The sequence below is a fragment of the Pseudomonas sp. PWP3-1b2 genome, from assembly GCF_049896045.1.
Lineage (GTDB): Bacteria > Pseudomonadota > Gammaproteobacteria > Pseudomonadales > Pseudomonadaceae > Aquipseudomonas > Aquipseudomonas antarctica_B.
Genome location: NZ_JAFCTN010000005.1, coordinates 55,552 through 109,632, shown reverse-complemented (window position 1 = coordinate 109,632; position 54,081 = coordinate 55,552). Strand labels below are relative to the sequence as shown.

The 54,081-nt window shown below is 61.5% G+C and carries 59 protein-coding genes (2 of these 59 cut by a window edge); 26 read left to right on the top strand and 33 right to left on the bottom strand.

The window, feature by feature from the left end:
• Positions 1 to 294: the 5' portion of a YceI family protein gene (locus ACP7A2_RS05235; protein WP_348062558.1), read on the bottom strand. The gene continues 285 nt to the left of window position 1, outside the view; only the first 294 of its 579 coding nucleotides appear in the window; the start codon lies at positions 292 to 294; the stop codon falls past the left edge of the window.
• 32 nt (positions 295 to 326) lie between these two features.
• Complete coding sequence (locus ACP7A2_RS05230; protein ID WP_426133369.1) at positions 327 to 878, bottom strand: cytochrome b; 552 nt, start codon at positions 876 to 878, stop codon at positions 327 to 329.
• A gap of 274 nt (positions 879 to 1,152) precedes the next feature.
• On the opposite strand from ACP7A2_RS05230, the gene ACP7A2_RS05225 reads away from it, so the two are divergent.
• Both ACP7A2_RS05225 and ACP7A2_RS05220 read left to right on the top strand, forming a co-directional pair.
• Positions 1,153 to 2,559 (top strand): adenosylmethionine--8-amino-7-oxononanoate transaminase, encoded by a 1,407-nt coding sequence (locus tag ACP7A2_RS05225; protein ID WP_426133368.1) that lies wholly within the window; start codon positions 1,153 to 1,155, stop codon positions 2,557 to 2,559.
• 61 nt (positions 2,560 to 2,620) lie between these two features.
• A complete protein-coding gene (locus ACP7A2_RS05220) occupies positions 2,621 to 3,340 on the top strand; it encodes a 16S rRNA (uracil(1498)-N(3))-methyltransferase (protein WP_426133367.1) in 720 nt (239 codons plus the stop codon).
• 119 nt (positions 3,341 to 3,459) lie between these two features.
• Here the strand turns inward: ACP7A2_RS05220 and trhA are convergent, their stop codons facing one another.
• A complete protein-coding gene (gene trhA / locus ACP7A2_RS05215) occupies positions 3,460 to 4,077 on the bottom strand; it encodes a PAQR family membrane homeostasis protein TrhA (protein WP_426133366.1) in 618 nt (205 codons plus the stop codon).
• 144 nt (positions 4,078 to 4,221) lie between these two features.
• Between trhA and ACP7A2_RS05210 the strand changes: the two genes are divergently transcribed.
• The gene (locus ACP7A2_RS05210) at positions 4,222 to 5,136 is read left to right on the top strand and encodes a LysR family transcriptional regulator (protein ID WP_426133365.1); all 915 of its coding nucleotides are present in this window, start codon (positions 4,222 to 4,224) and stop codon (positions 5,134 to 5,136) included.
• 103 nt (positions 5,137 to 5,239) lie between these two features.
• Here the strand turns inward: ACP7A2_RS05210 and madM are convergent, their stop codons facing one another.
• The 13 genes from madM to ACP7A2_RS05145 all read right to left on the bottom strand — a co-directional run bounded on the left by madM (position 5,240) and on the right by ACP7A2_RS05145 (position 14,846).
• Positions 5,240 to 6,004, bottom strand: a complete 765-nt coding sequence (gene madM / locus ACP7A2_RS05205) for a malonate transporter subunit MadM (protein ID WP_426133364.1) — start codon at positions 6,002 to 6,004, stop codon at positions 5,240 to 5,242.
• Between the two features lies 1 nt (position 6,005).
• Complete coding sequence (madL, locus tag ACP7A2_RS05200; RefSeq protein WP_348061640.1) at positions 6,006 to 6,410, bottom strand: malonate transporter subunit MadL; 405 nt, start codon at positions 6,408 to 6,410, stop codon at positions 6,006 to 6,008.
• Positions 6,411 to 6,477: 67 nt separating this feature from the next.
• Complete coding sequence (gene mdcH, locus ACP7A2_RS05195; protein WP_426133363.1) at positions 6,478 to 7,377, bottom strand: malonate decarboxylase subunit epsilon; 900 nt, start codon at positions 7,375 to 7,377, stop codon at positions 6,478 to 6,480.
• Positions 7,374 to 7,970 (bottom strand): malonate decarboxylase holo-ACP synthase, encoded by a 597-nt coding sequence (locus tag ACP7A2_RS05190; RefSeq protein ID WP_426133362.1) that lies wholly within the window; start codon positions 7,968 to 7,970, stop codon positions 7,374 to 7,376. Before ACP7A2_RS05190 ends, mdcH begins: the two co-directional genes overlap by 4 nt.
• Positions 7,964 to 8,734, bottom strand: a complete 771-nt coding sequence (mdcE, locus tag ACP7A2_RS05185) for a biotin-independent malonate decarboxylase subunit gamma (protein ID WP_426133361.1) — start codon at positions 8,732 to 8,734, stop codon at positions 7,964 to 7,966. The genes ACP7A2_RS05190 and mdcE overlap by 7 nt, the downstream gene beginning before the upstream one ends.
• Positions 8,731 to 9,573, bottom strand: coding sequence for a biotin-independent malonate decarboxylase subunit beta (locus ACP7A2_RS05180; protein WP_426133360.1), 843 nt, complete (start codon positions 9,571 to 9,573; stop codon positions 8,731 to 8,733). Before ACP7A2_RS05180 ends, mdcE begins: the two co-directional genes overlap by 4 nt.
• Positions 9,566 to 9,865 (bottom strand): malonate decarboxylase subunit delta, encoded by a 300-nt coding sequence (locus ACP7A2_RS05175; RefSeq protein ID WP_426133359.1) that lies wholly within the window; start codon positions 9,863 to 9,865, stop codon positions 9,566 to 9,568. The genes ACP7A2_RS05180 and ACP7A2_RS05175 overlap by 8 nt, the downstream gene beginning before the upstream one ends.
• Positions 9,865 to 10,698, bottom strand: coding sequence for a triphosphoribosyl-dephospho-CoA synthase (locus ACP7A2_RS05170; RefSeq protein ID WP_426133358.1), 834 nt, complete (start codon positions 10,696 to 10,698; stop codon positions 9,865 to 9,867). The genes ACP7A2_RS05175 and ACP7A2_RS05170 overlap by 1 nt, the downstream gene beginning before the upstream one ends.
• Positions 10,699 to 12,369: a malonate decarboxylase subunit alpha gene (gene mdcA / locus ACP7A2_RS05165; RefSeq protein ID WP_426133357.1), complete on the bottom strand. Its 1,671-nt coding sequence runs from the start codon at positions 12,367 to 12,369 to the stop codon at positions 10,699 to 10,701.
• Positions 12,370 to 12,617: 248 nt separating this feature from the next.
• Entirely contained in the window at positions 12,618 to 13,202 is a 585-nt protein-coding gene (locus ACP7A2_RS05160) for a nucleotidyltransferase domain-containing protein (RefSeq protein ID WP_426133356.1), read from the bottom strand.
• A 244-nt stretch (positions 13,203 to 13,446) separates the two neighbouring features.
• Positions 13,447 to 13,707: a DUF6124 family protein gene (locus ACP7A2_RS05155; RefSeq protein WP_426133355.1), complete on the bottom strand. Its 261-nt coding sequence runs from the start codon at positions 13,705 to 13,707 to the stop codon at positions 13,447 to 13,449.
• A gap of 358 nt (positions 13,708 to 14,065) precedes the next feature.
• A complete protein-coding gene (locus tag ACP7A2_RS05150) occupies positions 14,066 to 14,485 on the bottom strand; it encodes a hypothetical protein (RefSeq protein ID WP_375066497.1) in 420 nt (139 codons plus the stop codon).
• Positions 14,463 to 14,846 (bottom strand): polymorphic toxin type 44 domain-containing protein, encoded by a 384-nt coding sequence (locus ACP7A2_RS05145; protein WP_375066495.1) that lies wholly within the window; start codon positions 14,844 to 14,846, stop codon positions 14,463 to 14,465. Before ACP7A2_RS05145 ends, ACP7A2_RS05150 begins: the two co-directional genes overlap by 23 nt.
• Positions 14,847 to 15,100: 254 nt before the next feature.
• On the opposite strand from ACP7A2_RS05145, the gene ACP7A2_RS05140 reads away from it, so the two are divergent.
• Positions 15,101 to 15,355 carry a HigA family addiction module antitoxin gene (locus ACP7A2_RS05140; protein WP_426133354.1) on the top strand — a complete coding sequence of 85 codons (255 nt, stop codon included), beginning with the start codon at positions 15,101 to 15,103 and terminating at the stop codon, positions 15,353 to 15,355.
• A gap of 177 nt (positions 15,356 to 15,532) precedes the next feature.
• On the opposite strand, the gene ACP7A2_RS05135 is transcribed toward ACP7A2_RS05140, so the two are convergent.
• The 6 genes from ACP7A2_RS05135 to pilG form a co-directional block, all read right to left on the bottom strand.
• Positions 15,533 to 15,988 (bottom strand): chemotaxis protein CheW, encoded by a 456-nt coding sequence (locus ACP7A2_RS05135; RefSeq protein WP_426133353.1) that lies wholly within the window; start codon positions 15,986 to 15,988, stop codon positions 15,533 to 15,535.
• Positions 15,981 to 21,806, bottom strand: a complete 5,826-nt coding sequence (locus ACP7A2_RS05130; RefSeq protein ID WP_426133352.1) for an Hpt domain-containing protein — start codon at positions 21,804 to 21,806, stop codon at positions 15,981 to 15,983. The genes ACP7A2_RS05135 and ACP7A2_RS05130 overlap by 8 nt, the downstream gene beginning before the upstream one ends.
• 191 nt (positions 21,807 to 21,997) lie before the next feature.
• Complete coding sequence (locus tag ACP7A2_RS05125; RefSeq protein ID WP_348061783.1) at positions 21,998 to 24,049, bottom strand: methyl-accepting chemotaxis protein; 2,052 nt, start codon at positions 24,047 to 24,049, stop codon at positions 21,998 to 22,000.
• Entirely contained in the window at positions 24,046 to 24,570 is a 525-nt protein-coding gene (locus ACP7A2_RS05120) for a chemotaxis protein CheW (RefSeq protein WP_426133351.1), read from the bottom strand. The genes ACP7A2_RS05125 and ACP7A2_RS05120 overlap by 4 nt, the downstream gene beginning before the upstream one ends.
• 12 nt (positions 24,571 to 24,582) lie before the next feature.
• On the bottom strand, positions 24,583 to 24,948 hold the full coding sequence (gene pilH, locus ACP7A2_RS05115) for a twitching motility response regulator PilH (protein WP_014720320.1): 366 nt from the start codon (positions 24,946 to 24,948) through the stop codon (positions 24,583 to 24,585).
• A gap of 46 nt (positions 24,949 to 24,994) precedes the next feature.
• Positions 24,995 to 25,402, bottom strand: a complete 408-nt coding sequence (pilG, locus tag ACP7A2_RS05110; RefSeq protein WP_375066483.1) for a twitching motility response regulator PilG — start codon at positions 25,400 to 25,402, stop codon at positions 24,995 to 24,997.
• A gap of 240 nt (positions 25,403 to 25,642) precedes the next feature.
• Between pilG and gshB the strand changes: the two genes are divergently transcribed.
• From gshB to ACP7A2_RS05075, 7 genes are all read left to right on the top strand, one after another.
• Complete coding sequence (gshB, locus tag ACP7A2_RS05105) at positions 25,643 to 26,596, top strand: glutathione synthase (RefSeq protein ID WP_017253947.1); 954 nt, start codon at positions 25,643 to 25,645, stop codon at positions 26,594 to 26,596.
• 77 nt (positions 26,597 to 26,673) lie between these two features.
• On the top strand, positions 26,674 to 27,579 hold the full coding sequence (locus ACP7A2_RS05100; protein ID WP_348057011.1) for an energy transducer TonB: 906 nt from the start codon (positions 26,674 to 26,676) through the stop codon (positions 27,577 to 27,579).
• A gap of 81 nt (positions 27,580 to 27,660) precedes the next feature.
• Positions 27,661 to 28,230: a YqgE/AlgH family protein gene (locus ACP7A2_RS05095; RefSeq protein WP_426133350.1), complete on the top strand. Its 570-nt coding sequence runs from the start codon at positions 27,661 to 27,663 to the stop codon at positions 28,228 to 28,230.
• Positions 28,230 to 28,667 carry a Holliday junction resolvase RuvX gene (ruvX, locus tag ACP7A2_RS05090; RefSeq protein WP_003213744.1) on the top strand — a complete coding sequence of 146 codons (438 nt, stop codon included), beginning with the start codon at positions 28,230 to 28,232 and terminating at the stop codon, positions 28,665 to 28,667. Before ACP7A2_RS05095 ends, ruvX begins: the two co-directional genes overlap by 1 nt.
• A gap of 82 nt (positions 28,668 to 28,749) precedes the next feature.
• Positions 28,750 to 29,256: a bifunctional pyr operon transcriptional regulator/uracil phosphoribosyltransferase PyrR gene (pyrR, locus tag ACP7A2_RS05085; protein ID WP_426133349.1), complete on the top strand. Its 507-nt coding sequence runs from the start codon at positions 28,750 to 28,752 to the stop codon at positions 29,254 to 29,256.
• Positions 29,257 to 29,280: 24 nt separating this feature from the next.
• Entirely contained in the window at positions 29,281 to 30,285 is a 1,005-nt protein-coding gene (locus ACP7A2_RS05080; RefSeq protein WP_348057007.1) for an aspartate carbamoyltransferase catalytic subunit, read from the top strand.
• The gene (locus ACP7A2_RS05075) at positions 30,282 to 31,553 is read left to right on the top strand and encodes a dihydroorotase (protein WP_426133348.1); all 1,272 of its coding nucleotides are present in this window, start codon (positions 30,282 to 30,284) and stop codon (positions 31,551 to 31,553) included. The genes ACP7A2_RS05080 and ACP7A2_RS05075 overlap by 4 nt, the downstream gene beginning before the upstream one ends.
• Positions 31,554 to 31,687: 134 nt before the next feature.
• On the opposite strand, the gene ACP7A2_RS05070 is transcribed toward ACP7A2_RS05075, so the two are convergent.
• Positions 31,688 to 32,116 carry a TM2 domain-containing protein gene (locus ACP7A2_RS05070; protein WP_348057003.1) on the bottom strand — a complete coding sequence of 143 codons (429 nt, stop codon included), beginning with the start codon at positions 32,114 to 32,116 and terminating at the stop codon, positions 31,688 to 31,690.
• Between the two features lie 249 nt (positions 32,117 to 32,365).
• Between ACP7A2_RS05070 and ACP7A2_RS05065 the strand changes: the two genes are divergently transcribed.
• The gene (locus tag ACP7A2_RS05065; protein WP_426133436.1) at positions 32,366 to 33,013 is read left to right on the top strand and encodes a C40 family peptidase; all 648 of its coding nucleotides are present in this window, start codon (positions 32,366 to 32,368) and stop codon (positions 33,011 to 33,013) included.
• A 145-nt stretch (positions 33,014 to 33,158) separates the two neighbouring features.
• Here the strand turns inward: ACP7A2_RS05065 and ACP7A2_RS05060 are convergent, their stop codons facing one another.
• The gene (locus ACP7A2_RS05060) at positions 33,159 to 34,193 is read right to left on the bottom strand and encodes a type IV pilus twitching motility protein PilT (protein ID WP_426133347.1); all 1,035 of its coding nucleotides are present in this window, start codon (positions 34,191 to 34,193) and stop codon (positions 33,159 to 33,161) included.
• 57 nt (positions 34,194 to 34,250) lie between these two features.
• On the opposite strand from ACP7A2_RS05060, the gene ACP7A2_RS05055 reads away from it, so the two are divergent.
• The 9 genes from ACP7A2_RS05055 to ACP7A2_RS05015 all read left to right on the top strand — a co-directional run bounded on the left by ACP7A2_RS05055 (position 34,251) and on the right by ACP7A2_RS05015 (position 40,984).
• On the top strand, positions 34,251 to 34,946 hold the full coding sequence (locus ACP7A2_RS05055; RefSeq protein ID WP_426133346.1) for a YggS family pyridoxal phosphate-dependent enzyme: 696 nt from the start codon (positions 34,251 to 34,253) through the stop codon (positions 34,944 to 34,946).
• 24 nt (positions 34,947 to 34,970) lie between these two features.
• Positions 34,971 to 35,789, top strand: a complete 819-nt coding sequence (gene proC, locus ACP7A2_RS05050; RefSeq protein WP_375066471.1) for a pyrroline-5-carboxylate reductase — start codon at positions 34,971 to 34,973, stop codon at positions 35,787 to 35,789.
• Between the two features lie 35 nt (positions 35,790 to 35,824).
• On the top strand, positions 35,825 to 36,412 hold the full coding sequence (locus ACP7A2_RS05045) for a YggT family protein (RefSeq protein WP_426133345.1): 588 nt from the start codon (positions 35,825 to 35,827) through the stop codon (positions 36,410 to 36,412).
• A 208-nt stretch (positions 36,413 to 36,620) separates the two neighbouring features.
• On the top strand, positions 36,621 to 37,760 hold the full coding sequence (gene metX / locus ACP7A2_RS05040) for a homoserine O-succinyltransferase MetX (protein ID WP_426133344.1): 1,140 nt from the start codon (positions 36,621 to 36,623) through the stop codon (positions 37,758 to 37,760).
• 7 nt (positions 37,761 to 37,767) lie between these two features.
• Entirely contained in the window at positions 37,768 to 38,388 is a 621-nt protein-coding gene (metW, locus tag ACP7A2_RS05035; RefSeq protein ID WP_426133343.1) for a methionine biosynthesis protein MetW, read from the top strand.
• A gap of 21 nt (positions 38,389 to 38,409) precedes the next feature.
• Positions 38,410 to 38,844 (top strand): DUF4426 domain-containing protein, encoded by a 435-nt coding sequence (locus ACP7A2_RS05030; RefSeq protein ID WP_348056988.1) that lies wholly within the window; start codon positions 38,410 to 38,412, stop codon positions 38,842 to 38,844.
• A complete protein-coding gene (gene rdgB, locus ACP7A2_RS05025; protein ID WP_348056986.1) occupies positions 38,841 to 39,437 on the top strand; it encodes an RdgB/HAM1 family non-canonical purine NTP pyrophosphatase in 597 nt (198 codons plus the stop codon). The genes ACP7A2_RS05030 and rdgB overlap by 4 nt, the downstream gene beginning before the upstream one ends.
• Position 39,438: 1 nt before the next feature.
• Positions 39,439 to 40,641: a radical SAM family heme chaperone HemW gene (gene hemW, locus ACP7A2_RS05020; protein ID WP_426133342.1), complete on the top strand. Its 1,203-nt coding sequence runs from the start codon at positions 39,439 to 39,441 to the stop codon at positions 40,639 to 40,641.
• Between the two features lie 19 nt (positions 40,642 to 40,660).
• On the top strand, positions 40,661 to 40,984 hold the full coding sequence (locus ACP7A2_RS05015; RefSeq protein ID WP_034133991.1) for a DUF3392 domain-containing protein: 324 nt from the start codon (positions 40,661 to 40,663) through the stop codon (positions 40,982 to 40,984).
• A 128-nt stretch (positions 40,985 to 41,112) separates the two neighbouring features.
• Here the strand turns inward: ACP7A2_RS05015 and trmB are convergent, their stop codons facing one another.
• From trmB to ACP7A2_RS04995, 4 genes are all read right to left on the bottom strand, one after another.
• Positions 41,113 to 41,838, bottom strand: coding sequence for a tRNA (guanosine(46)-N7)-methyltransferase TrmB (gene trmB, locus ACP7A2_RS05010; RefSeq protein ID WP_426133341.1), 726 nt, complete (start codon positions 41,836 to 41,838; stop codon positions 41,113 to 41,115).
• Between the two features lie 9 nt (positions 41,839 to 41,847).
• On the bottom strand, positions 41,848 to 42,642 hold the full coding sequence (locus ACP7A2_RS05005) for a thiazole synthase (protein ID WP_348056980.1): 795 nt from the start codon (positions 42,640 to 42,642) through the stop codon (positions 41,848 to 41,850).
• 52 nt (positions 42,643 to 42,694) lie between these two features.
• A complete protein-coding gene (thiS, locus tag ACP7A2_RS05000) occupies positions 42,695 to 42,895 on the bottom strand; it encodes a sulfur carrier protein ThiS (protein ID WP_178112716.1) in 201 nt (66 codons plus the stop codon).
• 71 nt (positions 42,896 to 42,966) lie between these two features.
• Entirely contained in the window at positions 42,967 to 43,344 is a 378-nt protein-coding gene (locus tag ACP7A2_RS04995; protein WP_348056976.1) for a DUF423 domain-containing protein, read from the bottom strand.
• A gap of 74 nt (positions 43,345 to 43,418) precedes the next feature.
• Here ACP7A2_RS04995 and mtgA point away from each other — a divergent pair, with 74 nt between their 5' ends.
• The gene (gene mtgA, locus ACP7A2_RS04990; protein WP_426133340.1) at positions 43,419 to 44,141 is read left to right on the top strand and encodes a monofunctional biosynthetic peptidoglycan transglycosylase; all 723 of its coding nucleotides are present in this window, start codon (positions 43,419 to 43,421) and stop codon (positions 44,139 to 44,141) included.
• Between the two features lie 191 nt (positions 44,142 to 44,332).
• On the opposite strand, the gene rpoH is transcribed toward mtgA, so the two are convergent.
• The 4 genes from rpoH to ftsY all read right to left on the bottom strand — a co-directional run bounded on the left by rpoH (position 44,333) and on the right by ftsY (position 48,444).
• Positions 44,333 to 45,187, bottom strand: a complete 855-nt coding sequence (gene rpoH / locus ACP7A2_RS04985; RefSeq protein ID WP_003176698.1) for an RNA polymerase sigma factor RpoH — start codon at positions 45,185 to 45,187, stop codon at positions 44,333 to 44,335.
• A 136-nt stretch (positions 45,188 to 45,323) separates the two neighbouring features.
• Positions 45,324 to 46,346 (bottom strand): permease-like cell division protein FtsX, encoded by a 1,023-nt coding sequence (ftsX, locus tag ACP7A2_RS04980; RefSeq protein ID WP_348056972.1) that lies wholly within the window; start codon positions 46,344 to 46,346, stop codon positions 45,324 to 45,326.
• A complete protein-coding gene (gene ftsE, locus ACP7A2_RS04975) occupies positions 46,343 to 47,014 on the bottom strand; it encodes a cell division ATP-binding protein FtsE (RefSeq protein WP_017476533.1) in 672 nt (223 codons plus the stop codon). Before ftsE ends, ftsX begins: the two co-directional genes overlap by 4 nt.
• On the bottom strand, positions 47,011 to 48,444 hold the full coding sequence (gene ftsY / locus ACP7A2_RS04970; RefSeq protein WP_426133339.1) for a signal recognition particle-docking protein FtsY: 1,434 nt from the start codon (positions 48,442 to 48,444) through the stop codon (positions 47,011 to 47,013). Before ftsY ends, ftsE begins: the two co-directional genes overlap by 4 nt.
• A 339-nt stretch (positions 48,445 to 48,783) precedes the next feature.
• Here ftsY and ACP7A2_RS04965 point away from each other — a divergent pair, with 339 nt between their 5' ends.
• The 4 genes from ACP7A2_RS04965 to ACP7A2_RS04950 all read left to right on the top strand — a co-directional run bounded on the left by ACP7A2_RS04965 (position 48,784) and on the right by ACP7A2_RS04950 (position 53,513).
• On the top strand, positions 48,784 to 50,139 hold the full coding sequence (locus ACP7A2_RS04965; RefSeq protein WP_426133338.1) for a M16 family metallopeptidase: 1,356 nt from the start codon (positions 48,784 to 48,786) through the stop codon (positions 50,137 to 50,139).
• On the top strand, positions 50,132 to 51,622 hold the full coding sequence (locus ACP7A2_RS04960; protein WP_426133337.1) for a M16 family metallopeptidase: 1,491 nt from the start codon (positions 50,132 to 50,134) through the stop codon (positions 51,620 to 51,622). Before ACP7A2_RS04965 ends, ACP7A2_RS04960 begins: the two co-directional genes overlap by 8 nt.
• Positions 51,622 to 52,239 carry a 16S rRNA (guanine(966)-N(2))-methyltransferase RsmD gene (gene rsmD / locus ACP7A2_RS04955; RefSeq protein ID WP_348056966.1) on the top strand — a complete coding sequence of 206 codons (618 nt, stop codon included), beginning with the start codon at positions 51,622 to 51,624 and terminating at the stop codon, positions 52,237 to 52,239. The genes ACP7A2_RS04960 and rsmD overlap by 1 nt, the downstream gene beginning before the upstream one ends.
• A 278-nt stretch (positions 52,240 to 52,517) precedes the next feature.
• Positions 52,518 to 53,513, top strand: coding sequence for a hydrolase (locus ACP7A2_RS04950; RefSeq protein WP_426133336.1), 996 nt, complete (start codon positions 52,518 to 52,520; stop codon positions 53,511 to 53,513).
• A 150-nt stretch (positions 53,514 to 53,663) separates the two neighbouring features.
• Here ACP7A2_RS04950 and ACP7A2_RS04945 read toward each other — a convergent pair whose 3' ends face one another.
• Positions 53,664 to 54,081 carry the final stretch of a sulfurtransferase gene (locus tag ACP7A2_RS04945; RefSeq protein ID WP_426133335.1) on the bottom strand. The gene runs 437 nt beyond the window's last position, so the window shows 418 of its 855 coding nt (coding positions 438-855); its start codon lies off the right edge, out of view — the gene reads right to left on this strand; its stop codon occupies positions 53,664 to 53,666.

Below are 54,081 nucleotides of genomic sequence, written 5' to 3'. Positions count from 1 at the left end.
CAGGAAATCCTTGCTGGCGATGTGCTTGTCACGCTCTGCGTGGTTGGACCACAGGCTGGCGGTTTTCACGTCGACGGCAATTTTGCTGTCTTCAGGTTTGGCCGAGTCCCAGCTGAAAGTGCCGTCCCAATCCTTGAAGGTACCGTGGATATAGCTGTAGCCCAGGTGGCTGATTTTCCAGTCGATGAAGGCGTGTTGGCCTTCTTTGTCGATCTTGTAGTCAGCCGCCATCGCCGAGCCGGCGGACAACAGGGCAGAACCGATGGCCAGGGCCGCGAGAGTCTTTTTCAACATGCTTTCTATTCCTTGTGAGTCGAGGTTGAACATCAGGCTTTGCGCCCCAGCATTCGCGTGAGGGTCGCATCACGATCGATAAAGTGGTGTTTCAACGCAGCCACGCCGTGCAAGCCGGCGAACACTACCAACACCCAGGCGAGGTACAGGTGCACCAGGCCAGCGTTGTCTGCCTGATCCGGTAGCCCGGAAATCACGGCAGGAATTTCGAACAGGCCAAACACCGAAATACCGACACCGTCTGCGGTGGAAATCAGGTAACCGGCAATCATCACGGCAAACAGCGCCAGATACAGGAACGCGTGGCCACAGGCCGCGCCGATACGGGTCAAACGGCTGTAACTGGCCAGCGGAGGTGGTGGCGGGCTGACCAGGCGCCAGACAATGCGCACCAGCATCAGGGCGAACAGCGTGATGCCAATGCTTCTGTGCAGATCGGGCGCGGCTTTGCGCCAGACGTCGTAGTAATCGAGGCCGACCATCCACAAGCCCAGCGCGAACAAACCAAACACCACCAAGGCTACGCCCCAGTGCAACACCATGCTGACCCAACCATACCGGGCCTTTGAATTACGTAGCTGCATGTCCCAAATCCCGTGAGTGCTGTGCCCAAGACTAGCGATTTATCTATCGAATTAAAGCCTAAAAATTCGCTTTGAAATATCGAGAAATATGATCTTGAGATTATGCACAATACGTTAACAACCGATTAAGGACTATTCCCAGTAAACGTGACAGATCGTCCTGCGTTTACTGCCAATTCACGCTTAATGGGTTGTGACACAGTCGCCCATTGCATAGGCTTGCGCGATTGTTACGCCTGCGCCGGCTGCAGGACCGCTTCGAGGAGATAAAACGATGGGCTTGAACAACCAGTGGATGCAACGCGACCTTGCGGTGCTGTGGCATCCCTGTACCCAGATGAAAGATCACCAGCAACTGCCGCTGATCCCGATCAAGCGCGGTGAAGGCGTGTGGCTGGAAGACTTCGAAGGCAAGCGCTACCTCGACGCCGTCAGTTCCTGGTGGGTCAATGTGTTCGGCCACGCCAACCCGCGCATCAATCAGCGCATCAAGGATCAGGTCGACCAACTGGAACACGTGATCCTCGCCGGCTTCAGCCACCAGCCGGTGATCGAGCTGTCCGAGCGCCTGGTCAAGATGACGCCCGAGGGCCTGACGCGGTGTTTCTACGCCGATAACGGCTCATCGTGCATCGAAGTCGCGCTGAAAATGAGCTTTCACTACTGGCTCAACCGTGGCCTGCCGAACAAAAAGCGTTTCGTCACCCTGACCAACAGCTACCACGGCGAAACCATCGCCGCGATGTCGGTGGGCGACGTGCCGCTGTTTACCGAGACCTATAAAGCGCTGCTGCTCGACACCCTTAAAGTGCCGAGCCCGGATTGCTACCAGCGCCCCGAGGGCATGAGCTGGGAAGAACACTCGCGCACCCTGTTCCTGGCCATGGAACAGACCCTGGCGGAAAACCACGACACCGTCGCCGCCGTGATCGTCGAGCCGCTGATCCAGGGCGCTGGCGGCATGCGCATGTACCACCCGGTGTACCTCAAACTGCTGCGCGAAGCCTGCGACCGCTACGGCGTGCACCTGATCCACGACGAAATCGCCGTGGGCTTCGGCCGCACCGGCACCATGTTCGCCTGCGAGCAAGCCGGCATCCGCCCGGACTTCCTGTGCCTGTCCAAAGCGCTGACCGGCGGCTACCTGCCGTTGGCCGCCGTGGTCACCACTGATGATGTGTACGATGCCTTCTACGACGACTACTCGACCCTGCGCGCCTTCCTGCATTCCCACAGCTACACCGGCAACCCGCTGGCGTGCGCGGCGGCCCTGGCGACTTTGGATATTTTCGAAGAAGACAACGTCATCGAAAACAACAAGGCCTTGGCCCAGCGCATGGCCACCGCCACCGCGCACTTGGTTGACCACCCGCACGTGTCGGAAGTCCGCCAGACCGGCATGGTGCTGGCCATCGAGATGGTGCAGGACAAAGCCACCAAAACCGCCTACCCATGGCAGGAACGCCGTGGCCTGAAAGTATTCGAGCACGCCCTGGAACGCGGCGCGCTGTTGCGCCCGCTGGGCAGCGTGGTGTATTTCCTGCCGCCGTACGTGATCACGCCCGAGCAGATCGACTTCCTGGCCGAAGTGGCCAGTGAAGGCATCGATATCGCCACCAACAGCAACGTCAGTGTGTCAGTGCCCCAAGACTTCCACCCAGGCTTCCGCGACCCGGGCTAACAAGGCAAAAGGGCCACAATTGATACACACCATGGTTTGCTAAATTTTCCAGAGAACAGAAATGAGACTGTCCCGCTTTTTCACCGACACCCCGCTGAGCATCGGCGACCACGAGCTGCCTGAAGCCCAGGCGCATTACATCAGCCGTGTGTTGCGCATGACCGAAGGCGACGCCGTGCAGTTCTTCGACGGCTCCGGCCAGGAATTTCGCGGCACGCTGCTGGAAGTCGGTAAAAAGCGCGTCACCGTGCAACTCACCGAAAGCTTCGCCGGCCAGACCGAATCGCCGCTGCACATCCACCTCGGCCAGGGCCTGTCCCGGGGCGAGCGTATGGATTGGGCGATTCAGAAAGCGACCGAACTGGGCGTCAACGCGATCACGCCGATTTTCACCGAGCGCTGCGAAGTCCGCCTCAAGGACGAACGCGCCGACAAACGCCTGCTGCACTGGCGCCAGGTGGCGATCAGCGCCTGCGAGCAATGCGGGCGCTCAACGGTGCCGGTGATTCTCCCACCGCTGTTACTGGCGGACTGGCTGAAGCAGACCGAGGCGGATTTGAAGCTGGTGCTGCACCCGGTGGCAGAACCGATGATCAGCCACGCCAAGCCGTCGAGCCTGGCCTTCCTGATCGGGCCAGAAGGCGGGCTGACTGACGCCGAAGTCGAATCCGCAAAAGGCGCCGGCTACCACGCCGCCCGCCTCGGCCCACGCGTGCTGCGCACTGAAACAGCGCCAGTTGTAGCGCTGGCAGTCGCCCAACAACTCTGGGGCGATTTCTAACCCTCTTCCGTTGCAAACCCAATCAAAACTGTGGGAGCTGGCTTGCCTGCGATGCGGGCACCTCGGTGCATCAGGTGCACTCAGTCGATGCCATCGCAGGCAAGCCAGCTCCCACAGGGTTAGAGCACGTAACGCATGATCGCCACAAAATGCAGCAGGCTGCCGCCGATCACAAACAAATGCCATATCCCATGGGAGTGGCGCAGGCGATCCTCCAGGGCGAAAAAGATAATCCCGACGGTGTACAACACCCCGCCCGACGCCAGCCATACAAACCCCGCCGTGCCCAGCGCGGCAATCAGCGGCTTGACCGCCACCAGCACAATCCAGCCCATCACCGCATAAATCACGATCGACAGAATCCGCGCCTCGGAGCGCGGCTTGATCTCTTGCAGGATGCCGATCACCGCCAGCCCCCACACAATCCCGAACAGCGTCCAGCCCCAGGGCCCGCGTAATGTCACCAGGCAAAACGGCGTGTAACTGCCGGCGATCAACAGGTAGATCGAAAAGTGATCGACCTTCTGCATGATCTCTTTACGTCGCCCCTGAACGCTGTGATACACCGTCGAGGCGCTGTACAACACCAACAGCGTAAAGCCATAAATCGCCACGCTGACGATCTTCCAGGGGCTGCCATCCAGGCTCGCCACCACCAACATCCACACTGCGCCAATAAACGCCGCGACTGCACCGAGCAAATGGCTCCAGGCGTTGAATCGTTCACCGTGGTACATCTGTCACTGACCTCCTCTAACCGTTAACGATGGGCTGGCTAGCGTCCAACCTTGCGCATAAGAGTGCAAGCGGCTTATGACGATCCGGGGACGCCGCGCGGTTTTGCGGGCACAATCGAGCGCATTCGAACCCGAGCCACGGCCATGCTGATCGACGAAGAATTCACCCTCAAAAAACTGGAAATCTTCCTGGCGTTCATGCGCACCGGCAACCTGGCCCGCGCCGCCGCCGAGCTGAACACCAGCAACGTCAGCGTGCACCGCGCCATCCACTCCCTGGAAAATGCCCTGCGCTGCCCGCTGTTCAAACACGAAGGCCGCAACCTCACGCCGCTGGAAAGCGCCTACGTGCTGGAAGAGCGCGCGCAGAAACTGGTGGCCGACGTGGTCGACAGCGTGCGCCTGACCCGCGAAGCCGCGGGTTTCTCCGCCGAGCGTTTCAAGCTCGGCTCGCTGTACTCGCTGACGGTCAAGACCGTGCCGCAGCTGATCATGGGCCTGAAAATCCGCCGCAGCGAACTCAACATCGACCTGATCCTGGGCTCCAACTTCGACCTGCTCTACAAGCTCAAGAACATGGAAGTGGACGCCATCCTCATCGCCCTCGACGAACGCGCCAACGACCCCGATTGCGAGCAGATCGCGCTGTTTACCGACGACATTTTTCTCGCCACCCCGGCCGACTCGCCCTTCGACCGCGAACAACAGATCGACCTCGCTGACGTGCGCGACGCCACCTTCATCACCCTCACCCAAGGCTTCGCCACGCACCAGGACGGCAATCAGGTGTTCAAGCAGGCGGGGTTCGAGCCGAAGGTGGCGATGCAGGTGAATGACATTTTCACCTTGCTGAGCATGGTCAGCTCGGGCGTGGGTTATGCGCTGCTGCCGGGGCGGATTGCGGCGGTGTATGAGAACCGCGTGAAGCTGATACCGCTGCAACCCCGGTATCGGTTGCAGCAGCACATTGGTGTGGTGTTTTTGAAGGCCAAGGAGCGTGACCCGAACTTGCTGGCGCTGTTGGCGGAGTGCCGGATGTATGCCAACCGCCAGGCTTGAGACCGCCATCGCAGGCAAGCCAGCTCCCACATTTGAAGGTATTCACAGATCAAAATTGTGGGAGCTGGCTTGCCTGCGATGAGGCCATTAAATCCAGCGACAATCAGCCGACCAAGCCACGCACGATGAAATACAACACCGAAGGCCCCAGCAAGCACCCAAGCCCGGTGTGAAACGTCGCCGTCAACGCGCCATACGGCACCAACCGCCGATCCGTCGCGGCCAAGCCTGCGGTCACGCCGCTGACAGTCCCCGCCAACCCACCAAACACCATCGCCGAACGCGGGTTATCCAACCCCATCCAGCGCGCCGCCACCGGCGTGCCGACCATCACCAGAATCGCCTTGATCAAGCCCGTGGCAATCGACAACGCCATCACATCCGAGGTCGCGCCAATCGCCGCACCGGTCACCGGCCCAACGATATACGTCACGGCGCCGGCGCCAATGGTGGTCATGCTGATCGCATCGCGATAACCAAACGCCCACGCCATGCTCGCGCCCACAATAAACGGCAGAACCGTGCCCAGCAGCAGCGCAATCACACCTATCAACCCGGCCTTGCGCGCTTCGGTGGCTTGCACTTCAAACGCCGTGGCGACGATGGCAAAGTCACGCAGCATCGCGCCGCCCATCAACCCAATCCCCGAGAACAGCGCCATATCCGCCAGGCCTTTCTGCCCGCCGGTCAGCGTGCCACCCACCCACGCCAGCACCAGCCCGATAACAATGGCAATCGCCGAGCCATGGATGCGCCCAAACGTCAGGCGCCTGGACAGCACCACGGAAATCCACATCACCACACCGACCACGGCAAAGGCCGTGACCAGGCCGTTATTCTCCAAGCCCTTCTGGATAAGAGGCCACATATCAGCGACCTCCCGCAGCGACGATCAGCGGCTCTTCGGCGGGCAACGGTTCGCCCTTGTGAGTGCGACTGATCAGGGCAATGGTGCAGCCGCACACCACCACCGAACCGATGGCCGCCAACACCGCGACCGGGCCGCCGTGCAGGGCCGTGACCACGTTTTGCTGCGCGGCCATCGCGACCACCACGGGGATGTACATGGCGCCCCAGAAGCCCACGCCCATTTCGCAATCCTTGGTCATGCCGCCGCGTTTTTGCATCCACAAGCGCGCGCAGATCAGCAGGATCATCGCGATACCCACCCCGCCCACGTTGGATTTAACACCCAGCAACACGCCGAGCATGTCGCCTAGAATCACGCCCGCCAGCATGCAGATCGCCAGCAATGCCACACCGTAAATAATCATGGTTGTTGTCCTCAAAGTGCTCGTTCGAAATTGTTGTTTTTGTGCTTCGAAAGCTTTGGGTGGTGCTTTATCGGTGGCGGCGCTCCTCCTCTTGCAGCAGGGCCTGCAAGGTGTCCAGGCGCGCGCCTTCGCAGGCGATCACGGTGCCTTGTTCAAACACCCGGCGTGAGAGGCCGGTAAGCACCGCGCCCGGCGGCAGTTCGATTTGCAGCCGCACGCCACGCTCGTAGGCGCTTTGCACAGTGCCGCGCCAGTCGACGATGCGGCACATGTTGAAGGCCAGGTCGTCGCGCAATTGCTCGGGGTTGTGGATCGGCCGCGCGCGGGTGCTGCTCAGGTAGGTGATGCGCGGCGTCTTGAGTGTGACAAAGGCTTGCGCCAACGCCTGGGCCGGTTGCTCCAGCAACGCGCAGTGGGACGGCACGCTCACGGCCAGGCGCTTGGCGACGCCGTTGCCTTTGATGCGGTTGGCGACGCGCGTCATGGCTTCGTTGCTGCCGGCAATCACCGTCTGGTTGTCGGCGTTGATATTGGCCAGGTACACCGGGGTTTCGGGGCTGTGAACTTCGGCCAGCAAGGTTTCGACGGTGGATAAGTCCGGGCCGATGAGCGCGGTCATTCCATAGCCTTGTGGGTAAGCGCTTTGCATCAACTCGCCACGCAGGCTGACCAGTTTCACAGCATCTGCAAAGTCCAGGGCTCCCGCAATCACCGCCGCCGGGTAAGCACCAATGGACAGGCCCGCGACGTAATCCGGGGTGTGTTGCAGCAAGCGGGCGTTGGCTACGCCGGCGATCAACAAGCACAGCTGAACCGCCCGCGTCGACTCAAGGGCTTTCGCAGAATCGAGCGCGCGAACGTCTTCACCCAAGGCCTCACTGGCTTGATCCAGCACCTCGGCGGGCAACGGCTGGAGCATGCCCGGCCGTTGAGCGCCCTGCCCTGGAAACACCAGAAGGCTGCTCATTCCACGGCCTGCCAGGGGTCCAGCACCAAGTGCGCGCCGCTGGCGGTTTTCAGCAATACACGGCGCGATCCACCGGCCCACTCGCGCAAGGCGACGGCGCCAAACGGGGTTTGCAGTTGCAGGTCCACGGCGCATGGTGCGGTGTTGAGGATTGCCAGCAGGCCCTCTGCATCACCTCGAGTCAGCCGCTGCGGCGTGCGCAGAATCAAATCCAGATCACTCTGCTCATGCAGCGCTTCAATACCTGTGGCCAGTTCAAAACCTGCACTGCCCGTGACGCCCCAGTTTTCGCCCGCCAGCACTGGCCGCAGCGCTGTGAGTGCGCGCACTGCAGGCAAATCCCGTGGCGAAATAACGCCGCACAAGGCTTCCGGTTCCACGCGGCGTTGCACGGCAGCCACCGGCATCACGGCGGCAAACCGTTGTTCACGCAGACAGCCGCGCACGCCAACCGCCACGCAGCCCGGCGCCGCTATGGCGCGACGCACCACCACTGGCTGGCCGGCGCTGATCGCCTCCAGCGCCCAGGCTGGGGCGTCAGCAGGCAGATGCGCCGGGGTCATGCCCCAGAGCAAATCGTGCGCGTTCACCACTGCTCCCGCAGCAGTTGGCGCACATGGCTGGATGCCGCGCGATGGGTGGCGCCGAGACGGCTGCTCAAATCGCAGCCATCGACGTCCTTGATCGCCTTCAGCAGGCAATCGCTGACTCGCGCCACATCGTCCGGCGTGGGCTGTTCAATCTGGCTGACCGACAGCGTCTCCCAGAGCAAACCGAGGCTGGCGTAACTCTCGATGTCATAGGCCATCGGCGGCACGCTGGCGGCCAGGGCTTCCAGCTCTTCGACGCTGCGCAAGGTCACCCGCGCGGCCGAGGCCTTGCCCATGGCGTGCACCATCACGCCGGGGTCGCGCAGGGCGATCAGGCGGTTGGCCTGGTAACCGTGGGCGAGAAACGCGCCGGACATGGCCTTGCCCACCAGCAGCGCGATCACCGGGTGCCCGGCCAGACGAGCGCGGGCGTAGCTGTCGGCAGCGGCGGCCAAGGCCTGGTGGATGCCGAGGGCTTCTTCGCGACGACCATAAGCCTGGCTCGGCACATCGACGATGGCGATGATTGGCCGCTTGTCGCCACGGGCGATGGCTTCATCCACCGCTTTGGCGAGGCCCCAGCCTTCGAGCAAACCGACCTCGCCATTGCGTGCGCGGGGGAAGCGGTTGTGTGGGTCGGCGACCACGGCGATAAAGCGCACCGCCTGTTCACCCAGCACGCCGTCGGCGACTTTCAGCGAGTCCGGCAAACCCTCAACGGGCGTTGCGCCAGCGCTCAATGCGTTGAACCACTGCAACCCTCTCATGAGCGTTCTCCTTGATACAGCGCGCGCACCGTCGCCGTGTCGATCTGCGGCGTGGCGTCGAGTTCAGCCAGGCGCGCGAGGTAAAACTCGGCCTGACGGCTGCGTTGTTGAGTCGGCAAACCCTGTTGCAGCAGTTCAGTGACGGTCTGTTGGATGTGCGCCACATCGTCGGCCACATAACGGTCGGCCAAACCACTGTGGAACCGTTGCTCGCCGCCGGTAAGGCTCCAGATGAACGGCCGGTCGCGGGAGTCGTATTCTTCCAGGCCCGCTTCCTGCTCGATCACTTGCGGGCCATTGAGGCCCAAACGCGCTTCGCGGGTAACCACGAGGTAGCTGCACAGGCCCGCCGCGATGGACATGCCGCCAAAGCAACCGACGCTGCCCGCCACCACGCCGATCACCGGCTGGTATTGGCGCAGGTCGACAATCGCCGCATGAATATCGGCAATCGCGGCCAGGCCCAGGTTGGCTTCCTGCAAGCGCACGCCGCCGGTTTCCAGCAGCAATACGGCGCGAGTCGGCACACCTTTGCGGTTGTCTTCGGCCGCCAGCTCAAGGGCGCCAGCGATTTTCGCGCCGCCGACTTCACCGAGGCTGCCGCCCTGAAAATTGCCTTCGATGGCAGCGATTACCACCGGTAAACCGTCGATGCTGCCCTTGGCGATCACCACACCGTCATCCGCCTGCGGCACCACGCCCTGGCGGCTGAGCCACGGCGACATGACGCGTTGAAACGGGTCGATCAGTTCACGAAAAGAACCAGCATCCAGCAAGGCCCTGGCCCGTTGCCGCGCACCGAGTTCGACGAAGCTGTGTTTGTTGAGCAAGTCAGTCATGGCCGATCTCCTCGAAACCCTGCTCCAGGCGCAAACGCACCACGCCGGGGGTGGCGCCGAAATCGTGGATATCGATCTTCAAGGCGGGTGGCGTCTGTTCGAGGAAGATGCGCTCGAACAGATTTTGCCAGCGTTGCTCGGCGCCATTTACCGAGGTCTGCACCTGAATGGTCAGCGTGCCGGGCGTGCCCGGTTCCAGCAGCACTTCCAGGTCGCCGGAGCCGACGCAACCCACCAGCGCACGGCATTTGGGCGGCTGCCCGGCGGGGAATTCAAAGGATAAGGTTTCCATCAAAACGCTCCGTCGAGGCGGTCGATAAACAGGCAGGCGGCCAACAGGTCGGCGGCGCCGCCGGGGGAGGCATTCAGCGCCAGCAGTTGGTGGTCGAGTTCGTGCAACTGGCGCCGCCCGGCGAGGGTTGCGCTGCCGCCAGCGTCGAGTACGGCTTGGGCGCCGCGCTGCATGGCGTTGATGCCGTCGGGGCCTGCGCGGTAGAGCACGCAGGTGTCGGCCAGGTCGGTCATGATGGCGAGCAAGGCATCCAGACGCGCGTTCTGTTCGCCGGTGTTTTGCAGGCGGCTTTTATGCAGTTGCGGCAGGCCGCGTTGCACCACCGAGGGGAAGCCAAGTTGGGCTTCTTCACGGGCGCCGCGCGCGCCGTAACGTTGGGCAACCTGCGCGCCGTGGCTCATGGGTTGAGGCGCGTAGCGGTCGTTGAGCAGGGCCAGTTTTGCGGCCGTCAGCGTGACAGCGCGAGGCTCCAGCGCTGCGGCTGCAGTGAGCAAACCGAGGGCCCAGATCGCACCGCGATGGGTGTTCACGCCATTGGTGGTGATGAGCATCGCCTGTTCACCTTCGCGGCCAATCCGCCCGAGGGCTTCGCGCAGGGGCAAGCCGATCTCGCCACATTCGATAGCCGCTTCGGCCATTTCCTTGAACATCGGCCATAACGACAACGCCGAGGCGTGCATCAGGCCCAGGTGCAAATCGCTGTGGGCGCCGCTGCCGCGACGGTCCACCAGGGCAGGTTTGGGCGACAAGTCGGCCTCATCGATCAACGCCTCGACGGCCATGTCTGCCAGGCGATCAGCGAGGCTGAGTTCATGCAGTTTGAGGGCGCGCATTTACCAGCTCCTGAACTTGGCGGGCGGGTTATACAGACCACCGGACCAGTCCACCAGGTCAGCCACACTTTTGGCGGCCAGCAATTCGCGGGTGGCGTCGGTGCGGCGGATGCCGAGGTCTTCGGGCAAGGCGATCAAGCCTTCACGGCGCATGCGCGCGGTGTCTTTGGGGTTGTGGCGCAGGCCGATAGCGGTTACCCCGGCGACGGCGGCGATCATCGCCTGGCGCTCGTCCAGCGAGCGCGCCTTGTACAGGTAGGCGATGCCTTCTTCGGTGAGCAGGTGGGTCACGTCGTCGCCGTAGATCATGATCGGCGCCAGCGGCATGCCGCTTTTGCGCGCTACTTCCACCGCATCGAGGGTCTCGACGAAGGTCGGTTTGCCGCCTTCCTGGAAGGTTTCGACCATTTGCACCACAAGCTTTTTACCGCGCTCCAACAAAGCTTCCGGCGCGTCATCGTGGCGCATATCCAGCCAAGCAGGCGTGCCATGGCGACGCCCGCGCGGGTCGTGGCCCATGTTCGGCGCGCCACCAAAACCGGCGAGGCGGCCACGGGTGACGGTGGAAGAATGGCCGTCGCCGTCGACTTGCAGGGTAGCGCCGATAAACAGGTCCACCGCGTATTGGCCAGCGAGTTGGCAGAACATCCGGTTGGAACGCATCGAGCCATCGCGGCCGGTGAAGAACACATCCGGCCGCGCGGCGATGTAGTTTTCCATGCCCAGTTCGGTACCGAAGCAATGCACGCTTTCGACCCAACCGCTTTCAATCGCGGGGATCAAGGTAGGGTGTGGGTTGAGCGTCCAGTTGCGGCAAATCTTGCCCTTAAGGCCCAGGGATTCGCCGTAGGTCGGCAGTATCAACTCGATGGCGGCGGTGTTGAAACCGATGCCGTGGTTGAGCGACTGCACATTGTGTTTTTCGTAGATGCCACGGATCGCCATCATCGCCATCAGCACATGCACCGGCTTGATGTGGCGCGGGTCGCGAGTGAACAGCGGTTCGATGTAGAACGGCTTGTCGGCCACCACCACAAAATCCACCCAACTCGCCGGGATGTCGACGCGGGGCAAGTCCGTCACGTCGTCCACCAACTGGTTGACCTGCACGATGACAATGCCATCGCTGAACGCAGCGGGCTCAATCAGCGCCGGGGTGTCTTCGGTGCTGGCGCCGGTGTAGATGTTACCGGCGCGGTCAGCCATGAAACCGGCGGACAGCACGACGTTGGGAATCAGGTCCACCACCAGCCGCGCGTAGAGTTCGATGTAGGTGTGAATCGCGCCGATTTCCAGTTGGCCGTCTTCCAGCAACTGGCTGATGCGCAGGGATTGGGTGCCCGCAAAGGAAAAGTCCAGCTTGCGAGCGATGCCCTTTTCAAACAGGTCCAGGTGCTCGGAACGGCCGACACTGGGCATGATCATGTGCAAATCGTGGAGCTTGGCCGGGTCGGCCTTGGCCAGGGAGCGCGAGAGAAAATCGGCCTGTTTCTGGTTGTTGCCTTCCAGCACCACACGGTCGCCGGGCAGGATCAGCGCCTCAAGCGCCTCGACGATTTTGTCGGCTGGCAACACCGCCCCGTCTGCGAAATGCTTGACCAGCCCGAGCCGCCGCTGCTTCTCGTCGCGCCGCCGCGTCCAGCGCGAGTCAGGGGTGATGGTTGCTGTCATGGTCGCTCCACGGGGTTTGCTGTCGTGGGGCTACCTTAGGATCGAATTTAGTGACCATCAATCAAGCGCGGCGGTGGATCGTTACGGCTGGAGTAATGATGTAACTGGGAACGTTGGGTTCAAGCCAGTTGAAGATACAAATTTGGGAGCTGGCTTGCCTGCGATGGCGGTGGGTCAGCCAAGCAAGCTTCAACTGAGAGGTCGCTATCGCAGGCAAGCCAGCTCCCACATATGTTCGGCGGTGTTTGCTAGATGGGGTTGCCCCCAATCAGATTGATCTTGTCCTGCTGCACCACCCGCTGCACAAAACTGTTTTCGGCATTCCATTTGCCGATCCAGTCTTCGGGGGTGTACAGCGTCGGGTTGATGGTGCGGCCCAGTTGCTCTTCAAGCGGCATGAGTTGCTCCATGACGTCACTGTAGTTGAGGCTTTCGCCGATCAACATGAGATCTATGTCACTGGATGAGTGCGCATCGCCCTTCGCGATGGAGCCGTAGATAAAAGCCCAGGTCAGTTGTTCGGCGAATGGCGCCAATGCATTGCGCAAAGGCTCGTCCAGGCTCAGCGTTTTGCGCACGATGGCGAGCAATTCCGAGTAGACCGGGCACTGGGGGTTGGCTTGGTAATGGGTCTGGTTGCCTTGGCGCGTCTGGCTCAAGATGCCGGCCAACTGCAAGCGCTCCAGCTCACGGGTGAGGCTGCCCTTGCCCACCTTGGCCCAGCGAGCGATTTCATTGGTGAAGAAGCTTTGGTCTGGTTTTCCAAAAAGCAGGCCCAGCACTTTTTGCTGGGTCGCGGTGAAAAGTGCAGCGCTGAGTGGCAAGGTTTGCATGGCAGCGGCCAAGGAGTCCCAAAAAGGGGACGATAGGTCCCTTTTTGGGAACGATCAAGTTTCCTGTGGCATATCACTATCAGCCAGACACACCAAATCCCGTGTGGGAGCTGGCTTGCCTGCGATGGCGGTGGGTCAGCCAAGAAATCATTCACTGACAGTCCCTCATCGCAGGCAAGCCAGCTCCCACATTTGTTCGATGGCGTTCGTTAGATAGCAGTCCCATAAAGGGAACGATCAGTCCCTATTCGGGACCGACTTGGGACTGGCGTGAAGGGCTGACTTGCTCCAGCGCTCTGTCCACCAGCAACTGCCCTAACGCTGCCATTTGTTGAATAGCCAACAATATCGCGCGTTGGGAGTGCTCCAGGTCGAAAGCGAGGTTGCAGGTCATGGCGTTCAGCGAGGACAAGGTTTCGCTGGCGTTGACGAGGAGGGTTTCAGTGTCTTGCTGGGGGTTTACGATAAAAAGGTCGGTAGGCGGGTTTGGAGTAGGTTTGATCATGATGAAGCTCCTAAACAGTCAGTAAGGAGCGCCACCGTTCGCTTGCACGCGAATGAGGGTGGCGACCGTGCGCAGGTGTGCAAGACCGGGCCTGTTTAGGACACCCAGCAGGTCCGAAGACCTCCTGCGCGCAGCCGCCATAAAGCAGCGAGCACAAAAAACGCCCGTTGGATGGCTGGGCGTTTGTACGCCTAAACAGTTTCGTCGGACTTGCACGTCCGTGTCACCGTTTTTTGCGATGACGAAGCGAAGACTAGCCGCCATGACTGCCCGCAACAAGTTCATGCACAGCCCGAAATCTTGCAGGAAAAATCCGACGCGCCCCCACCTTGATCGTTCCGACGCGGAACGATCAGCATCACAAAGTCATTTCCACTTTCACAATCCCAAGACCCTCCAGGGCATAGCTGCTGTACTCATACACGCGCCCATGAATAGCCAAATGGAGAACACCGCCTTCCACAGCTACGTGCACATCGGGCTCTTTTGTTTTCAAAAAAGGATGCGCCGACACCAATGCAGCAAGTATCTCCTGATCACTCCCCAAATTTTCATGGACGTAGTATCTGTAGGAAAAGCCCACCGTCGCACCACCCTGGCTATCTCGCGCCCCATAGATCGAGGTGCCGTTCCCCAAAGAATGTTTCAACACCACTTCGTCCAGGTCAGGTGTACCGGATGACATGATCCAGCTGCCCCCGATGTAGATCAGGCAAACCACCAGCAAGCAATTTCGCAGCATGGGTACGAGCGCCTTAATGGCCTTGAGAAATTGCATACTCAATACCTCTCCTTATCCAATATTGGTCTCGCGGATCATCGCCGAAAGGATCACCACCCCACCATGATCCAAAGTCCGGTCGTGTAGTTTTTGCAAACGTTTGAGCGACACCTGCAGCACGTAACAGAACATGGTCTGGAATACCCAGCACCGTGCCCGTGGCCCCATAATTGAAGTTACCAAAAGCCTCGTACTGACGCCCCCGCTTCTTGTAATTCCATGGCCCGGCAGCCCTGACCTGAGAGTAGAACCAGGAATAGGCAAATGCCGAGCCTGACTTGAGATGAACACTCTTGCACTTGGCTGTCGCCATATTTTCGAGAATGGAAACACCGGACGGCATTAACGGTACGGCCATTTGCTAGTCCTTGCTGGCAGTGAGGAGCGCAGAACCTAGCACCCCACTTAGGACTGAACATCCCACAGAATCCAGATACAGAACTCGCCTACAGCCTCTCCATCCTATTCCGACATTTGTATGATCGATCTGGACCAGAGTAAGAAGACCCGGAGGGTAGATAGGAAGGTTCGTACACTGCTTTAGGGTTGATGCTCGGAACTGTGCTGTCTAGCCTTCTCGGCTGAATGTCCATCACCGCAGGACGAATCAACATGCCCATGCACAACCCACCTCACCCCGGAGAAATCCTGCTTGAAGATGTGATCCCGGCCTTGGGCATCACCATCACCGAAATGGCCCGGCGCCTTGGATTTGCCCGTGAGATATTCTCAAGGATCTTGCATGGCCATGCGCCGGTGAGCCCGGACTTGGCGGTGCGGCTTGAACGAGCAGGAGTGAGTACGGGGCAGTTATGGCTAGCGATGCAAAGTGCCTATGACTTATGGCAGGCCGAGCATCGGGAGTAGCCGGTGATCGAGCGGTTTGCGCAGATTGAGTAGTAGCCAGGATTTGGCGGGCACAGAAGATCAAAGGTGGGAGCTGGCTTGCCTGCGATGGAGGTGGGTCAATTGGATAATGGGTGACTGACACGCCGCTATCGCAGGCAAGCCAGCTCCCACATGAGATCTCCACAAGGCTTATGGTCACGCAAGGCCGGATTCGACCAGCAGCGCTTCCAGCCCCATGAGGTCGGGCACTTTTGCCACGTGCTCGCCCACCTGCACTGCGGCCAGTTCCAGCGGGCAGAGTGGCACGTCCACGTAGCTCAATTGGCTGTCGAGCTTGTACGAGCGTGGAATCCCCTGAATCACCAGCGCAATAAACTTCAACGTCGCCCGCCCGCCCAGTGCGTTCAGCACCACGATCCTTGAGCGTTCCCCCGTCACGATCGCCTCGCCGCACACCGCTTCAAAGCTGATCAACGGCAACTGCCGATCACGCCAGGTCACCTGCCGCAGGTACCACGGCGGTGCGTCGCTGGCGGGTTCGCCGCGTTGAAAGTCGATGAGTTCGGCGACAGCGACGTTGGGCAGCACCAGGTTGCGATCCGCCAGGGGCAGCAACAGGCCGGTGAGTTGGCTGGTGCGGTGGTCAAGCATGGGACTTGCTCCAGTAGGCGATGCTTTCCAGCAGCACCGACTCTTGGTACGGCTTGCCGAGGTAGTCGTTGACGCCGATGGCCATGGCGCGGTCGCGGTGTTTCTGGCCGGTGCGCGAGGTGATCATGATGATCGGCAGGCGCATCAGGCGTGGGTCGTTACGCACTTGAATGGCCACTTCGAAGCCGTCCATACGCGGCATTTCGATGTCGAGCAGCATCAGGTCCGGGGTGTGTTCTTCGAGCAGGGCGATGGCGTCGATGCCGTCTTTGGCGGTGAGCACGTTCATGCCGTTGCGCTCCAGCAGGCGGCTGGTGACCTTGCGCACGGTGACAGAGTCGTCCACCACCAGCACCAGCAGCGGGCGCTTTTTCAGGGGGTCGTTGAGGATCAGCGGCGCGTCGTCCGTCTGCGCGGGCAGCACCGGTTGCCGTGCGCGAATGTGCGCCAGCAAGTCGATGATCAACACCACGCGGCCGTCGCCCAAAATGGTCGCGCCGGACAAGCCCTGCACCCCCGCAAACTGCGGCCCCAGGCCCTTGACCACAATCTCCCGCGTGCCCGCCATGGCATCCACGTGCACCGCCACGCGCCGCTCGTTGCACTGCACCAGCAGCACTGGAACCGGCTGGTATTGGCCCAGCAGTTTCGGGCGGCTGACGGTGTGCAGCAAGTCGCCGAGGTAGAACAATTCATAGCGCTGGCCGGCGTATTCATAACGCGGCGGGTCTTGCTGATAATGCCCGGCCAGCTCATGGGGCAACACGCGCACCAGCCCTTCGATGGTGTTCAGCGGGATCGCGTATTGGTCATCCGCGCACTGCACCATCAGCGCGCGGTTGACCGACACGGTGAACGGCAGGCGAATGCGAAAGTGCACGCCCGCGCCCGGCGTCGAATCAATCACCATTGAGCCGCCGAGTTGGCGCACTTCTTCGTGCACCACGTCCATGCCGACGCCGCGCCCGGAAATCTGGGTGATTTTTTCAGCGGTGGAAAAGCCCGGCTGCAGGATGAACTGCAACACGTCGCGGTCGCTGATCTCCTGACTGGGCGCAAGCAAGCCGCGCTTGATCGCCTTGCGCCGCACCGCGTCCAGCGGCACACCGGCGCCGTCGTCACGCATGTCGAAAACGATATCGCCGCCTTCGTGGGTCAGGTCCAGGCTGATGCGGCCTTTCTCTGGCTTGCCGGCCAACAAACGCGCCTCGCGGGACTCCAGGCCATGGTCGACGGCATTGCGCAGCATGTGTTCCAGCGGCGCGACCATGCGTTCCAGCACGTTGCGGTCCATCTCGCCTTCGGCGTTGCCGACGATAAATTCCACGTCCTTGCCCAGTTCTTCCGCCACCTGACGCACGATGCGTTTGAGGCGCGGCAACATGCGCTCGAACGGCACCATGCGCGTGCGCATCAGGCCTTCCTGCAACTCGGTGTTGATGCGCGCCTGTTGCTGCAACAGGTTGTGCGCGTCCCCATTGCGACGGTCGAGGGTTTCCTTGAGGTCGAGCAAGTCGGAGGCCGATTCGGACAGCGCGCGCGACAGCTGCTGCAACTGCGAATGGCGGTCCATTTCCAGCGGGTCGAACTCTTCATACCCCAGGCGCTCGGCCTCGGCTTGTTGACGGCTGAGAATGCGGCCCTGGGTTTCGGTGTCGAGGCGGCGCAACTGGTCGCGCATGCGCTCAATGGTGGTTTCCACCTCGTTGAGGGCGATGCGGGCATCGTTGACTTGCTGTTCGATGCGGCCACGGAAGATCGAAGTCTCGCCCGCCAGATTGACCAGATCATCCAGCAAATCGGCGGAGATTTTCACCATGTCGGCGCCGGGGTCCACCGCCGCCTCGGCTTTGCTCGCGGGTAATGCCACGGGGGCGAGTGGCTCATCGCTGGGGTGCAGCAGGCTTTTGATGCGCTCGATGAGTTTGTCCACCGAGCCCACCGGCAAGCCATCCGCCACGGCGTCGATCATCTGTGCGAGACGGTCATGGCAACCTTGCAACAGCGCGAACAGCTCGGGCGACGGCGCGAGTAAACCGGCGGAAAGCCCTTCGTAGAGAAACTCCAGCTCATGGGCCAGGTCGCCAATCGGGCCGATTTCGACCATGCGCGCGCCACCCTTGAGGGTGTGCAGGTCGCGCAGCAGGGTTTCAACGTCCTGGCGATTGCTCGGCTCGGCCTGCCAACGCTGCAGCGCGCTGCTGGAGCTGTCGAGAATGTCGGCGGCTTCTTCGAGGAAGATATCCAGCAATTCAGGGTCGGCGCCCTGAGCTTGCGGAGCGGGCGCGGGCGCTGGCGCCGCCGGCGTGTTGCTCTGACGCAGCGCACGCGCTTTGGCTACCCACGCTGCGCTGTCGCTCAAGGGTTGGTGGCCTTGCAACTCATCCAACTGCACGGCGAGCTGTTCATGGCAGCCCATCAGTACCTGGGACAGCTCGACGGAGTAGCTGTAGCGGCGGTCCACCAAGCCTTCGTACAGGCATTCCAGCTCGTGGGCCAGCTCGGCCACCGGGCCGATTTCGGCCATGCGCGCGCCGCCCTTGAGGGTGTGCAAATCCCGTTGCAGCGAGGACAACGGCGCCGGGCTGTCGGGGTCCAGCAGCCAGCGCTTGAGCGACTGCCCGGCGCTGTCGAGGATGTCCACGGCTTCTTCCAGGAAGATCTCGACGATCTCGTCGTCCATCGCCGTTTCTTGCTCGAGCTTTGCCGTGGCCGCGCCCAGTTCGGAGATGCTCAGCGCGCGGCTGCCGTCGCTTTTGATCAAGCCGGTTGCAGACGGGTCCAGCGCTTCGTGCAGCAATTCGCGCAAGGCCGCGACTCGCGCCGGTGCCGGGCCGATTTCCTGGCCGGCAGCCAACTGATCGAGCATGTTGATCAGCGCTTCATGGGCGTGCTCGGCCTCATGGAAAAACCGCTCGCTGACCGCCAGGCTGCTCTCTTCCACGGCGCCATACAGGTCGAGCAAGGCTTCGCACAGCTCGTCGATGGTGTGCAGCTCGGCAATGTGCGCGCCCTCCCCCAGCGTGGTCAATTCATCCAGCAGCGCAGTCAATTCCTGGCGCTCGCCGGGGTGCTGTTGCCAGCGGCGCAGCAGGCTTTCGGCGTCGAGCAGGATGTCCATGCCCTGGGCCAGGAAGTTGGCGATCAACTGGGGGTCACGCTTGATGCGCAGGCCGGTGGCCGGAGCGTCGAGCAGTGCTTGAAGCTTAGCGTCGAGCAGGCTTTGGGTACGGTTGATCAAGTCGTCGGCGCCTTTGATCGGCGCCAGCGGATCGCGGTCCAACTCCCGCAGCCCGCGCTGGAACAGGCTTTCGGCCTCCAGCAGCAGCTCCACTTCATCCAGGTCCAGCGCCAGGCGGTGGGCTTTGTATTCGCGGGTCAGGTGGTCCAGCGGCCGCGCCAGCTCGGCAATCGGCAGCACGCCCGCCATGTAGGCGCTGCCCTTGAGGGTGTGCAGGGCGCGTTGCAGTTCATCGCTGACTTGCAGCGGCACGTGCTCGGCGGCCTGTTGCAGAAAGTGGTTAAGGCTCTCCAGATGGCTTTGGGCTTCGTTGCGGAAAATCTCCAGCAGCATCGGGTCGTGGGGTTCGGTAGCCGACGCTTGAGTGCCGCTGGCCAGGGCGTGGGCACGGGCGGCCAGGGCGTCGACTTCATCGCGCTGGCGCTGGTCGTCGATGGCGAAGTCGGCAATCAACTCGGGCAGCAAGGCCACGGCTTCGTCCAGCACCTGTTGCACGTCCGGGTCGAGGGCCACGCTGCGTTCCAGTACGCGGTTAAGCAGGTTTTCCAGCGCCCAGGCCAGCTCGGCCAGCACCAGCGCACGGACCATGCGGCCGCTGCCTTTGAGGGTATGAAAGGCGCGGCGCATTTCGCCCTGCGCCGTTTTGTCGGCGCTGTTGGGCAGATGGCGGTGCAGCACGTCGAGGACTTCGTCGGTTTCTTCCAGGAAGACTTCGCGCAGTTCATCGTCGATGGGTTCTTCACCGGGCGGTGGCGGCAGCAAGATGCCGGGGCGCTGCAGCGCCGGAGGGTTCAGGCGCGAGGTGGGGCTGGCGAGCGCGTCGAATTGGGACTGGCTGGGCGCGATGTCAGTAGACAGCACGCCATCCGGCGCGGCCAGTGCCTGGCGCCAGGGCTTTTCGGCGGGCAAGTAGCCCAGTGCGGCGAGGCCCTGGATCGCCAGTTCCAGGACTTTTTCACCCGCCGCATCGGGGTCCTGAAGCATGCGTTCCAGGTAGTACTCCAGGCTGCTGATCACATCAGCAAAGTGGCCCAGTTGCACCTCGGAAGGCGCGGCCTCACCGGCCATCAACTGTTCATCGACATAATCGGTGCAACCGCGCATCAGGCTCGCCGCGCGTGGCAGCGGAATCATCGCCAGCGCGCCGCGCACCTGGCTGAGCAACTCGGGCAGGGATTCCAGGCGCTGGCGGTCCCAGTCAGCTTCCACGCAATCGATCACCAACTCTTTGGCTTGGCGCAGGCATTGGCAGGATTCGCGGATGACCAATTGGTGAATCTGGGTCAGGTCGGTGGTGGGCAGGCGGCTTTCTTCGCGGCTCTGCGGTTCCACCGTGCCGACCATGCCGGCCAGCGTGGCCTCGACGTAAAGCAAGGCGCCGGCGACGTCCATGAGCACCGCATCGTTGGGTTCGCGCTGCCCCTGGACCAGGCTCAACACCACGGCGAGCTGGTCGATGATGACTTTGCGCGGCTGGCCGAAACCCAGCACTGCCAGGGTATCGGCGATCTGGCGCAGCGGCGCCAGCAACGCATCAAGGTCGTTGATGTGCTGGCGGTCGCTGCGCACGAACAGGTCGAGGCGTTCTTTCACGCGCACCAGTTCTTCACACAGGGCACCGAGTACCGAGCCCATGGCGTTGCGGTCCGGCCCGGCGAGGCGCGCACGTTCGGCATCGACCACGGCGCTGTCGGGCAAGGCTTCATCGAGCCCATAACGCTCTTTCAAACTCTGCATGCGCGGCGTCGGCCGGGTCACTTTGGCGACGTAGAACAACAGGCTTTTGAGCAACTCATCCGGCGCGGGCTGGTTGATCCCGCCGATGCCCTGGGCCAGCAAGCGCTTGAGCTGTTTGCCACTGGCCTTGAGCAGGCTGCGCAGCGCCGGGCTGTTGGCGATCACGCCGGTGAGCATGCCTTCGACCAGTGCCGAGGTGACTTGCCACAGCGGCATTAACGGCGCGCCCTGGCACAGCGCTTCAAGGCGGGCGAACACCCGCGCCATGTCTTCCAGGTTGCTCGGGCCGTGGTCTTCACGCAGCAGCCCGGCCAGGGCTTGTTGCAGCAGTGGGTGCCACTGGCGCAAGTGTTCGTGCAGCTCGGGCGACGCGCGTTGCGCGAGCGCTTCATCGGGCAGCGGCGCGATGGTCAGCAGTTGCGGGCTGAACAGGCTGGTTTCCGAGAGCAGGCTTTCACCGCGCGCACTGCGCAGGTCGTTGAGCAGCGGCAACACCACCAGCGGCAGGTCGCGGCGGGCGCTGTGCACGCGGTCGAGGTACAGCGGCAGTTGCCCGAGGGCCTGTTGCAGCAGGCGGATGCTCTCATCGCGCTGGCTGACGCGCCCGCCTTGCAGGGCGAGGACGAGTTCTTCGATCTCTTCGGCCAACAATGCCGCGCCGTAGAACTCGACCATCAGCAGCGCGCCGTGCACTTGGTGGACGCCGCCCAGGCACTCGCTGATGGCATCGCCGTCGCCTGTTTCGACATAGGCGTCGAGCGCCGAACGGGCCTGTTTCAGGGTTTCGGCAATGTCGCCCTTGACCCATTCGAGGGCCACGTAGTCGTGCCGATCAACCATAACTGCTCCGCTAAAAATTCGTGGGTTGCCGGTGTTATCAGAAACAATGGAGATCAACTGTGGGAGCTGGCTTGTCGGGTCGCCGCATCGCTGCGATGGCGGTGGGTCAGCAACCCATTTTTATCTGGCAGACCGCTATCGCAGGCAAGCCAGCTCCCACATTTGGACTGTGGTGTTCTTTTGACTGTATTTCAATCATCGACCTGTTTGGGCGACGGCAAGGTAAAACCCGACACCGACCTGCGCAACTGGCTGGCCATCTTCGCCAAATTACCGATGCTTTCGGCGGTGGCGGTAGAACCCGACGACGTCTGCGTAGTGATCTGCTGAATCACATTCATGGTCAGGGAAATCTGCCCCGCCGATGACGTCTGTTGCTGCGCCGCATTCGAAATGCTCTGAATCAACGCCGCCAGGGTTTTCGACACGCCTTCGATCTCTTCCAGCGCCACACCCGCGTCCTGCGCGAGCCGCGCACCGCGCACCACTTCGGTGGTGGTTTGCTCCATTGAAATCACCGCCTCATTGGTGTCGGTCTGAATCGCCCGCACCAGTGTTTCAATCTGCCGCGTAGCCGCTGACGAACGTTCGGCCAGCCGCTGCACTTCATCCGCGACCACCGCAAAACCGCGCCCGGCGTCCCCGGCCATGCTCGCCTGGATCGCCGCGTTGAGGGCGAGGATGTTGGTTTGGTCGGCAATGTCGTCGATCAGGCTGACGATGTCGCCAATTTCCTGGGACGACTCGCCCAGACGCTTGATGCGCTTGGCGGTGTCCTGGATCTGTTCGCGAATGTTGTCCATGCCGTGGATGGTGTTGTGCACCACCTCGTTGCCCTTGTTGGCAATTTCCACCGAGCGCTCCGCCACCGCCGAAGACTCGGCGGCGTTGGCGGAAACCTGATCAATGGATTGGGCCATCTGGTTGATTGCCGTGGAGGCCTCGGCAATCTGCTGGGCCTGGTGCTCCGAGGCCTGGGCCAGATGCATGGCGGTGGCCTGGGTGTCCTGGACCGCGCCGGCAACCTGGCCGGCGGTGAGGTTGATGGTAGCGACCAGATCGCGCAGCTGGTCCACAGAATAGTTGATCGAATCGGCGATGGTGCCGGTGAAGTCTTCGGTGACCGAGGCGGTCACGGTGAGGTCGCCGTCGGCCAGGTCTTCGATTTCATCCAGCAGACGCATGATCGCGTTCTGATTGCGCTCGTTCTTCTCGGCGGTTTCACGCAGCTGTCGGTTGGTCTCGCGCACCATCACCAGGCCGATGAGGATGATCGACGTCAGCGCCAACAGGCCCAGCACGTAGCCACCGATGGTGTCGAAACTGCGCCCGTCCGCGAGGTTTTCAAACCCGGTGGCCAGGTGCGAGGCTTCATCGAGCAGGGTTTGCGACAGGTTGAAAATATTGCTCGCCGAGGCGCGCACCTGGAACAACTGCGGCGAGGTTTCGAGGATTTCATCCACGGAGCCGGAGACAAATTCGAACAGTTCGGCGATTTCCGCCAGCCGTGCGCGGGCGTCAGGGTCTTCGACCTGGCTGATGCGCAGGCCCGGGTTGCCCTGGAGCATGCCGTTCAGCACCTGGCCGAAACGATTGGCGTCGCGGCCAAAGGCATCGGCGGCCTGCACGGCGGTTTCGTCGCCGGCGAGCACGGTGTTTACGGCGCCGAGAATCCGCTCGGCCAGCAGCGACTGGCGCTGGGCCACCGCCACCTGGCTGGCCGGGGCGCCGCGTTGCAGCAGGATGTCGACGACTTTTTCGGACTCCATCTGCAATTGCGGCACGGTTTCGGCGAGGGTCGCGGCCACTTGATGCAACGACAGCACGGTTTGCTCGCTGGCGAGGATCGCGTCGGTGTTTTTCAACAACGCTTCCCAATCGGTCTGCACCGCGCGCATTTCGGCACGCACGGCATTCGGCGCCGCCGGGAGGCCGGTCTCGATGTCGCCTTTTTTCAGGTAACCCCAGCGCTGGGCGAAATCATTGCGCGCATCGCCCAGCAGCTTGAACGCGGCGGCCTTGCCGGCAGCAGCTTCGGTAGCGTTCTTGGCAATGCGCTGGGACAGCACGCGCAATTCACCGGCGTGGCCGATGTACTGTTTGTCGTAAGTCGATTGGGTGTTGAGGTACGCGAAGTTGGCGAACAGCAGCATGATGAACACGATCAGCGCGATAAACAGCACGATGATCTGCGAACGGCTGCGCGACGCGGCCTGAGGTTTGAGCGGGGTGACGGTGGTCATGCGGCAACATCCATGAAGCCTGGGGCCTGGGCTAAAGCGAAGGGGCTGAAGACCTGCCAGAGCGGGTCGCCGTCGAACCTGCCCTGAATAAACGGCGCGCTGGGAGTGGCGCTGGTTAACAACGCGTCTTGTGCGAAATGCTGCATGCCTACCACCTCGTCCACCAGCAGCCCCACAAACAGGTCGTTGAATTCCACCACCAGCACCCGCCGTTGCTTGCGCGCCCGTGACAGTTCAAGGCCGAGAAAACCGCCCAAATCCATCACCGGCAGCAGGCGCCCGCGCAGGTTGGCCACGCCCTTGACCCAGGGTTTGACGCCCGGCATCAAAGTGCAGCGCGGCTCGTGCAACACCTCGGCGACTTCGCCCATCGGCGCCACGTACAAGTGCGGCCCCAGCCGAAAGCCAATCCCGCTCCAGCGCTGCAGGCGGGCCTCCTGGGACGGCAGGTCGACGGCCAGCAGACGGCAGCGGCGGTCGATGTCCAGCAACAGCTCAAAGGCGGTTTGCGACTCGGTCATGATGGCGTGCCGTCAGCCGGCCAGCACCTTGTTCAGGGTGGCAATCAGGGTTTCTTCGTCCACCGGCTTGGTCAGGTAATCCTTGGCACCCTGGCGCGCGCCCCAGATCTTGTCGGTTTCCTGGTCTTTGGTGGTGATGATGATGATCGGGATGCCGTTGGTTTCCGGCTCCTTGGACAGCTGGCGGGTGGCCTGAAAGCCATTGAGGCCCGGCATCACGATGTCCATCAGCACGGCGTCGGGTTTTTCCTGGCGGGCCAGGGCCACGCCGTCCGCGCCGTTTTCGGCCTTGAGAACCTGATGACCGTGCTTTTCCAGCATGCCGGTCAGTTTGTACATTTCGGTCGGCGAATCGTCGACGATCAGAACACGTGCCATGGTTTTCCCCACTACATTGGTGGACGCCGGCCTTTTTAAGGCGGTGTCAGTGTGCTTGTTCTACTGCGGCGAAGGCAGGCACGTAGGCCTTGATCGCGCTCAGCAGCTCTTCCTTGCTGAAAGGCTTGGTCAAAAATTGATCGACACCCACGGTGCGCCCCTTGGCCTTGTCGAACAAGCCGTCCCTGGACGACAACATGATCACCGGGATCGACTTGAACGCCGGGTTGTTCTTCACCAGCGCGCAGGTCTGATAGCCATCCAGGCGCGGCATCATGATGTCGACAAAAATAATGTGCGGGTGATGATCAACAATCCGGGCCAGGGCATCGAAACCGTCGATGGCCGTGATGACGTCGCAGCCCGCGTTCTTCAACAGGGTTTCAGCAGTGCGGCGGATCGTTTTTGAATCGTCGATCACCATCACTCTCAAGGCGTTGGAATGCTGTTCCATATCTGCTCTACCATCGCCACAGCGAATCGGTTTTCGGTGTGTACTGCCTGATGTCTCACAGGATGAACGCCGCAAGCCTTGGAATTCAAGGGCTGCTGCGCCGTGGCAGTCTTTTTAGCACAGTCTCGGGGGTGCAATCTATCGAGCGACCGGCCCGGTGGTTTTTCCTTGACCCACAACAGCCGCAGCGCCACTCTGACGCCACTTTTATGCGCCCTAATTTGCTAGAGGAAATCCCCCATGAGCGTTCGCGTCGGCATTGTCATGGACCCTATCGCCAGCATCTCCTATAAAAAGGACAGTTCGCTGGCCATGCTCCTGGCCGCTCAGGCCCGCGGCTGGACCCTGTTCTATATGGAGCAGCGCGACCTTTACCAGGGCGACGGTGAAGCCCGTGCGCGCATGCGCCCGCTGCAGGTGTTTGCCAACCCTGAAAAGTGGTTCGAACTGGCGGATGAGATCGACAGCCCGCTGGCCGACCTCGATGTGATCCTGATGCGCAAGGATCCGCCGTTCGACATGGAATTCGTCTATTCCACCTACCTGCTGGAGCAGGCCGAGCGTGCTGGCGTGCTGATCGTCAACAAGCCGCAAAGCCTGCGCGACTGCAATGAAAAGCTGTTCGCCACGCTGTTCCCGCAGTGCACGCCGCCCACCGTGGTCAGCCGCCGCGCCGACGTGCTGCGTGAATTCGCCGCCAAGCACGGTGATGTGATCCTCAAGCCGCTGGACGGCATGGGCGGCACGTCGATCTTCCGCCACCGCGCGGGCGACCCGAACCTGTCGGTGATCCTGGAAACCCTGACCGTGCTGGGCACCCAGCAGATCATGGGCCAGGCGTACATTCCGGCGATCAAGGACGGCGACAAGCGCATTCTGATGATCGACGGCGAGCCGGTGGATTACTGCCTGGCGCGCATTCCAGCGGCTGGCGAAACACGCGGTAACCTGGCGGCCGGTGGTCGCGGTGAAGCGCGCCCACTCACAGACAAGGATCGCTGGATCGCCGCCCAGGTCGGCCCGACCCTGCGCGAAAAAGGCCTGCTGTTTGTAGGACTAGACGTAATTGGTGAGAACCTCACTGAAATTAATGTCACTAGCCCGACCTGTATTCGCGAGATCGACAACGCATTTGGCACGAACATCGGCGAAATGCTGATGGCGGCCATTGAGCGCAAGCTACAAGCCAAGTGACATAGAACAGCCGGACACGAACCAACATTGCGTTATCATGCGCCACCTGTGAAACGCGCGATGTTGGTTTTTTTGTCATGACACTCCCGTCCGATCTGCCCCCCGAACTCTCCCACAGCGGCGTGCGCCCGGCTGATCGGCTCGGATTTACCCTGTTCCTCGCTGCATTGATCCACCTTGCCTTGATCCTCGGCCTGGGTTTCACCTTTGCCGAACCCAAGCAAATCAGCAAAACCCTGGAAATCACCCTCGCCACGTTCAAAAGCGAAAAGAAGCCCGAAAAGGCTGACTTTCTCGCTCAGGAAAACCAGCAAGGCAGCGGCACGCTGGACAAAAAAGCCGTGCCCAAGACCACTGAAGTGGCGCCGTTCCAGGACAACAAGGTCAATAAAGTCACCCCGCCGCCCACGCCCAAGCCCGAGGTGAAACAGGCCGCGCCCAAGGCAGCGGTGACGACTGTTGCGCCCAAGCCGCAAAAAGCCCCGACCCAGCGCGAAAAAACCAAGACCGAGCCGACGCCTGAGCCAGTCAAACCGGCGCCGACCTTCGACAGCTCGCAGCTGTCCGACCAGATTTCCAGCCTTGAGGCCGAACTGGCCAATGAACAGCAGCTGTACGCCAAGCGCCCACGTATCTACCGCCTGAACGCGGCCTCGACCATGCGCGACAAGGGCGCCTGGTATAAGGACGAATGGCGCAAGAAGGTCGAGCGCATCGGCAACCTCAACTACCCGGATGAAGCGCGGCGCCAGCAGATTTACGGCAATTTGCGTCTTTTGGTGTCAATCAACCGCGACGGCACGCTGTATGAAGTGCAGGTACTGGAGTCCTCCGGCCAGCCGCTGCTGGACCAGGCCGCCCAGCGCATCGTGCGCCTGGCTGCGCCTTTCGCGCCGTTTACCGGCGACCTGAACGACATCGACCGCCTGGAAATCATCCGCACCTGGAAGTTTGCCCGAGGCGACCGCCTCTCCAGCAACTGATCGTTCCCCCGCCACAACGGTCCATCATTTAAGGCCCGGCGCAGCTTGTCAGTTCGCCCCTCCAACGCCACACTAGTGGACATGAAAAATGTCAGCCCGACCTACCTCAAGCACCAATTCCTGATTGCCATGCCCCACATGGCCGACCCGAACTTTGCGCAAACCTTGACCTACATCGTCGAGCACACGGCCAATGGTGCGATGGGCTTGGTGGTCAACCGTCCGCAAGAGCTGAACCTGGCGGACATCCTTGAGCAGTTGCGACCGGAAATCGACCCGCCAGCGCGTTGCCAGAGCGTGCCTATCTACACAGGCGGGCCGGTGCAGACCGATCGCGGTTTTGTGCTGCACCCCTCCGGGCCGAAGTTCCAGGCCACGGTCGACCTTGACGGCGTGTCGCTGTCCACGTCCCAGGATGTGTTGTTCGCCATCGCCGACGGCATAGGCCCTGAGCAAAGCGTGATCACCCTCGGCTACGCCGGCTGGGAGGCCGGGCAACTGGAAGCCGAATTGGCGAGTAATGCCTGGCTCACCTGCCCGTATGACGCCGACATCCTCTTTAATACCGCCAGCGAACTGCGCCTGGAAGCAGCCGCCGCCAAGCTGCGGGTCAACCTCAGCCTGCTGACCAGCCAGGCGGGGCACGCCTGATGGCCTTGCGTCTGATCCTCGGTTTTGACTACGGCACCAAACAGATCGGCGTGGCGGTCGGCCAGGTCATCACCGGCCAGGCCCGCGAGCTGTGTACCCTGAAAGCACAGAACGGCGTGCCGGACTGGAATCAGGTTGAAGCCCTGATCAAGGAATGGAAGCCCGACGCGGTTGTCGTCGGCCTGCCCCTGAACATGGACGGCACCCCCAGCGAGATGTGCCTGCGCGCCGAAAAATTCGCCCGCCGCCTCAATGGCCGCTACAACCTGCCCTTCTATACCCACGATGAACGCCTGACCACCTTTGAAGCCAAGGGTGAGCGCCGCGACCGTGGCGGGCAAAAAGGCAGCTACCGCGACAACCCCGTGGACGCCATCGCCGCCGCCTTGCTGTTGCAGGGTTGGCTGGATGAAAACACCGCTTTATTTGAATCCTGACTGACGCGGCTTGCCGCGTCTTTTTACGTTTGAGCCCGGACCTTGCCGCTATCCCGCCGCGCGAGGCCTTGAAGGAGCCACCATGAGCCTGCCCAATCCCGCCGAACTGATCAGCCAGATGGCGACGAGCCTCACCGCCCATCTGCAACACCGCGCCATCAGCGAGCCGCGTTTTATCGGCATCCGCACCGGCGGTGTGTGGGTGGCCCAGGCCTTGCTGGAAGCACTGGGCAGCGACTCGCCGCTGGGCACGCTGGACGTGTCGTTCTACCGCGACGACTTCAGCCAGAACGGCCTGCACCCGCAAGTGCGCCCGTCGGCCCTGCCGTTTGAAATCGAAGGCCAGCACCTGGTGCTGATCGACGACGTGCTGATGAGCGGCCGTACCATCCGCGCCGCCATGAACGAGCTGTTCGACTACGGCCGCCCGGCCAGCGTGACGCTGGTGTGCCTGCTGGACCTGGAAGCCGGCGAATTGCCGATCAGCCCGGATGTAGTCGGCGCAACCCTGTCGCTGCAAGCCCATCAACGGGTAAAATTGTCCGGTCCCACGCCGCTCGAACTCGAACTGCAAGACCTTGCCCTTTAAACCGCCTTGTATAGAGTCCCCGCGATGACGCCTCTAGATGCCAAGCGACCGCTGCAGCTCAATGCTCAGGGCCAGCTGCAACACTTCTTGTCCCTCGACGGTTTGCCCCGCGAACTGCTCACCGAAATCCTCGACACGGCCGACTCGTTCCTCGAAGTCGGCGGCCGGGCGGTGAAAAAAGTCCCGCTGTTGCGCGGCAAAACCATCTGCAACGTGTTCTTCGAGAACTCCACCCGCACCCGTACCACCTTTGAACTGGCGGCCCAGCGGCTGTCGGCCGACGTGATCACGCTGAACGTGTCCACCTCGTCGGCGAGCAAGGGCGAAACCCTGCTCGACACCCTGCGCAACCTCGAAGCCATGGCCGCCGACATGTTCGTGGTGCGCCACGGCGACTCCGGCGCCGCGCACTTCATCGCCGAGCACGTGTGCCCGCAGGTGGCGATTATCAACGGCGGCGACGGCCGCCACGCCCACCCGACCCAGGGCATGCTCGACATGCTCACCATTCGTCGGCACAAGGGCAGCTTTGAAAACCTCTCGGTGGCCATCGTCGGCGACATCCTGCACTCGCGGGTCGCGCGTTCGAACATGCTGGCCCTGAAAACCCTGGGTTGCCCGGATATCCGCGTAATTGCGCCAAAAACCCTGCTGCCGATCGGCATCGAGCAATACGGCGTGAAGGTCTACACCGACATGGCCGAAGGCCTCAAGGATGTGGACGTGGTGATCATGTTGCGCCTGCAACGCGAACGCATGTCCGGTGGCCTGCTGCCGAGCGAAGGCGAGTTCTACCGCCTGTTCGGCCTGACCACCGCGCGTTTGGCCGGTGCCAAGCCGGATGCCATCGTGATGCACCCAGGCCCGATCAACCGCGGCGTGGAGATTGAGTCGGCGGTGGCCGACGGCCCGCAATCGGTGATTTTGAATCAGGTCACCTACGGCATCGCGATCCGCATGGCAGTGTTGTCCATGGCCATGAGCGGGCAAACCGCGCAACGTCAATTCGAGCAGGAGAACGCCCAGTGAAGCTCAGCATCCTCGGCGCCCGAGTCATCGACCCAGCCAGTGGCCTGGATCAAATTACCGATTTGCACCTGGAAGCCGGCAAGATCATCGCCATGGGCGCGGCCCCGGCAGGTTTCAGCGCGAGCGATACCATTGACGCCAAAGGCCTGGTCGCCGCGCCGGGCCTGGTGGACCTGAACGTCGCCCTGCGCGAGCCGGGTTACAGCCGCAAGGGCAACATCACCAGCGAAACCCGCGCCGCCGCCGCCGGTGGCGTAACCAGCCTGTGCTGCCCGCCGCACACCAAGCCGATCCTCGACACCTCGGCGGTGACCGAGCTGATCCTCGACCGCGCCCGCGAAGCCGGCAATTGCAAAGTGTTCCCCATCGGCGCCCTGAGCAAAGGCCTGGAAGGCGAACAACTCGCCGAGCTGATCGCCCTGCGCGACGCCGGTTGCGTGGGCTTTGGCAACGGGCTGGAAAGCTTTCGCAGCACCCGCACCCTGTGCCGAGCCCTGGAATACGCGGCCACTTTCGATCTGACGGTGATCTTCCATTCCCAGGACCGCGACCTGGCCGAAGGCGGCCTGGCCCATGAAGGCGCCGTGGCCAGCTTCCTCGGTTTGCCGGGCATTCCGGAAACCGCTGAAACCGTGGCCCTGGCCCGGGACCTGCTGCTGGTGGAACAAAGCGGCGTGCGCGCGCACTTCAGCCAGCTGACCAGCGCGCGCGGCGTTGCGTTGATTGCCCAGGCGCAGGCGCGTGGTTTGCCGGTGACGGCGGATGTGGCGCTGTATCAGCTGATTTTGACGGACGAGGCGTTGATCGACTTCTCCAGCCTGTACCACGTGCAACCGCCGCTGCGCACCCGCGCCGACCGTGACGGTTTGCGCGCGGCGGTGAAGTCGGGTGTGGTGTCGGCGATTTCCAGCCACCACCAGCCTCACGAACGCGATGCCAAACTGGCGCCATTTGGCGCGACTGAGCCGGGCATCAGCAGTGTTGAGCTGTTGCTGCCGTTGGCGATGACCTTGGTCGAAGACGGTTTGCTGGATTTGCCGACGCTGTTGGCGCGCCTGAGCTCAGGCCCGGCCCAGGCGTTGCGCTTGCCGGCGGGTAAGTTGGCGGTGGGTTCGGCGGCGGATCTGGTGCTGTTTGACCTGGCCAGTTCTACGGTGGCCGGGGAGCACTGGCTGTCGAAAGGTGAGAACTGCCCGTTCATCGGCCATAGCCTGCCGGCGGCGGTGCGGTACACCTTGGTTGACGGACGGATCAGCTACCAGGCCTGAACCCGATCCAAAGTGGGCACAGTCAATGTGGGAGCGGGCTTGCTCGCGAATACGGAGTGTCAGTCACCGAATTTACTGACTGAACCACCGCATTCGCGAGCAAGCCCGCTCCCACATTTGGATCTCCACAAATCTTATCGTCCGGCGTTGCGCTCGGCATTGCGGATCGACACCTGCGTATTCAGCGTCCAGAAGTCATACAGCACACCCACCAGGAACAAACCGCCGGTCAGCAGGTAGATCAGGCCGGTGATCCATTTGCCTTGGTACATGCGGTGCACGCCGAACACGCCCAGAAACGCCAACAGAATCCACGCCACGTTGTATTCAATCGGCCCGGCGGTAAAACGCAGGTCCGCTTCGCGGTCCATGGCCGGGATCAGAAACAGGTCGATCAGCCAGCCAATACCCAACAGCCCAAAGGTGAAAAACCAGATCGTCCCGGTGACCGGCTTGCCGTAATAGAAGCGATGCGCGCCGGTGAAGCCGAGAATCCAGAGCAAGTAACCGATCACTTTGCTGTGGGTGTCTTGCTGGGAATAATCCTGTCGATAGGTGTTCATGAACTACCTCTTTTGCCCTGATAGATAAAATTTTTCATTTTCTTTGTGACTTTTTTACGGGCGCCCGACGTACGGCCAATGGTATCTTCCTTCCCGCAAAGCCTTATGCCACCTGACTTCTGTCGGACAATTGCGACGATTCGCCGCGTTTTTCCTGAAGTTGACCACAGGGTTCAGTCGACAAACGGCCTGAGAACGACACCAAAAGCTGATATAAAGTTGCGCGCAAACCTAAAAGAGCCACGCCTAATGCGACCATTTTTCAAGACATGGCTAACCATTTGCCTATTAATGCCACTGGCCGCCCACGCCACCAATCGTGAGCAACGACTTCCTAATGTTAACGGTTTCACCCCTAAGGCTCACAGCACACCTGGCACTGCCAAATCGGTAAAGCTGACCGTCAACCGCCCCACTGTAGTGAACAACACTCATGGCAAGCACGGTAAAACAGCCCCAGGCTTGATGGCCGTCAACACCAAACAAAGCAGCAATGTCCTCAGCCGCGCCGTTAACGTGCTCGGTACCCCTTATCGTTGGGGCGGCAGCAGCCCAAGTAAAGGGTTCGACTGCAGTGGTTTGGTGAAATACGCGTTTAACGACGTAAAAGCGGTGGATTTGCCACGCACCTCCAACGCCATGGCTGCCGGCCACGGGTTGAAAGTTGATCGCAAAGACCTCAAACCGGGCGACCTGCTGTTCTTCAAGTTGAAGAGCCGCCAGGTTAACCACGTTGCCATCTACCTGGGCAACGACCGTTTTATCCACGCACCGCGCCGTGGCAAGTCGGTCAGCATCGACACGCTGAAAAAGCCGTTCTGGGACAAGAACTACGTGATCGCCAAGCGGGTTCTGCCTAAAGAGCAGAACAACAACCTGCGGGTTGTTCAGCGCTGATACCAACAGGCACCAGCCTCCCCAGTTGAAATGCATTCAACTGTGGAAGCTGGCTTGCCTGCGATAGCGGACTGCCAGGCAGTACCCTGCACGCTGACACTCCCTCATCGCAGGCAAGCCTGCTCCCACACTGATTTCATCAGCCTCAGATATCCCCAGGCACCCTCGCCTGCTCCCGCGCATCCTCCCGGCTGATCAGCCCTTCACTGACCAACGCCTTCAAGCTCATGTCCAGCGTCTTCATCCCCAACGCCCCACCGGTTTGAATGGCCGAGACCATTTGCGCCACTTTGTCCTCGCGGATCAAATTCCGAATGGCTGGCGTGCCCAGCATGATTTCATGGGCGGCCACCCGACCGCCGCCGAGCTTCTTCACCAATACCTGCGAAACCACTGCCTGCAGCGACTCCGACAGCATCGAGCGCACCATTGCCTTTTCCCCCGCCGGGAACACGTCCACCAGCCGGTCCACGCTCTTTGCCGCCGACGAAGTGTGCAGCGTGCCAAATACCAGGTGCCCGGTCTCAGCCGCCGTCAGCGCAAGCCGAATGGTTTCGAGGTCGCGCAGCTCGCCCACCAGAATCACGTCCGGGTCCTCACGCAACGCCGAACGCAGGGCCGCTGAAAAGCTGTGGGTGTCGCGGTGCACCTGGCGCTGGTTGATCAGCGCGGTTTTTGGCCGGTGGATAAATTCGATAGGGTCTTCCAGCGTGAGGATGTGCTGGCGCCGATGACTGTTGAGAAAATCGATCATCGCCGCCAGCGTGGTGGATTTGCCGGACCCGGTAGGCCCGGTCACCAGCACCAGCCCACGGGGCAACTGGGCAATACGCTGGAACACCGCTCCTAGTCCGAGGCTTTCCAGGCTCTGAACTTCGCACGGAATAGTGCGAAACACCGCCCCCATGCCGCGATCCTGCTGGAACACGTTGGCCCTGAACCGCCCCACGCCCGGCAGCTCGAACGCAAAATCCGTTTCAAGAGATGTTTCGAAATCCTTTTGCTGGTGCTGATTGAGTAAAGGGCTCAACAGGTCCGCTACTTGCGTAGGCGAAAGCACCGGCGCATCCAGCGGCCAGACCTCGCCGTCGATTCTCAGCATCGGCGCCAGGCCGGCCGACAAATGCAGGTCGGAGGCGCCACGGCGCACGCCTGCCGTCAGCAATTCAGTGATATCCATAGGGCTTTCCATTTCCAGTAGAATGCCGCGGACTCCATATCCACGGGTGCATCTTGAATGTCGACGATAGCAGACAACATTGGCCAGGTTAGCCAGCGCATCCGCGCCGCGGCCCACGCCGTGCAGCGCGACGAAAGCAGCATCCACCTGCTGGCCGTGAGCAAGACCAAACCCGCGCAAGCGGTGCGCGATGCCTATGCCGCCGGGATGCACGATTTTGGCGAGAACTATCTGCAGGAAGCCTTGGGCAAACAGGCCGAATTAACCGACCTGCCCTTGAGTTGGCACTTCATCGGCCCCATTCAATCGAACAAGACTCGCGCGATCGCCGAGAACTTCGCTTGGGTGCATTCCGTGGACCGCCTTAAAATCGCACAACGCCTCTCCGAGCAACGCCCGGCCGACCTGCCGCCGCTGAACATCTGCATCCAGGTCAACGTCAGTGGCGAAGCCAGCAAGTCCGGCTGTACGCCCGCCGACCTGCCGGCGCTGGCAGAGGCGATCAGCGCCCTGCCGCGTTTGAAACTGCGTGGGTTGATGGCAATCCCCGAGCCGACCGACGATCGCGCCGAGCAAGACGCAGCATTCGCCACCGTGCGCGACCTGCAAGCCAGCTTGAACCTGGCGCTGGACACACTTTCCATGGGCATGAGCCACGACCTTGAGTCGGCCATCGCCCAAGGCGCCACCTGGGTGCGGATCGGTACCGCGCTGTTTGGCGCCCGCGACTACGGCCAGCCGCTAAATGGCTGACTTCCATTTGAGTAAGGACCTGTCATGAGCGACACGCGTATTGCCTTTATCGGCGCCGGTAACATGGCAGCCAGCTTGATCGGCGGCCTGCGGGCCAAAGGCCTGCAAGCCCAGCAGATTCGCGCCAGCGACCCGGGCGCCGACACCCGCGCCCGCGTCAGCGCCGAGCACGGTATCGAAACCTTTGCCGACAACGCCGAGGCCATTCAAGGCGTGGATGTGATCGTGCTGGCGGTCAAGCCGCAAGCCATGAAAGCCGTGTGCGAAAGCCTGCGCCCGAGCCTGCAACCCCATCAATTGGTGGTGTCGATTGCCGCCGGTATCACGTGCGCCAGCATGAACACCTGGCTCGGCGCCCAGCCCATCGTGCGCTGCATGCCCAACACCCCGTCGCTGCTGCGCCAGGGCGTGAGCGGTTTGTATGCCACGCATGAAGTCACGGCCCAACAGCGTGATCAGGCTCAGGATCTGCTGTCCGCCGTGGGCATCGCGCTGTGGCTGGAACAGGAACAGCAACTGGACGCGGTCACCGCCGTGTCCGGCAGTGGCCCGGCGTATTTCTTTCTGTTGATCGAAGCCATGACTGCCGCCGGTGTGAAACTCGGCCTGCCCCACGAAGTGGCCGAGCAATTGGCCGAACAAACGGCTCTGGGCGCTGCGAAGATGGCGGTGGCCAGCGACGCAGACGCCGCTGAACTGCGCCGCCGGGTGACCTCGCCGGGTGGCACCACACAAGCGGCCATTGAATCGTTTCAAGCCGGGGGCTTTGAAGCCCTGGTGGAAAAGGCACTGGGTGCCGCTGCACATCGTTCGGCCGAAATGGCCGAACAGTTGGGCAAATAGTCGTCCCCTGCAACTGGACTAGATAGGAAACAAACATGCTCGGAATCAATGACGCTGCCATTTTTATCATTCAGACCCTGGGCAGCCTGTACCTGCTGATCGTGCTGATGCGTTTTATCCTGCAACTGGTGCGGGCGAACTTCTACAACCCGCTGTGCCAGTTCGTGGTCAGGGCCACGCAACCGCTGCTCAAGCCACTGCGCCGCGTGATCCCGAGCATGTTCGGGCTGGACATGTCGTCGCTGGTGCTGGCGCTGCTGCTGCAAATTCTGTTGTTCGTGGTGATCCTGCTGTTGAAAGGCTACGTGGCCCACACCGTGCTGCTGTTGCCATGGGGCCTGATCGGTATTTTCTCGCTGTTTTTGAAGATCATCTTCTGGTCGATGATCATCAGCGTGATCCTCTCGTGGGTCGCACCGGGCAGCCGCAGCCCTGGCGCTGAACTGGTGGCGCAGATTACCGAGCCGGTGCTGGCGCCGTTCCGTCGGCTGATCCCGAACCTGGGCGGCCTGGATATCTCGCCGATCTTCGCGTTTATCGCGATCCAGCTGCTGCAAAGCTGGTTGATTCCGCGTTTGGCGTACTTTGCGAACATGCCAACAGAGCTGTTTGGTTTGATCTGACACGGTCTCCTGTGGGAGCGGGCTTGTGTGGGAGCCGGGCTTGCCCGCGATGCAGGCACCTCGGTGTGTCAGTGACACCGCGGTGATGCAATCGCAGGCAAGCCAGCTCCCACACAAGTTCACTCCCCCATTGTGTATCTGCGGGTTTGCTTGCCGCTGGGGTTCCCGCTCTTTAGACTTACGCCTCATTTAAACGAGAGCAGGGTCGATGCCAACTGCCTTCCCCCCCGATTCTGTTGGACTGGTCGTGCCCCAAGTGGCGCACTTCAGCGAACCACTGGCCCTGGCCTGTGGCCGTTCGCTGCCAGCCTACGACCTGATCTACGAAACCTACGGCCAACTGAACGCCACGGCGAGCAACGCCGTGCTGATCTGCCACGCCCTGTCCGGCCATCACCACGCTGCCGGGTTTCACTCCGTCGACGAGCGCAAGCCCGGCTGGTGGGACAGCTGCATCGGCCCCGGCAAGCCCATCGACACCACCAAATTCTTTGTGGTCAGCCTGAACAACCTCGGCGGCTGCAACGGTTCCACCGGCCCGAGCAGCATCAACCCGGAAACCGGCAAGCCGTTCGGCGCCGACTTCCCGGTGCTGACCGTGGAAGACTGGGTGCACAGCCAGGCGCACCTCGCTGACCTGCTGGGCATTCACCAATGGGCGGCGGTGATCGGCGGCAGCCTGGGCGGCATGCAGGCGTTGCAATGGACCATCACCTACCCGGACCGCGTACGTCACTGCCTGGCCATCGCTTCGGCGCCAAAACTGTCGGCGCAAAACATCGCCTTCAACGAAGTGGCGCGCCAAGCCATCCTCACCGACCCCGAGTTTCACGGTGGTTCGTTCCAGGAAGCCGGCGTGATCCCCAAGCGTGGCTTGATGCTGGCGCGCATGGTCGGGCACATCACCTACCTGTCCGATGACTCCATGGGCGAGAAATTCGGCCGTGGCCTCAAGAGCGAGAAGCTCAACTACGATTTTCACAGCGTCGAGTTCCAGGTGGAAAGCTACCTGCGCTATCAGGGCGAGGAGTTTTCCGGGCGTTTCGACGCCAACACCTACTTGCTGATGACCAAGGCGCTGGATTACTTCGACCCGGCGGCGAACCACGACGACGACCTGGCGAAAACCTTCGAGGTCGCCACGGCCAAGTTCTGTGTGATGTCGTTCACCACCGACTGGCGTTTCTCGCCGGCGCGCTCGCGTGAACTGGTGGACGCGTTGATGGCTGCGCGCAAAGACGTCTGCTACCTGGAGATCGACGCTCCGCAAGGCCACGACGCCTTCCTGATTCCGATCCCGCGTTACTTGCAGGCCTTTAGCAACTACATGAACCGGATTACTGTGTGAGAACGCCATGAGAGCCGACCTGGAAATCATCCAAGACTGGATCCCCGCCGGCAGCCGCGTGCTCGACCTTGGTTGCGGCGATGGCGAACTGCTGAGCTGGCTGCGGGACAACAAGCAAGTCACCGGCTATGGCCTCGAAAACGACCCGGACAACATCGCCCAGTGCGTGGCCAAGGGCATCAACGTGATCGAGCAGGACCTGGACAAGGGCCTGGGCAATTTTGCCAGCAACAGCTTCGACATCGTGGTGATGACCCAGGCCCTGCAGGCTGTGCACTACCCGGACCGCATTCTCGACGAAATGCTGCGCGTGGGCCGCCAGTGCATCATCACGTTCCCCAACTTCGGCCACTGGCGTTGCCGCTGGTACCTGGCCACCAAAGGCCGTATGCCGGTGTCGGACTTCCTGCCGTACACCTGGTACAACACGCCGAACATTCACTTCTGCACTTTCGAAGACTTCGAAGCCTTGTGCGGCGAGCGTCAGGCCAAGGTCATCAACCGCCTTGCCGTCGATCAACAACACCGCCACGGCTGGGCGAGTAAGCTATGGCCCAACCTGTTGGGCGAAATTGGTATTTACCGGGTCAGCAGCCCTGGCCTGACCGACCACAAGATTGCCGTCTAATCATTTTCAAGAGGGACGCTCATGAGTCGTTTGGCTATTTTTTTATTGACCACCTTGCTGGGCGCCAACGCCATGGCCGCCGACGTTATCGACCCTAACCGCACCAAGGAATTTGGCGACATCACCGTGCGCTACAACACGTTTACCTCAAGCTTTCTGCAACCGGAAACGGCTCAGGCCGTGGGCGTGGTGCGCAGCAAGAACAAGGGCTTGATCAACGTGTCGGTGTTCAAGGGCGTAACGCCCGTGGTGGCGCAAGTGACCGGCACCATCAAAGACCTGAGTGGCAAAAGCGAAGTGCTGACATTCAAGCAAATCACCGAAAAGGGTTCGACCAACTACCTCGCGCCTTACTCCGTGCCACAGCAGGAGTTCAAGACTTTCACCATCAACGTTGAAACCGGCGGCAAAGCCCACGGTTTCAGTTTTGTCCAAGAACTGTTTCCGGCCGAATGATGAACCTCACCCAACTCGTACTCGCCAGCCATAACGCCGGCAAACTCAAAGAACTTCAGGCCATGCTCGGCGAGTCCGTGCAACTGCGCTCAATTGGCGAGTTCAGCCAGGTGGAGCCGGAAGAAACCGGCCTGTCGTTTGTCGAGAACGCCATCCTCAAGGCACGCAACGCAGCACGCATTTCCGGCCTGCCCGCGCTGGCGGACGATTCCGGGTTGGCGGTGGATTTTCTCGGCGGCGCACCGGGTATCTATTCGGCGCGTTATGCCGACGGCAAAGGCGACGCGGCGAATAACGCCAAGTTGCTCGACGCGCTCAAGGATGTGCCGGACGCGATGCGCGGTGCACAGTTCGTCTGCGTGCTGGCCCTGGTGCGCCATGCCGACGACCCGCTGCCGATTCTCTGCGAAGGCCTGTGGCACGGGCGCATCCTGCAGGCAGCCAGTGGCGAACATGGGTTTGGCTATGACCCGCTGTTCTGGGTGCCGGAACGCAATGTTTCCAGCGCCGAACTGAGCCCGGCCGACAAGAATCAGATCAGCCACCGCGCCCGCGCCATGGTCTTGCTGCGCCAGCGCCTGGGCCTGAACTGAAATGACCCAGAACACCTCTGCGCAGCCGCTGATTCACGGCGGCGCGCAAACGCCTCGGGCGGCTTTGCCTGTGCTGCCGCCCCTGGCGCTGTACATCCACATTCCGTGGTGCGTACGCAAATGCCCGTATTGCGACTTCAACTCCCACACCGCCAGCAAGGTGCTGCCGGAAGAAGCGTATGTGGACGCGTTGCTCGCCGACCTGGATCAAGACCTGCACGCGGTTTACGGCCGTGAACTCAGTTCGATCTTCTTTGGCGGCGGCACGCCGAGCCTGTTCAGCGCCGCCGCGCTGGGCCGCTTGCTCAAGGACGTGGAGGCACGCATTGCGTTTGCCAGCGACATCGAGATCACCCTGGAAGCCAACCCCGGGACCTTCGAACAAGAGAAGTTCGTGGCGTACCGCAAGCTTGGTATCAATCGGCTGTCCATCGGCATTCAGAGCTTCCAGCAACAAAAACTTGAAGCGCTGGGCCGCATCCACAACGGCGACGAAGCCGTGCGCGCCGCCGGCATGGCCCGCCAGGCCGGGTTCGATAACTTCAACCTGGACTTGATGCACGGCTTGCCCGATCAGTCCCTGGAAGATGCGCTGAGTGACCTGCGCCAAGCCATCGCCCTGAAACCAACACACCTGTCGTGGTACCAACTGACCCTGGAACCCAACACCGTGTTCTGGAACCAGCCGCCCGCGCTGCCCGAAGACGACACGCTGTGGGACATTCAGGAAGCCGGTCAGGCGCTGCTCGCCGAACACGGTTACGCGCAGTATGAAGTCTCAGCCTACGCCCAACCCGGTCGCCCGGCGCTGCATAACCTGAATTACTGGAGCTTCGGCGACTTTATCGGTATCGGCGCCGGCGCCCACGGCAAGCTCAGCCACCCGGACGGGCGCATCGTGCGCACCTGGAAAACCCGCGCGCCGAAGGACTACCTTAATCCGGCCAAAAGCTTCCAGGCGGGGGCGAAAGAACTGACTAACGAAGAGCTGCCTTTCGAGTTTCTGATGAACGCGTTGCGCCTCACCGAAGGTGTTGATTCAGCGCTGTACGCCGAGCGCACCGGCCTCGACCTGGCCAGCATCGAGGAAGGGCGCCGCGAGGCAGAACAAAGTGGCTTAATGCAGGTCGAACCGTCACGCCTGGCGGCCACCGACCGCGGGCAACTCTTTCTCAATGACCTGTTGCAGACGTTTTTGAGCTGATCGCTCTTAAGGAAATCGAATGGATTTGGTACTCGACCTGCTCGCCACCGTATCCCGCTGGAGCCGCAGCAACCTGTCGGAAATTTCCCTGGCCCTTGTCGGCTGTTTGCTGGTGCTGTTTGGCGCTGACATCAAGGGCTGGGTGGAAGCGCGACTTGGCAGCATCGCTGGCGCGTTGCGCGTACCGTTGATGGCGTTACTGTGCCTGATCGGCAGCGGCGCGGCGTTGATCTATGCCACGCCGTGGATTGTGCGCGGGTTGAGCCAGTTCAATAACTACAGCCTGGCGCCGGTGCTGGTGGTGGTGCTGGTGTTGATTGGCGTAGTAGCCGACCGCCGCTGATTTAAAGCCCAACACAAAACAAATGTGGGAGCTGGCTTGCCTGCGATGCAGACACCTCGGTGTATCAGTGATACCCAGGTGATGCTATCGCAGGCAAGCCAGCTCCCACATTTTTTGCTCGCGTATTGTCAGTCGATCTTCTCGAACTTCAAATCCCACACCCCATGCCCCAATCGCTCGCCGCGGCGTTCGAACTTGGTGATTGGGCGCTCGGCCGGGCGTGGCACGCATTTGCCGTCTTCGGCCAGGTTGCGGTAGCCAGGGGCGACGGCCATCACTTCCAGCATGTATTCGGCGTACGGTTCCCAGTCGGTGGCCATGTGCAGAATGCCGCCCACCTTGAGCTTGCTGCGCACCAACTCCGCGAAGGAAGCCTGGACGATGCGGCGCTTGTGGTGACGGGATTTGTGCCATGGGTCGGGGAAGAACAGCATCAGGCGGTCGAGGCTGTTGTCGGCGATGCAGCGGTTGAGCACTTCGATCGCGTCGCAGTCGTAAACCCGCAGGTTCGTCAGGCCCTGAGTGAGCACGCCGTTGAGCAGCGCGCCGACACCCGGACGGTGCACTTCAACGCCGATGAAATCCTGTTCCGGCGAGGCTGCGGCCATTTCCAGCAGGGAGTGGCCCATGCCAAAACCGATTTCCAGGGAACGCGGGGCCGAACGGCCGAACACCTGATCGTAGTCCACCGGCGCGTCGGCCAGCGGCAACACGAACAGCGGCGTGCCTTGCTCCAGGCCCTTTTGCTGGCCTTCGGTCATGCGACCGGCGCGCATCACAAAACTCTTGATGCGGCGGTGCTTGGACTCGTCGCCTTCTTCCACGGTGTTCGGCGTTTCGTTTGATTCAGTCATCAATGGCTCTTACTTGATCAGACCATCCAGCGGCGAGGAGGCGCTGGCGTAGAGTTTTTTCGGCATACGGCCAGCGAGGTAGGCCAGACGGCCCGCGACGATGGCGTGGTTCATGGCTTCGGCCATCATGATCGGCTGCTGGGCGTGGGCGATGGCTGAGTTCATCAGCACCGCATCGCAGCCCAGTTCCATGGCGATGGTGGCATCGGAGGCAGTGCCCACGCCCGCATCCACCAGCACCGGGATTTTGGCTTCTTCGAGGATGATCTGCAGGTTGTACGGGTTGCAGATGCCCAGGCCCGAACCGATCAGACCGGCCAGCGGCATCACGGCGATACAGCCGATTTCAGCCAGTTGGCGCGCGATGATCGGGTCATCGCTGGTGTAGACCATCACGTCAAAACCTTCCTTGACCAATGTTTCTGCGGCCTTGAGGGTTTCGATCACGTTGGGGAACAGGGTTTTCTGGTCGGCCAATACTTCCAGCTTCACCAGGTTGTGGCCGTCGAGCAGCTCACGGGCCAGGCGGCAGGTGCGCACGGCTTCAATGGCGTCGTAGCAACCGGCGGTGTTCGGCAGGAAGGTATAGCGGTCCGGCGACAGCACTTGCAGCAGGTTCGGCTCGCCTTCGATCTGGCCGAGGTTGGTGCGGCGCACGGCAAAGGTGACGATCTCGGCGCCCGAGGCTTCGATGGCCAGACGGGTTTCTTCCATGTCGCGGTACTTGCCGGTGCCGACCAGCAGGCGGGACTGGTAGGTACGACCGGCCAGGACGAAGGGCTTGTCGCTACGAACGATGCTCATGGGAAATCCTCGAAATGGGGTGAGGTTCTGCAGAATTCAGCAAGCTGCGCGACTAGCCGCCGCCGATGGCGTGGACCACTTCGACCTGGTCACCCTCGGTGAGCGCGGTCTCGGCATGCTGGCTACGCGGGACGATATCCAGGTTGAGCTCCACTGCGACGCGACGCCCGGTTAAATCCAGACGGGTCAGCAGGGCCGCAACGGTTTCACCGTCGGGCAGTTCAAGGGGTTCGCCGTTCAACTGAATGCGCATGCCGCAAGCCGCCATCGTTTTTAGGGGCCAGCATTCTAGCCCGATTGGCGTTGCCGGCCCAAGCCCCCCGGTCAGATGGGCTGCAATCGCCAGGCGGCCAAACCGAGGAAGAACCAGCCGAGCAGGAACGCCAGCCCGCCAAACGGCGTGATGATGCCGAGCTTGCTGAAACCAGTCAGCGTCAACACGTACAGGCTGCCGGAGAACAGCAGGATACCGACGGCAAACGAGATACCTGCCCAGCCAATCAATCGGCCAGGAATGTGCGCGGCCAGCAGCGCCACGCCAAACAGTGCCAACGCGTGGACCAATTGGTAGGTGACGCCGGTGTGGAAGATCGCCAGGTACTCGGCACTGAGGCGGTTTTTCAGGCCGTGGGCGGCAAAAGCGCCAAGGGCGACGCCGGTAAAGCCGAAAAAGGCAGCCAGCATCAGAAAGCTACGCAGCATGAGGAACTCCAGTCAGACTCATCGGGCAGGGTCTGTATAATGGCCCGCTCAACGGGTTCGGCCAAGCCATCTCTATGCTGCGTCTCCTCTTCAAACGCTTACTCAACGTCGTGAAATGGTTTGCCATCGCCAGTGTGCTGTTGGTGCTGCTGTTTCGCGTCGTGCCGCCGCCGTTTACCGCCTTGATGGTGGAGCGCAAGGTCGAATCCTGGTTCGACGGCGAACCGATTGACCTGCAGCGCACCTGGGTGCCGTGGGATGAGATCTCCGACGACCTTAAAGTGGCGGTGATGGCCGGTGAAGACCAGCGTTTCCCGCAGCACTGGGGTTTTGATTTCGACGCGATCCAGGCGGCGATCCTGCACAACGAGCGCGGCGGTTCAATTCGCGGCGCCAGCACGTTGAGCCAGCAGGTGTCGAAAAACCTGTTCCTGTGGACCGGCCGCAGCTATCTGCGCAAGGGCCTGGAGGCGTGGTTTACCGGGCTGATCGAAGTGTTGTGGCCCAAGCAGCGGATTCTTGAGGTGTACCTCAACAGCGTGGAATGGGATGACGGCGTGTTTGGCGCGGAGGCGGCGGCGCGGCATCACTTTGGCGTCAGTGCCAAGGGGCTTTCTCGCCAGCAGGCGAGCTATCTGGCGGCGGTACTGCCCAACCCACGGGTGTGGAGTGCCAGCCATCCGACGGCGTATGTGGCAAGGCGGGCGGCGTGGATTCGGCAGCAGATGAGCCAATTGGGCGGGGATGGTTACCTGGTGGAGCTGAACAACTCCAGAAAAGCCCCTTGGTCTGACTGACACACTGCAAAACACCTGTGGGAGCTGGCTTGCCTGCGATGAGGCCCTGTCAGCCAGCCTTCTGCACACCGGCACACCGCTATCGCAGGCAAGCCAGCTCCCACAGTGTTAAACCGAGTTGGGCTCAGGCTTTTCGGACACAAACAAAAATGCCCCGATCTTTCAATCGGGGCATTTTTTATTGCTGTGTTTTAAGCAGCGATCGACAACTTCAGCTTGTTCATCGCGCTTTTCTCAAGCTGACGAATCCGCTCGGCCGACACGTTGTACTTCTGCGCCAGGTCGTGCAGCGTGGCTTTTTCTTCTGCCAGCCAGCGCTGGTAGAGGATGTCACGGCTGCGGTCGTCCAGCACTTCCAGCGCTTCGTGCAGGTTGTGGTTGGAGTTGTCGCTCCAGTCCGCATCCTCCAGTTGACGCGCCGGGTCGTACCGGTGGTCTTCCAGGTAGTTGGCCGGCGATTGGAAGGCGCTGTCGTCGTCCGCTTCAGCGGCCGGGTCGAAGGCCATGTCATGGCCGGTCAAGCGGCTTTCCATCTCGCGCACTTCACGGGGCTCCACGCCGAGGCTTTCGGCCACGCGGTGGACTTCCTCGTTGTTCAGCCACGCCAGGCGTTTCTTCTGGCTGCGCAGGTTGAAGAACAGTTTGCGCTGGGCCTTGGTGGTAGCCACTTTCACGATGCGCCAGTTGCGCAGGATGAACTCGTGGATTTCCGCCTTGATCCAGTGCACGGCAAACGATACCAAACGCACGCCCATCTCAGGGTTGAAGCGCTTTACAGCCTTCATCAGGCCAACGTTGCCTTCCTGGATCAGATCAGCCTGAGCCAGGCCGTAGCCGCTATAGCTACGGGCGATATGTACAACAAAACGCAGGTGGGCGAGCACCATCTGCCGAGCCGCCCCCAAATCCTGCTCATAGTAGAGACTCTCGGCCAGTTCACGCTCCTGCTCAGGCGTCAGCAATGGAATGCTGTTCACCGTATGCACATAGGCTTCCAGGTTTGCACCCGGGACCAGCGCATAGGCAGGTTGCAAAGAAGTGGTCATACGAAACCTCCGACTTACATAACTCGTGCAGTTCAGCACTGCGAAAATTGACCGAGAACCGTAGGACAAGTTCCCTAAACCACTGATACGGTCAATACAATCGAAACCACATTAATCTGACATTAACGATTTCAAACTACTTCGGTGCCAGCTCACGTAAATGCCGCGCCACCGCAATCCACGCACCGATATACCCCAACAATACTGCGCCAAGCAAGAGGCTCAGACCATCGGCGACCGGCACGCCAGCCAAGGCAAAATCGCTGCCGTAGAGTCCGGCCAGCCCGACAACCGCGTCGTTCAGCCAGTCCAGGCCAAACGCCAGCACGCCCCAGGACAGAAACCCGGCACCCAAGCCATAAAGCGCGCCCATGTACAGAAAAGGACGACGCACATAGCTGTCCGTGCCGCCGACCAGTTTAATCACTTCTATCTCGGTGCGACGGTTTTCAATATGAAGACGAATGGTATTACCTATCACCAAAAGTAATGCAGACACCAACAGCACCGTCAGACCGAACACGAAGCGGTCGCCCAGCTTGAGGATCGCCGCCAGGCGCTCTACCCAGACTAGATCAAGTTGCGCCTGTTGCACCTTCGGCATTTCTGCGAGTTTTTGTCGCAGGGCTTCAAGCGCGGGTTTGTCGACTTCATTCGGCGTCACCAGCACCACGCCCGGCAGCGGGTTCTGCGGCAGCTCTTTGAGCGCCTCACCCAGGCCGGACTGCTGCTGGAACTCCTCAAGGGCCTGATCGCGGCTGATGTACTCCGCATCCGCCACGCCCGGCAGGTTCTTGATATCATCGCGCAAGGATTCGCCGTCTTTGGCGCTGGCGTCGATGTTCAAGTAAAGGGAAATCTGCGCCGCGCGTTGCCAGGAGCCGCCCAGGCGTTCCACATTATTAAGCAGCAGCGACAAACCCATTGGCAGGCTCAAGGCCACGGCCATCACCAGGCAGGTAAAAAAGCTGCCGATCGGCTGTTTGCCCAGACGCCGCAGGCTGTCGAGCAGGCTGGCGCGATGGCTTTCGATCCAGGCGCGCAGCAGCGTGCTGAAGTCCGGGCCGTCGTCTTCGTCTTTTTTCTTCTTTTTCGGTTGTGGGTCGGCCGGTTTCGGCGCCACGCGTTCGGACACTTTAGGGCTGCGGGTAGCACTCATACACCGGCCTCCCCGTCACCGATCAGACGGCCGCGCTGCAGGGTGAGCATGCGGTGACGCATGCGCGCGATCAGCGCCAGGTCGTGACTGGCGATCAGCACGCTGGTGCCCAAGCGGTTAATGTCTTCGAAAACACCCATGATCTCGGCCGCCAGACGCGGGTCGAGGTTACCAGTAGGTTCATCCGCCAGCAGCAAGGCCGGGCGGTGGACGATAGCGCGGGCAATGCCGACGCGCTGTTGCTGCCCGGTGGACAGGTCGCCAGGGTACAAGTCGGTCTTGTCCGAGAGCGCCACGCGCTCCAGGGCCGAATCCACCCGCTTGATGATTTCAGCCTTGGACAGCCCAAGAATCTGCAATGGCAGGGCAATGTTGTTGAACACCGTGCGATCAAACAGCAACTGGTGGTTCTGGAACACCACGCCGATCTGGCGGCGCAGAAACGGAATTTGCGCATTGCTGATGGTGGCCAAATCCTGGCCGGCCAGCAGCAGCTTGCCGGTGGTCGGGCGTTCCATGGCCAGCAGCAGGCGCAACAGCGTACTTTTGCCGGCGCCCGAGTGACCGGTTACAAACAAAAACTCGCCGCGACGCACGCGAAAGCTCAGCTCATGCAAGCCCACATGCCCGTTGGCGTAGCGTTTACCGACCTGTTCGAATCGAATCATGAACGCTCCCGCTCGGCGAAAAGTGCCTGTACAAAGGGTTCGGCTTCAAAGGTGCGCAGGTCGTCGATGCCTTCACCGACGCCGATATAACGAATCGGCAACCCGAACTGTTTGGCCAGGGCGAAGATCACGCCGCCCTTGGCCGTGCCGTCGAGCTTAGTCAATGCCAGACCGGTCAGTTGCACCGTCTGGTTGAATTGCTTGGCCTGGCTGATGGCGTTCTGGCCGGTGCCGGCGTCGAGCACCAGCAACACTTCGTGCGGGGCGTCGGCGTCGAGCTTGCTGATCACGCGGCGCACTTTCTTCAACTCTTCCATCAAGTTGTCTTTGGTGTGCAGGCGACCGGCGGTATCGGCGATCAACACGTCAATGTTGCGCGCCTTGGCGGCTTGCACGGCGTCGAAGATCACCGAGGCGGAATCCGCGCCGGTGTGCTGGGCGATCACCGGGATCTTGTTGCGCTCACCCCAGACTTGCAGCTGTTCCACGGCAGCGGCGCGGAAGGTGTCGCCGGCGGCGAGCATGACTTTCTTGCCTTCCAGTTGCAGCTTCTTGGCCAGCTTGCCGATGGTGGTGGTCTTGCCGGCGCCGTTGACGCCAACGACCAGGATCACGAACGGCTTGTTCGGCGTGATCACCAGCGGCGCTTCAACGGGTTTGAGCATGGCGGCCAGTTCGGCCTGCAGGGATTTGTACAGCGCATCGGCGTCGGTCAGCTGTTTGCGCGCGACCTTCTGGGTCAGGCTCTGGATGATCACGGCGGTGGCTTCGACGCCCACGTCGGCGGTCAGCAGGCGGGTTTCGATGTCTTCCAGCAGTTCGTCATCAATGACCTTTTTGCCGAGGAACAGGCTGGCCATGCCTTCGCCGATGCTGGCGCTGGTTTTGCTCAGGCCTTGCTTGAGGCGGGCGAAGAAACCGGTTTTGCTGGTTTCAGCGGGTGCAGCGACGGGCTCTGACGCTGGCTCGACCTCAACAACGGCGGGCGCAGCGATGACCGCAACAGGCGCAGGCTCTACAACGGCTGGCTCTGGCACTTCAATGCTGGCTGGCGGCGCTTGGACTACAACGTCTTCAACCGGCTCAACCACTACCGGAATCGGCGGCGCCACGTGCTCGGCCTGTACATCTTCAACCAACGCCACGGGCTCTTCAGCCACCGGCAACTGCGGCCACGGTTTGTGCTCAGGCTCAGGCTCGGGCTCCGGTTCAAGCACCGGCTGCAATACCGGCTCAGCCAGGGTCAACACGATCGGCGCAGGCGTTTCAGCGACCGGTTCGGCTTCCACTACAGGTTCAAGGATAGGCTCAGGTTGAACCTGCGGCTGTTCGACGACGGTTTCCTGCGGCTTTTTGCGCAGCCATCCGAACAGGCCTTTTTTCTCGCCAGCCGCAGCTGGGCTCTTTTTGTCGTCGTTGGAACCAAACATGGAGGACGGCTATCTCAAAGTGGCGATGCGCCAGGGCGCCTCGGTAAATAAATTCGATGCAGAACAGACTGCTTTAAGGCTCGCTTGTTCATGCGCAACATTTTGTAAGGCGTAAAATAAAGGCCTTAACGAATCGTTTCAATAAAGGACTGAAGCGACAAAATCGGCGAAAAGTAGAAGATCGTCGGAGAAAACCAACGCCATTTCCTACATTCCTACGACCGAATCCGGGACAAGATGACCGCCGCAGTGGCCGTGTCCAAACCGGATCAGTATCCTAGCACCTCCTCGCCCGCCGACGCTAAGACCAAGCGGGCAGCCCAACAGGTTTAAAAACGAATGAATGCTCTAGCCCGCCGCGCTGCAGGCCTGCTGCTCGGCACAGTTTGTCTGCCCCTTTCAGCTTTGGCTGCCGACCCACAACCCACCCATGAATTCACCCTCGATAACGGCCTGAAAGTGGTCGTGCGCGAAGACCATCGCGCGCCGGTGGTGGTTTCCCAGGTCTGGTACAAGGTCGGCTCGAGCTATGAAACCCCGGGCCAAACCGGTTTGTCCCACGCCCTGGAACACATGATGTTCAAGGGCAGCGCCAAAATCGGCCCTGGCGAGGCCTCGCTGATCCTGCGCGACCTCGGCGCCGAAGAAAACGCTTTCACCAGTGACGACTACACCGCCTACTACCAAGTGCTGGCCCGTGATCGCCTGGGCGTCGCCTTCGAGCTGGAAGCCGACCGCATGGCCAGCCTGCGTCTGCCGGCCGACGAGTTCAGCCGCGAAATCGAAGTCATCAAGGAAGAGCGTCGTCTGCGCACCGACGACAACCCGCTGTCCAAGGCCTTTGAACGTTTCAAGGCCATGGCCTACCCGGCCAGCGGCTATCACACGCCGACCATCGGCTGGATGGCTGACCTTGAACGCATGAAAGTTGAAGAACTGCGCCACTGGTACCAGTCCTGGTACGTGCCGAACAACGCCACGCTGGTGGTGGTCGGCGACGTCACCCCGGACGAGGTGAAGACCCTCGCCCAGCGTTACTTCGGCCCGGTCCCCAAGCGTGATGTGCCACCCGCCAAGGTGCCTCTGGAGCTGGCCGAGCCGGGCGAGCGCTTGCTGACGATGCATGTGCAAACCCAACTGCCGAGCGTGATTCTCGGTTTCAATGTGCCCGGCCTGGCCACGGCCGAAGACAAGCGCTCGGTACAAGCCCTGCGCCTGATTTCCGCGCTGCTGGATGGCGGCTACAGCGCGCGTATCTCCGAGCAACTTGAGCGCGGTGAAGAACTTGTTTCCGCCGCGTCCACCAACTACGACGCTTACACCCGTGGCGACAGCCTGTTTACCCTGAGCGCTACGCCAAACCAGCAGAAGAAAAAGACCATTGCCCAAGCCGAGGCTGGCCTGTGGCGCTTGCTGGATGAGTTGAAAGCCAAGCCGCCGACCACCGAGGAACTGGAGCGTATCCGCGCCCAAGTGATAGCCGGCCTGGTTTACCAGCGCGACTCCATCACCAGCCAGGCCACGGCCATTGGCTCGCTGGAAAGCGTTGGCCTGTCCTGGAAGCTGATGGACACCGAGCTGGCCGACCTGCAAAGCGTGACCCCGCAAGACATCCAGAACGCCGCACGCACCTATTTCACCCGCGAACGTCTCAGCGTCGCCCATGTTCTGCCTGAGGAGACCGCTCATGAGTGATCGCAAAAGCAGCCGTCTGATTTTCCCCGGCCTGGTGGTCGTCACCCTGATCGCCGCGGGCGCCGTGTACTTCCTGCGCCCGAGCGAGTCGGTTGCCAGCCCTGCGCTGGAAAAAGCCCAGTCGGGCAACAAACTGCAATCCCTGGCGGAACTGGACGGCAAGGCGCCGACCAACCGCAAGCTCGACGTGCAAACCTGGACCACCGCCGAAGGCGCCAAGGTGCTGTTCGTCGAAGCCCATGAGTTGCCGATGTTCGACATACGCATCCTGTTCGCCGCCGGCAGCAGCCAGGACGGCAACACGCCCGGCGTGGCACTGCTGACCAACGCCATGCTCAATGAAGGCGTGCCGGGCAAGGATGTCAGCCAGATCGCCAGTGGCTTTGAAGGCTTGGGCGCTGACTTTGGCAATGGCGCGTTCCGCGACATGGCGCTGGTCTCCCTGCGCAGCCTCAGCGACAGCGACAAGCGCGATGCAGCGCTGGCGCTGTTCGACGAGGTGATCGGCAAGCCGACCTTCCCCGCCGACTCACTGGCGCGCATCAAGAACCAGATCCTCGCCGGTTTTGAGTACCAGAAACAGAACCCGGCCAAACTGGCCAGCCTGGAGCTGTTCAAGCGCTTGTACGGCGATCACCCTTACGCTCACCCGAGCGAAGGCACCCCTGAAAGCATCCCGGCGATTACCCTGGCGCAATTGCAGGCGTTCCACACCAAGGCGTATGCCGCTGGCAACGCGGTGATCGCGGTTGTAGGCGACCTGACGCGCGCCGAAGCTGAAGCCATGACGGCCAAGGTATCGGCATCGCTGCCCAAAGGCCCGGCGCTGGCGAAGATCGCCCAGCCGACCGAGCCGAAAGCGGGCCTGAGCCATATCGAGTTCCCGTCCAAGCAAACGCACTTGCTGTTCGCGCAAATGGGCATCGACCGCGCAGACCCGGACTACGCAGCCTTGTCCCTGGGCAACCAGATCCTTGGCGGCGGTGGCTTCGGCACCCGTTTGATGAGTGAAGTGCGCGAGAAACGCGGCCTGACCTACGGCGTCTACTCGGGCTTCTCGCCGATGCAAGTGCGCGGCCCGTTCATGATCAACCTGCAGACCCGCGCCGAAATGAGCGGCGGGACGCTGCGCCTGGTGGAAGACGTGCTGGCCGATTACCTGAAGACCGGCCCGACGCAAAAGGAACTGGATGATGCCAAGCGTGAGCTGGCCGGCAGCTTCCCGCTGTCTACCGCGAGCAACGCCGACATCGTCGGGCAGTTGGGCGCCATGGGGTTCTACAACCTGCCGCTGAGCTATCTTGAGGATTTCATGAAACAATCCCAGGCCCTGACCGTAGAGCAGGTCAAGGCTGCCATGAATAAACACTTGAGCGCCGACAAGATGGTCATCGTGACCGCCGGCCCGACGATTGCGCAAAAGCCACTACCGCCCCCCACTGATAAACCCGCCGAGCAGCCGCTCGGGGTTCCGGAGCATTAATGGCCAGTTCATCTCGCCCGAAAAAACCCGTCCACAACGTTCATAACGGTGTGGGCCAGCTGCGCATCATTGGCGGCGAATGGGGCAGCCGCAAGCTGAGCTTCCCCGACGTCGTGGGCCTGCGCCCGACGCCGGACCGTGTGCGTGAAACCCTGTTCAACTGGCTCGCGCCGTACATCGGCGGGGCCAAGGTACTCGACCCGTTCGCGGGCAGCGGCGCGCTGTTCCTCGAAGCCCTGTCCCGTGGCGCAGCCTTGGGCCAGGCGCTGGACGCCAGCAATGTCGCAGTGTCCAGCCTCAAGGAACACTTGGGCACGCTGCGTTGCACCACCGGGCAGGTGCAAACCGCCGACGCGTTGCGCTACCTGGAAACCCAGCCGGCCAGCCAATACGACGTGGTGTTCCTCGACCCGCCGTTCAACCAGAACCTGTTGCCGACCGTGTGTGCGTTGCTGGAAGAACGCCAATGGCTGGCGCCGGATTCGTGGATCTACACTGAAAGCGAGACCGCGCCTTCGACCCTTGGGCTGCCGGGCGCCTGGCGCCTGCACCGGGAGCAGAAGTCCGGCCGAGTGTATTACGCGTTGTGGCACCGCTTTGTCGAAAGCGCCGCCTGATTCATTTGTGACGAGCGGGCTTGTTGTGGCGAGCGGTCTAATTGTGGCAAGCAGGCTTGTTGTGGCGAGCGGGCTTGCCCCGCGTTGGGCTGCGCAGCAGCCCTAATACCTGCAACCGCGCTCTGCCTGAATAAATGCAGCGATCTTGATAGGGCTGCTGCGCAGCCCAACGCGGGGCAAGCCCGCTCGCCACTACAAGCCCGCTCGCCACAGAAAGCCTGCTTGCCACAACCGAGCTCCACCGTCACAGGTACGTGCGTTTGCCCACAGAGAGTTTCATGAAGCCTTCCTCCGACCTGTTCACCCCCGCCTTCGGCCTCGGCAACCCCCATCTGCAAACGCTGTGGGGCCCATTGTGGCGGCCCACTACCCACATCGAACGCCAACGCGAGCGCCTGTGGCTGGACGACGGCGACTTTCTCGACCTTGACTGGCACGGCCCGCACGACGCACAGGCGCCGCTGGTGTTGGTGCTGCATGGGCTGACCGGCTCATCCAACTCGCCTTACGTCGCTGGCCTGCAAAAAGTCCTCGCCGCGCAGGGTTGGGCCAGTGCGGCGTTGAACTGGCGCGGCTGCTCGGGCGAGCCTAACTTGCTGGCGCGCAGCTATCACTCCGGCGCCAGCGAAGACCTGGCGGCAGCGATTGCCCACCTGCGTGCCAAGCGGCCGTTGGCGCCGCTGTACGCGGTGGGTTACTCCCTGGGGGGCAATGTGCTGCTCAAGCATCTCGGGGAAACCGGCGTGGCGTCAGGGCTGCAAGGCGCAGCGGCGGTGTCGGTGCCGTTTCGCCTGGACCAATGCGCAGACCGCATCGGGTTGGGTTTTTCGCGGGTGTATCAAAAGCACTTCATGCGCGAAATGCTCGCGTATATCCGCGTCAAGCAAAGCCGCTTTGTGCAGGATGGTCGGGCTGACGGGCTGAAAACCCTGGAAGGCCTGGGCTCGCTGGAAAAGATGCGCACGTTCTGGGATTTCGACGGGCGGGTAACTGCGCCGCTGCACGGTTTCCTCAGTGCCGAGGACTATTACCGTCGTGCGTCGAGTCGGTACTACCTGGGCGATATCCGCACGCCAACCCTGATTATCCAGGCTGCGGATGACCCGTTTGTATTCGCCCACAGCTTGCCCGAGGCGAGTGAGTTGTCGGAGTGCACCGAGTTTGAGTTACTGGCGAAAGGTGGGCATGTGGGGTTTGTGGACGGTTCGCTGAAGCGGCCAAGCTATTACCTGGAGCGCCGAATTCCCCAATGGCTGCTGACACAACACAGTTAAAACTGTGGGAGCTGCGGTGCGACGATTCGACTTGCCTGCGATGAGGGAGTGTCAGCTACCTTTTTTGGGGCTGACACACCGCTATCGCAGGCAAGTCGAATCGTCGCACCGCAGCTCCCACAGTTGGATTGGGTTTACACAGCAGACGAATCAGTCACCCGTCGCAATCTGCCGATCGGGATCAGTAATCCACTCACTCCACGACCCTGCATACAACTTGCCCAACGGGTAACCCGCCAAACTCAAGGCAAACAGGTTATGACACGCCGTCACGCCCGAGCCGCAGTAAGCCACCAACTCATCCGGCGAACGCCCCTGCAATTGCGCGGCAAACCGCTGCTTTAGCTGCTCCGGCGGCAGAAAACGCCCGTCACTGCCAAGGTTTTCATTGAACGCTGCGCATTGCGCACCGGGAATGTGCCCGGCGACCGGGTCGATGGGTTCCACGTCGCCACGAAAGCGCGCTTGGGCACGGGCATCGATCAGCGTCAGGCCAGGCTGGCCGAGACGTTTTTGCAAATGCTCGGCGTCCAGCAGTAGGTGATTGTCCGGCGTACCGGAAAAAGTC

Bases quoted from the DNA above. Each gene is read 5' to 3' on its own strand.
- proC (WP_375066471.1), top strand. From the start codon at position 34,971: ATGAGCGACACGCGTATTGCCTTTATCGGCGCCGGTAACATGGCAGCC.
- rpoH (WP_003176698.1), bottom strand. From the start codon at position 45,187: ATGACCACTTCTTTGCAACCTGCCTATGCGCTGGTCCCGGGTGCAAAC.
- ACP7A2_RS05175 (WP_426133359.1), bottom strand. From the start codon at position 9,865: ATGGAAACCTTATCCTTTGAATTCCCCGCCGGGCAGCCGCCCAAATGC.
- ACP7A2_RS05140 (WP_426133354.1), top strand. From the start codon at position 15,101: ATGCCCATGCACAACCCACCTCACCCCGGAGAAATCCTGCTTGAAGAT.
- madM (WP_426133364.1), bottom strand. From the start codon at position 6,004: ATGTGGCCTCTTATCCAGAAGGGCTTGGAGAATAACGGCCTGGTCACG.
- ftsE (WP_017476533.1), bottom strand. From the start codon at position 47,014: ATGATTCGATTCGAACAGGTCGGTAAACGCTACGCCAACGGGCATGTG.
- pilG (WP_375066483.1), bottom strand. From the start codon at position 25,402: ATGGAACAGCATTCCAACGCCTTGAGAGTGATGGTGATCGACGATTCA.
- metX (WP_426133344.1), top strand. From the start codon at position 36,621: ATGCCAACTGCCTTCCCCCCCGATTCTGTTGGACTGGTCGTGCCCCAA.
- ACP7A2_RS05225 (WP_426133368.1), top strand. From the start codon at position 1,153: ATGGGCTTGAACAACCAGTGGATGCAACGCGACCTTGCGGTGCTGTGG.
- ACP7A2_RS05070 (WP_348057003.1), bottom strand. From the start codon at position 32,116: ATGAACACCTATCGACAGGATTATTCCCAGCAAGACACCCACAGCAAA.
- pilH (WP_014720320.1), bottom strand. From the start codon at position 24,948: ATGGCACGTGTTCTGATCGTCGACGATTCGCCGACCGAAATGTACAAA.
- madL (WP_348061640.1), bottom strand. From the start codon at position 6,410: ATGATTATTTACGGTGTGGCATTGCTGGCGATCTGCATGCTGGCGGGC.
- ACP7A2_RS04950 (WP_426133336.1), top strand. From the start codon at position 52,518: ATGAAGCCTTCCTCCGACCTGTTCACCCCCGCCTTCGGCCTCGGCAAC.
- pyrR (WP_426133349.1), top strand. From the start codon at position 28,750: ATGAGCCTGCCCAATCCCGCCGAACTGATCAGCCAGATGGCGACGAGC.
- mdcE (WP_426133361.1), bottom strand. From the start codon at position 8,734: ATGAGAGGGTTGCAGTGGTTCAACGCATTGAGCGCTGGCGCAACGCCC.
- rsmD (WP_348056966.1), top strand. From the start codon at position 51,622: ATGGCCAGTTCATCTCGCCCGAAAAAACCCGTCCACAACGTTCATAAC.
- thiS (WP_178112716.1), bottom strand. From the start codon at position 42,895: ATGCGCATTCAGTTGAACGGCGAACCCCTTGAACTGCCCGACGGTGAA.
- ACP7A2_RS05030 (WP_348056988.1), top strand. From the start codon at position 38,410: ATGAGTCGTTTGGCTATTTTTTTATTGACCACCTTGCTGGGCGCCAAC.
- ACP7A2_RS04965 (WP_426133338.1), top strand. From the start codon at position 48,784: ATGAATGCTCTAGCCCGCCGCGCTGCAGGCCTGCTGCTCGGCACAGTT.
- ACP7A2_RS05220 (WP_426133367.1), top strand. From the start codon at position 2,621: ATGAGACTGTCCCGCTTTTTCACCGACACCCCGCTGAGCATCGGCGAC.
- ACP7A2_RS05045 (WP_426133345.1), top strand. From the start codon at position 35,825: ATGCTCGGAATCAATGACGCTGCCATTTTTATCATTCAGACCCTGGGC.
- ACP7A2_RS05155 (WP_426133355.1), bottom strand. From the start codon at position 13,707: ATGATCAAACCTACTCCAAACCCGCCTACCGACCTTTTTATCGTAAAC.
- rdgB (WP_348056986.1), top strand. From the start codon at position 38,841: ATGATGAACCTCACCCAACTCGTACTCGCCAGCCATAACGCCGGCAAA.
- ACP7A2_RS05095 (WP_426133350.1), top strand. From the start codon at position 27,661: ATGAAAAATGTCAGCCCGACCTACCTCAAGCACCAATTCCTGATTGCC.
- ftsX (WP_348056972.1), bottom strand. From the start codon at position 46,346: ATGAGTGCTACCCGCAGCCCTAAAGTGTCCGAACGCGTGGCGCCGAAA.
- ftsY (WP_426133339.1), bottom strand. From the start codon at position 48,444: ATGTTTGGTTCCAACGACGACAAAAAGAGCCCAGCTGCGGCTGGCGAG.
- ACP7A2_RS05125 (WP_348061783.1), bottom strand. From the start codon at position 24,049: ATGACCACCGTCACCCCGCTCAAACCTCAGGCCGCGTCGCGCAGCCGT.
- ACP7A2_RS05180 (WP_426133360.1), bottom strand. From the start codon at position 9,573: ATGACTGACTTGCTCAACAAACACAGCTTCGTCGAACTCGGTGCGCGG.
- gshB (WP_017253947.1), top strand. From the start codon at position 25,643: ATGAGCGTTCGCGTCGGCATTGTCATGGACCCTATCGCCAGCATCTCC.
- ACP7A2_RS05230 (WP_426133369.1), bottom strand. From the start codon at position 878: ATGCAGCTACGTAATTCAAAGGCCCGGTATGGTTGGGTCAGCATGGTG.
- metW (WP_426133343.1), top strand. From the start codon at position 37,768: ATGAGAGCCGACCTGGAAATCATCCAAGACTGGATCCCCGCCGGCAGC.
- trmB (WP_426133341.1), bottom strand. From the start codon at position 41,838: ATGACTGAATCAAACGAAACGCCGAACACCGTGGAAGAAGGCGACGAG.
- ACP7A2_RS05065 (WP_426133436.1), top strand. From the start codon at position 32,366: ATGCGACCATTTTTCAAGACATGGCTAACCATTTGCCTATTAATGCCA.
- ACP7A2_RS05100 (WP_348057011.1), top strand. From the start codon at position 26,674: ATGACACTCCCGTCCGATCTGCCCCCCGAACTCTCCCACAGCGGCGTG.
- ruvX (WP_003213744.1), top strand. From the start codon at position 28,230: ATGGCCTTGCGTCTGATCCTCGGTTTTGACTACGGCACCAAACAGATC.
- mdcA (WP_426133357.1), bottom strand. From the start codon at position 12,369: ATGACAGCAACCATCACCCCTGACTCGCGCTGGACGCGGCGGCGCGAC.
- ACP7A2_RS04995 (WP_348056976.1), bottom strand. From the start codon at position 43,344: ATGCTGCGTAGCTTTCTGATGCTGGCTGCCTTTTTCGGCTTTACCGGC.
- ACP7A2_RS05145 (WP_375066495.1), bottom strand. From the start codon at position 14,846: ATGGCCGTACCGTTAATGCCGTCCGGTGTTTCCATTCTCGAAAATATG.
- ACP7A2_RS05210 (WP_426133365.1), top strand. From the start codon at position 4,222: ATGCTGATCGACGAAGAATTCACCCTCAAAAAACTGGAAATCTTCCTG.
- ACP7A2_RS05055 (WP_426133346.1), top strand. From the start codon at position 34,251: ATGTCGACGATAGCAGACAACATTGGCCAGGTTAGCCAGCGCATCCGC.
- ACP7A2_RS05150 (WP_375066497.1), bottom strand. From the start codon at position 14,485: ATGCAATTTCTCAAGGCCATTAAGGCGCTCGTACCCATGCTGCGAAAT.
- trhA (WP_426133366.1), bottom strand. From the start codon at position 4,077: ATGTACCACGGTGAACGATTCAACGCCTGGAGCCATTTGCTCGGTGCA.
- ACP7A2_RS05120 (WP_426133351.1), bottom strand. From the start codon at position 24,570: ATGACCGAGTCGCAAACCGCCTTTGAGCTGTTGCTGGACATCGACCGC.
- mtgA (WP_426133340.1), top strand. From the start codon at position 43,419: ATGCTGCGTCTCCTCTTCAAACGCTTACTCAACGTCGTGAAATGGTTT.
- ACP7A2_RS05005 (WP_348056980.1), bottom strand. From the start codon at position 42,642: ATGAGCATCGTTCGTAGCGACAAGCCCTTCGTCCTGGCCGGTCGTACC.
- ACP7A2_RS05170 (WP_426133358.1), bottom strand. From the start codon at position 10,698: ATGCGCGCCCTCAAACTGCATGAACTCAGCCTCGCTGATCGCCTGGCA.
- ACP7A2_RS04960 (WP_426133337.1), top strand. From the start codon at position 50,132: ATGAGTGATCGCAAAAGCAGCCGTCTGATTTTCCCCGGCCTGGTGGTC.
- mdcH (WP_426133363.1), bottom strand. From the start codon at position 7,377: ATGAGCAGCCTTCTGGTGTTTCCAGGGCAGGGCGCTCAACGGCCGGGC.
- ACP7A2_RS05160 (WP_426133356.1), bottom strand. From the start codon at position 13,202: ATGCAAACCTTGCCACTCAGCGCTGCACTTTTCACCGCGACCCAGCAA.
- ACP7A2_RS05060 (WP_426133347.1), bottom strand. From the start codon at position 34,193: ATGGATATCACTGAATTGCTGACGGCAGGCGTGCGCCGTGGCGCCTCC.
- ACP7A2_RS05080 (WP_348057007.1), top strand. From the start codon at position 29,281: ATGACGCCTCTAGATGCCAAGCGACCGCTGCAGCTCAATGCTCAGGGC.
- ACP7A2_RS05135 (WP_426133353.1), bottom strand. From the start codon at position 15,988: ATGCTTGACCACCGCACCAGCCAACTCACCGGCCTGTTGCTGCCCCTG.
- ACP7A2_RS05130 (WP_426133352.1), bottom strand. From the start codon at position 21,806: ATGGTTGATCGGCACGACTACGTGGCCCTCGAATGGGTCAAGGGCGAC.
- hemW (WP_426133342.1), top strand. From the start codon at position 39,439: ATGACCCAGAACACCTCTGCGCAGCCGCTGATTCACGGCGGCGCGCAA.
- ACP7A2_RS05015 (WP_034133991.1), top strand. From the start codon at position 40,661: ATGGATTTGGTACTCGACCTGCTCGCCACCGTATCCCGCTGGAGCCGC.